The 55,864-nt window shown below is 61.1% G+C and carries 52 protein-coding genes, 1 tRNA gene and 1 pseudogene (1 of these 54 cut by a window edge); 23 read left to right on the top strand and 31 right to left on the bottom strand.

Annotation, left to right across the window (positions count from 1 at the left end; translation table 11 throughout):
• The 8 genes from VJS46_RS05480 to VJS46_RS05445 form a co-directional block, all read right to left on the bottom strand.
• Window positions 1–870, bottom strand: partial view of a chemotaxis response regulator protein-glutamate methylesterase gene (locus tag VJS46_RS05480; protein ID WP_324058338.1) — the 5' portion only. Its footprint begins 135 nt before the window's first position; the window shows 870 of its 1,005 coding nt (coding positions 1–870); it begins with the start codon at window positions 868–870; its stop codon lies beyond the left edge, outside the window.
• Window positions 867–1,736, bottom strand: a complete 870-nt coding sequence (locus VJS46_RS05475) for a protein-glutamate O-methyltransferase (protein ID WP_324058336.1) — start codon at window positions 1,734–1,736, stop codon at window positions 867–869. Before VJS46_RS05475 ends, VJS46_RS05480 begins: the two co-directional genes overlap by 4 nt.
• On the bottom strand, window positions 1,733–3,892 hold the full coding sequence (locus VJS46_RS05470) for a chemotaxis protein CheA (RefSeq protein WP_324058335.1): 2,160 nt from the start codon (window positions 3,890–3,892) through the stop codon (window positions 1,733–1,735). Before VJS46_RS05470 ends, VJS46_RS05475 begins: the two co-directional genes overlap by 4 nt.
• 14 nt (window positions 3,893–3,906) lie before the next feature.
• Entirely contained in the window at window positions 3,907–4,191 is a 285-nt protein-coding gene (locus VJS46_RS05465) for an STAS domain-containing protein (RefSeq protein ID WP_324058334.1), read from the bottom strand.
• Between the two features lie 22 nt (window positions 4,192–4,213).
• The gene (locus VJS46_RS05460) at window positions 4,214–5,686 is read right to left on the bottom strand and encodes a methyl-accepting chemotaxis protein (RefSeq protein ID WP_324058333.1); all 1,473 of its coding nucleotides are present in this window, start codon (window positions 5,684–5,686) and stop codon (window positions 4,214–4,216) included.
• A gap of 102 nt (window positions 5,687–5,788) precedes the next feature.
• Entirely contained in the window at window positions 5,789–7,258 is a 1,470-nt protein-coding gene (locus VJS46_RS05455; RefSeq protein ID WP_324058332.1) for a methyl-accepting chemotaxis protein, read from the bottom strand.
• 480 nt (window positions 7,259–7,738) lie between these two features.
• Entirely contained in the window at window positions 7,739–8,854 is a 1,116-nt protein-coding gene (locus tag VJS46_RS05450) for an FAD-dependent oxidoreductase (protein ID WP_324058331.1), read from the bottom strand.
• Complete coding sequence (locus tag VJS46_RS05445) at window positions 8,851–9,798, bottom strand: alpha/beta hydrolase (protein WP_324058330.1); 948 nt, start codon at window positions 9,796–9,798, stop codon at window positions 8,851–8,853. The genes VJS46_RS05450 and VJS46_RS05445 overlap by 4 nt, the downstream gene beginning before the upstream one ends.
• A gap of 49 nt (window positions 9,799–9,847) precedes the next feature.
• On the opposite strand from VJS46_RS05445, the gene VJS46_RS05440 reads away from it, so the two are divergent.
• From VJS46_RS05440 to VJS46_RS05410, 7 genes are read left to right on the top strand one after another with little or no spacing between them, the layout of a single operon-like run.
• Entirely contained in the window at window positions 9,848–10,321 is a 474-nt protein-coding gene (locus VJS46_RS05440; RefSeq protein WP_324058329.1) for an A24 family peptidase, read from the top strand.
• A gap of 50 nt (window positions 10,322–10,371) precedes the next feature.
• Complete coding sequence (gene cpaB / locus VJS46_RS05435; protein WP_324058328.1) at window positions 10,372–11,382, top strand: Flp pilus assembly protein CpaB; 1,011 nt, start codon at window positions 10,372–10,374, stop codon at window positions 11,380–11,382.
• A gap of 1 nt (window position 11,383) precedes the next feature.
• Window positions 11,384–12,880 carry a type II and III secretion system protein family protein gene (locus VJS46_RS05430; protein ID WP_324058327.1) on the top strand — a complete coding sequence of 499 codons (1,497 nt, stop codon included), beginning with the start codon at window positions 11,384–11,386 and terminating at the stop codon, window positions 12,878–12,880.
• A 17-nt stretch (window positions 12,881–12,897) separates the two neighbouring features.
• Window positions 12,898–13,551, top strand: a complete 654-nt coding sequence (locus VJS46_RS05425; protein WP_324058326.1) for a CpaD family pilus assembly protein — start codon at window positions 12,898–12,900, stop codon at window positions 13,549–13,551.
• On the top strand, window positions 13,551–14,825 hold the full coding sequence (locus tag VJS46_RS05420; protein WP_324058325.1) for a pilus assembly protein CpaE: 1,275 nt from the start codon (window positions 13,551–13,553) through the stop codon (window positions 14,823–14,825). The genes VJS46_RS05425 and VJS46_RS05420 overlap by 1 nt, the downstream gene beginning before the upstream one ends.
• Before the next feature lie 41 nt (window positions 14,826–14,866).
• Complete coding sequence (locus VJS46_RS05415) at window positions 14,867–15,859, top strand: type II secretion system F family protein (protein ID WP_324058324.1); 993 nt, start codon at window positions 14,867–14,869, stop codon at window positions 15,857–15,859.
• 16 nt (window positions 15,860–15,875) lie between these two features.
• Window positions 15,876–16,871, top strand: a complete 996-nt coding sequence (locus VJS46_RS05410; RefSeq protein ID WP_324058323.1) for a type II secretion system F family protein — start codon at window positions 15,876–15,878, stop codon at window positions 16,869–16,871.
• On the opposite strand, the gene VJS46_RS05405 is transcribed toward VJS46_RS05410, so the two are convergent.
• Together VJS46_RS05405 and VJS46_RS05400 are read right to left on the bottom strand one after the other, a co-directional pair.
• Window positions 16,868–17,347, bottom strand: coding sequence for an SRPBCC family protein (locus VJS46_RS05405; protein WP_324058322.1), 480 nt, complete (start codon window positions 17,345–17,347; stop codon window positions 16,868–16,870). The genes VJS46_RS05410 and VJS46_RS05405 overlap by 4 nt on opposite strands.
• On the bottom strand, window positions 17,331–17,690 hold the full coding sequence (locus VJS46_RS05400) for a metalloregulator ArsR/SmtB family transcription factor (protein WP_324058321.1): 360 nt from the start codon (window positions 17,688–17,690) through the stop codon (window positions 17,331–17,333). Before VJS46_RS05400 ends, VJS46_RS05405 begins: the two co-directional genes overlap by 17 nt.
• A 106-nt stretch (window positions 17,691–17,796) precedes the next feature.
• Between VJS46_RS05400 and VJS46_RS05395 the strand changes: the two genes are divergently transcribed.
• A complete protein-coding gene (locus tag VJS46_RS05395) occupies window positions 17,797–18,078 on the top strand; it encodes a hypothetical protein (protein ID WP_324058320.1) in 282 nt (93 codons plus the stop codon).
• Window positions 18,079–18,088: 10 nt separating this feature from the next.
• Here VJS46_RS05395 and VJS46_RS05390 read toward each other — a convergent pair whose 3' ends face one another.
• Window positions 18,089–18,406 carry a hypothetical protein gene (locus VJS46_RS05390; RefSeq protein WP_324058319.1) on the bottom strand — a complete coding sequence of 106 codons (318 nt, stop codon included), beginning with the start codon at window positions 18,404–18,406 and terminating at the stop codon, window positions 18,089–18,091.
• 348 nt (window positions 18,407–18,754) lie between these two features.
• On the opposite strand from VJS46_RS05390, the gene VJS46_RS05385 reads away from it, so the two are divergent.
• Entirely contained in the window at window positions 18,755–18,931 is a 177-nt protein-coding gene (locus VJS46_RS05385; protein ID WP_324058318.1) for a hypothetical protein, read from the top strand.
• A gap of 181 nt (window positions 18,932–19,112) precedes the next feature.
• Complete coding sequence (locus VJS46_RS05380; RefSeq protein ID WP_324058317.1) at window positions 19,113–19,577, top strand: CBS domain-containing protein; 465 nt, start codon at window positions 19,113–19,115, stop codon at window positions 19,575–19,577.
• A gap of 5 nt (window positions 19,578–19,582) precedes the next feature.
• On the opposite strand, the gene VJS46_RS05375 is transcribed toward VJS46_RS05380, so the two are convergent.
• The 12 genes from VJS46_RS05375 to VJS46_RS05320 all read right to left on the bottom strand — a co-directional run bounded on the left by VJS46_RS05375 (window position 19,583) and on the right by VJS46_RS05320 (window position 35,368).
• Window positions 19,583–21,478: an XrtA/PEP-CTERM system amidotransferase gene (locus tag VJS46_RS05375; RefSeq protein ID WP_324058404.1), complete on the bottom strand. Its 1,896-nt coding sequence runs from the start codon at window positions 21,476–21,478 to the stop codon at window positions 19,583–19,585.
• A gap of 67 nt (window positions 21,479–21,545) precedes the next feature.
• Window positions 21,546–23,075 (bottom strand): exosortase A, encoded by a 1,530-nt coding sequence (gene xrtA, locus VJS46_RS05370; protein WP_324058316.1) that lies wholly within the window; start codon window positions 23,073–23,075, stop codon window positions 21,546–21,548.
• Window positions 23,072–24,316 (bottom strand): TIGR03087 family PEP-CTERM/XrtA system glycosyltransferase, encoded by a 1,245-nt coding sequence (locus VJS46_RS05365; protein WP_324058315.1) that lies wholly within the window; start codon window positions 24,314–24,316, stop codon window positions 23,072–23,074. Before VJS46_RS05365 ends, xrtA begins: the two co-directional genes overlap by 4 nt.
• Window positions 24,313–25,386: a FemAB family XrtA/PEP-CTERM system-associated protein gene (locus VJS46_RS05360; protein ID WP_324058314.1), complete on the bottom strand. Its 1,074-nt coding sequence runs from the start codon at window positions 25,384–25,386 to the stop codon at window positions 24,313–24,315. The genes VJS46_RS05365 and VJS46_RS05360 overlap by 4 nt, the downstream gene beginning before the upstream one ends.
• Window positions 25,386–26,255 carry an XrtA system polysaccharide deacetylase gene (locus VJS46_RS05355; protein ID WP_324058313.1) on the bottom strand — a complete coding sequence of 290 codons (870 nt, stop codon included), beginning with the start codon at window positions 26,253–26,255 and terminating at the stop codon, window positions 25,386–25,388. The genes VJS46_RS05360 and VJS46_RS05355 overlap by 1 nt, the downstream gene beginning before the upstream one ends.
• 29 nt (window positions 26,256–26,284) lie before the next feature.
• Entirely contained in the window at window positions 26,285–27,568 is a 1,284-nt protein-coding gene (locus tag VJS46_RS05350) for an XrtA/PEP-CTERM system-associated ATPase (RefSeq protein ID WP_324058312.1), read from the bottom strand.
• A gap of 35 nt (window positions 27,569–27,603) precedes the next feature.
• Window positions 27,604–29,217 carry a hypothetical protein gene (locus tag VJS46_RS05345; protein WP_324058311.1) on the bottom strand — a complete coding sequence of 538 codons (1,614 nt, stop codon included), beginning with the start codon at window positions 29,215–29,217 and terminating at the stop codon, window positions 27,604–27,606.
• Window positions 29,214–30,119, bottom strand: a complete 906-nt coding sequence (locus VJS46_RS05340; RefSeq protein ID WP_324058310.1) for an AAA family ATPase — start codon at window positions 30,117–30,119, stop codon at window positions 29,214–29,216. The genes VJS46_RS05345 and VJS46_RS05340 overlap by 4 nt, the downstream gene beginning before the upstream one ends.
• An 11-nt stretch (window positions 30,120–30,130) precedes the next feature.
• Window positions 30,131–31,648 (bottom strand): XrtA system polysaccharide chain length determinant, encoded by a 1,518-nt coding sequence (locus VJS46_RS05335; RefSeq protein WP_324058309.1) that lies wholly within the window; start codon window positions 31,646–31,648, stop codon window positions 30,131–30,133.
• A gap of 42 nt (window positions 31,649–31,690) precedes the next feature.
• Window positions 31,691–32,335, bottom strand: a complete 645-nt coding sequence (locus VJS46_RS05330) for an XrtA/PEP-CTERM system exopolysaccharide export protein (protein WP_324058402.1) — start codon at window positions 32,333–32,335, stop codon at window positions 31,691–31,693.
• A gap of 274 nt (window positions 32,336–32,609) precedes the next feature.
• A complete protein-coding gene (locus VJS46_RS05325; RefSeq protein ID WP_324058308.1) occupies window positions 32,610–33,842 on the bottom strand; it encodes a pyridoxal-dependent decarboxylase, exosortase A system-associated in 1,233 nt (410 codons plus the stop codon).
• Window positions 33,839–35,368 carry an acyl-CoA ligase (AMP-forming), exosortase A system-associated gene (locus tag VJS46_RS05320; protein WP_324058307.1) on the bottom strand — a complete coding sequence of 510 codons (1,530 nt, stop codon included), beginning with the start codon at window positions 35,366–35,368 and terminating at the stop codon, window positions 33,839–33,841. Before VJS46_RS05320 ends, VJS46_RS05325 begins: the two co-directional genes overlap by 4 nt.
• Window positions 35,369–35,418: 50 nt before the next feature.
• On the opposite strand from VJS46_RS05320, the gene VJS46_RS05315 reads away from it, so the two are divergent.
• From VJS46_RS05315 to VJS46_RS05300, 4 genes are read left to right on the top strand one after another with little or no spacing between them, the layout of a single operon-like run.
• Complete coding sequence (locus tag VJS46_RS05315; protein WP_324058306.1) at window positions 35,419–36,450, top strand: GNAT family N-acetyltransferase; 1,032 nt, start codon at window positions 35,419–35,421, stop codon at window positions 36,448–36,450.
• 41 nt (window positions 36,451–36,491) lie between these two features.
• Window positions 36,492–36,761, top strand: a complete 270-nt coding sequence (locus tag VJS46_RS05310) for an acyl carrier protein (protein ID WP_324058305.1) — start codon at window positions 36,492–36,494, stop codon at window positions 36,759–36,761.
• Window positions 36,758–37,456 (top strand): hypothetical protein, encoded by a 699-nt coding sequence (locus VJS46_RS05305; RefSeq protein WP_324058304.1) that lies wholly within the window; start codon window positions 36,758–36,760, stop codon window positions 37,454–37,456. The genes VJS46_RS05310 and VJS46_RS05305 overlap by 4 nt, the downstream gene beginning before the upstream one ends.
• Window positions 37,453–38,262 carry a hydrolase 1, exosortase A system-associated gene (locus VJS46_RS05300; protein ID WP_324058303.1) on the top strand — a complete coding sequence of 270 codons (810 nt, stop codon included), beginning with the start codon at window positions 37,453–37,455 and terminating at the stop codon, window positions 38,260–38,262. The genes VJS46_RS05305 and VJS46_RS05300 overlap by 4 nt, the downstream gene beginning before the upstream one ends.
• A gap of 183 nt (window positions 38,263–38,445) precedes the next feature.
• Here the strand turns inward: VJS46_RS05300 and topA are convergent, their stop codons facing one another.
• From topA to plsY, 3 genes are all read right to left on the bottom strand, one after another.
• Window positions 38,446–40,992, bottom strand: a complete 2,547-nt coding sequence (gene topA / locus VJS46_RS05295; protein WP_324058302.1) for a type I DNA topoisomerase — start codon at window positions 40,990–40,992, stop codon at window positions 38,446–38,448.
• A 116-nt stretch (window positions 40,993–41,108) separates the two neighbouring features.
• A complete protein-coding gene (dprA, locus tag VJS46_RS05290; protein ID WP_324058301.1) occupies window positions 41,109–42,209 on the bottom strand; it encodes a DNA-processing protein DprA in 1,101 nt (366 codons plus the stop codon).
• Between the two features lie 14 nt (window positions 42,210–42,223).
• Window positions 42,224–42,820, bottom strand: a complete 597-nt coding sequence (gene plsY, locus VJS46_RS05285) for a glycerol-3-phosphate 1-O-acyltransferase PlsY (RefSeq protein ID WP_324058300.1) — start codon at window positions 42,818–42,820, stop codon at window positions 42,224–42,226.
• Between the two features lie 164 nt (window positions 42,821–42,984).
• On the opposite strand from plsY, the gene murI reads away from it, so the two are divergent.
• Window positions 42,985–43,785: a glutamate racemase gene (gene murI / locus VJS46_RS05280; RefSeq protein WP_324058299.1), complete on the top strand. Its 801-nt coding sequence runs from the start codon at window positions 42,985–42,987 to the stop codon at window positions 43,783–43,785.
• 144 nt (window positions 43,786–43,929) lie between these two features.
• A complete protein-coding gene (hemA, locus tag VJS46_RS05275; protein WP_324058298.1) occupies window positions 43,930–45,150 on the top strand; it encodes a 5-aminolevulinate synthase in 1,221 nt (406 codons plus the stop codon).
• Window positions 45,151–45,244: 94 nt separating this feature from the next.
• Here the strand turns inward: hemA and VJS46_RS14230 are convergent.
• From VJS46_RS14230 to VJS46_RS05255, 4 genes and pseudogenes are all read right to left on the bottom strand, one after another.
• Window positions 45,245–45,355: pseudogene (locus tag VJS46_RS14230) on the bottom strand (PEPxxWA-CTERM sorting domain-containing protein); the annotation flags it as partial.
• Window positions 45,356–45,907: 552 nt separating this feature from the next.
• Entirely contained in the window at window positions 45,908–46,342 is a 435-nt protein-coding gene (locus VJS46_RS05265; RefSeq protein ID WP_324058296.1) for an MAPEG family protein, read from the bottom strand.
• A gap of 91 nt (window positions 46,343–46,433) precedes the next feature.
• The gene (gene lpdA, locus VJS46_RS05260) at window positions 46,434–47,831 is read right to left on the bottom strand and encodes a dihydrolipoyl dehydrogenase (RefSeq protein WP_324058295.1); all 1,398 of its coding nucleotides are present in this window, start codon (window positions 47,829–47,831) and stop codon (window positions 46,434–46,436) included.
• 61 nt (window positions 47,832–47,892) lie between these two features.
• Entirely contained in the window at window positions 47,893–49,167 is a 1,275-nt protein-coding gene (locus tag VJS46_RS05255) for a pyruvate dehydrogenase complex dihydrolipoamide acetyltransferase (RefSeq protein WP_324058294.1), read from the bottom strand.
• A 142-nt stretch (window positions 49,168–49,309) separates the two neighbouring features.
• Here VJS46_RS05255 and VJS46_RS05250 point away from each other — a divergent pair, with 142 nt between their 5' ends.
• Window positions 49,310–49,765, top strand: coding sequence for a universal stress protein (locus VJS46_RS05250; protein WP_324058293.1), 456 nt, complete (start codon window positions 49,310–49,312; stop codon window positions 49,763–49,765).
• A 7-nt stretch (window positions 49,766–49,772) separates the two neighbouring features.
• Here VJS46_RS05250 and VJS46_RS05245 read toward each other — a convergent pair whose 3' ends face one another.
• Window positions 49,773–50,642: an N-formylglutamate amidohydrolase gene (locus tag VJS46_RS05245; RefSeq protein WP_324058292.1), complete on the bottom strand. Its 870-nt coding sequence runs from the start codon at window positions 50,640–50,642 to the stop codon at window positions 49,773–49,775.
• A gap of 249 nt (window positions 50,643–50,891) precedes the next feature.
• On the opposite strand from VJS46_RS05245, the gene cpdR reads away from it, so the two are divergent.
• From cpdR to cpaB (VJS46_RS05215), 6 genes are all read left to right on the top strand, one after another.
• Window positions 50,892–51,269: a cell cycle two-component system response regulator CpdR gene (gene cpdR, locus VJS46_RS05240; protein WP_324058291.1), complete on the top strand. Its 378-nt coding sequence runs from the start codon at window positions 50,892–50,894 to the stop codon at window positions 51,267–51,269.
• 86 nt (window positions 51,270–51,355) lie between these two features.
• Window positions 51,356–51,430 (top strand) — tRNA-Val (locus VJS46_RS05235).
• Window positions 51,431–51,666: 236 nt separating this feature from the next.
• Window positions 51,667–52,902 (top strand): DUF3419 family protein, encoded by a 1,236-nt coding sequence (locus VJS46_RS05230; RefSeq protein WP_324058290.1) that lies wholly within the window; start codon window positions 51,667–51,669, stop codon window positions 52,900–52,902.
• Entirely contained in the window at window positions 52,899–53,570 is a 672-nt protein-coding gene (locus VJS46_RS05225; RefSeq protein WP_324058289.1) for a class I SAM-dependent methyltransferase, read from the top strand. Before VJS46_RS05230 ends, VJS46_RS05225 begins: the two co-directional genes overlap by 4 nt.
• Before the next feature lie 893 nt (window positions 53,571–54,463).
• Window positions 54,464–54,652 (top strand): Flp family type IVb pilin, encoded by a 189-nt coding sequence (locus VJS46_RS05220; RefSeq protein WP_324058288.1) that lies wholly within the window; start codon window positions 54,464–54,466, stop codon window positions 54,650–54,652.
• Between the two features lie 87 nt (window positions 54,653–54,739).
• Window positions 54,740–55,657, top strand: a complete 918-nt coding sequence (gene cpaB / locus VJS46_RS05215; protein WP_324058287.1) for a Flp pilus assembly protein CpaB — start codon at window positions 54,740–54,742, stop codon at window positions 55,655–55,657.
• Window positions 55,658–55,864: the final 207 nt, after the last annotated feature.

The raw sequence follows: 55,864 nt of genomic DNA, 5'->3' as shown, positions 1-55,864 counted from the left end.
GCACCCGGCACTGCGCATTTCCATGAGGCCGCGCGCCCCATCGCTGCCCATGCCGGTCAGGATGATGCCGACTGCACGAGAACCCATGACCTTGGCCACCGAGCCGAACAGCATGTCGACGCTCGGCTTATGCCCGCTCACGGGCTCGGCATCGACCATCCGGCAATAGCTCCGCTGGGCCGAATGGATCGTAAGGTGACTGCCGCCCGGAGCAACATAGACATGACCATTTTCCAGGAACTGATCTGGCTGCGCCAGCACCACCTTGGCAGGGCAATGGCTGTCGAGCCGGGAAGCGAGCGCGCCGGAAAAGCTTGAGCCGATGTGCTGGACAATCAGCGTCGGCGGGCAGTTGACCGGCCAGCCCTGAAGCAACTGGATCAGCGCCTCCACACCTCCGGTGGACGATCCGATGGCGATGACATTGCCATTGGGCCGGAACTCCGCTTGCGAGCGCGCGACGGGCTGCTTCGGTTCCAGACGGCGGATCCGGCTGCGCGCAGCCTGGCGCACGATATAGGACAGCTCATTGTCGTTGAACGGCCCCTGGGGCTTTGCGTAGCAGTCCACTGCACCAAGCTCGAGCGCCCGCATCGTGGTTTCGGCGCCCTTGTGCGTAAGGCCGGAAATGACCACCACCGGCGTTGGCCGCAGGGTCATGATCTTTTCCAGGAAGTCGAGACCGCTCATACCCGGCATTTCGATGTCCAGCGTGACCACGTCAGGGTCCAGATCCTTGATGAGTTGCCGCCCCTCCAAGGCATTGGCGGCAACACCCACGACCTCAATATCTGGATCGCGGTTCAGGCTGGCGCTCAGCAGCGCCCGCATCGTGGGTGAATCGTCGACGACAAGTGCTCTTACAGTCATGCGCCGTGCTTTCTGTAGATGGTGGGGCCGACCGGTTCGCAGACCTGCGCGCCCGATCCGACAAGGCGCTCGCTATGGCCGATGTAAAGGAAGCCACCGGGCTCCAGCACCTCGCAGAGACGCTGGAGAAGCTTGGCCTTGGTCGGTTCATCGAAATAGATCATGACATTCCGGCAGAAAATGACGTCGAACATGCCTTTTAACGGCCAGTTCCCGAGGAGATTTAGCTGCCGGAAGCGAACCATGTTCCGAACCAGGGCGGACATGACGATCTCGCTGCCGTTGGCGTTAACCCAATTCTGCCGGAGCCTTGGCGGCATCTCTTCAGCGACATGCGCCGGATATGTGGCGGCCTTGCCAGCTTCGATGACATGATCGGCGAGATCGCTTGCCAGAATGGCGGTGTCGGTCGCCGCGATCTGCCGGGCAATGCTCTTGTCTTCGCCCAGAAGCGTCATGGTCAGGGAATAGACCTCTTCGCCGCTGGAACAGCCAGCCGACCACATCCGCACGCGTCCCCCGGCCAGCGCTCGCTTGACAAGCCTTGGCCGGACTTCGCGCGCGAAATGATCGAAATGATGGTTTTCGCGGAAAAATTTGGTGTGGTTGGTGGTAAGGGCGTTGATCGCCCGCCGCCGCTCTTCCGCATCGCCGTTCAGCAGCCGGATATATTCAGCGAAAGTCGCGCATCCCCGATCCCTCAGGAATTTCGTCAGGCGGGAGTAGATGAGCATTGCCTTGCCTTCCGGCATCACGATACCGGCATCGGCATAGACGAGCTTCGACAGCGCCTGAAAATCCTCCCGCCTATAGTCGAAATCGACTGCTCCCCCGAACGGGCTCGTTGCTGACGCGAGGGCGCTCATGCCGCTTCGGCCAGCCTCGCGCGGCCAAGTTCGGCCGCAACCATGCTTTCCACGTCCAGGATCAAGGCCACCCGGCCATCACCCAATATCGTGGCTCCGGCGACGCCATCGATCTGCTGGAAATTGGTCTCAAGGCTCTTGATCACCACCTGGCGCTGATCCTTGATGGCATCGACCATCAGCACGGAATGTCCTGCCGTCTCGGATTCGACGACGATCAGCACCGCCTGTGTGGGATCGGTTTCCGATCCTTCGATGCCAAGCCGGCTGCCGACATGCTGGACCGGCAGGAACTGGCCGCGAACATTCAGCATGAACTTGCCGCCGCCAAGCCGCCGCACTTCCTGCGGACCGGGACGAAGGCTCTCGACGATGTGCGTCAGCGGCACCACCAGCGTCTCTTCGCCCACACCCACGATCATGCCGTCGGCAATCGCAAGGGTCAGCGGCAGGGCCAGAGTGAAGGTGCTGCCATGGCCAGGACGCGAGGCGATGCTGATGCGGCCGCCGAGCGCCTGAACATTCTGCCGCACCACATCCATGCCGACGCCGCGGCCCGAAATATTGGAAACGACCTGCGCAGTGGAAAAGCCCGGTGCGAAGATAAGGTTGTCGATCTCTTCATCGGAAAGCTGCGCATCGGGCGCGATCAGGCCGCGCTCGACCGCTTTCGCAAAGACACGCTCCCTATTGATGCCCCGGCCGTCGTCCGAAACGCAGATCAGGATCCGTCCGCCACGATGCTCGGCGGTCAAGCGGACCACCCCCTCGGCAGACTTGCCGGAGGCGACGCGCTCTTCGGGAGATTCCAGGCCATGATCGATTGCGTTGCGGATCAGGTGCGTCAGCGGCTCGCCAATGCGTTCCACGACGGTCTTGTCGAGTTCCGTCCCCTCGCCCTCTATGTCCAGCCGGACCCGCTTCCCGGTTTCAGCCTCAAGTTCACGCACAATACGGGGAACGCGGCTGAAGACCGAGCGAATCGGCTGCGCGCGGATGGACATCGCGCAATCCTGAAGCTCTCGCGTCAGATGATCGAGGTCCGCCACTTCTGCGATTTGCGACAGGCCCTGCATGGACAATTGCTGCGCCAGCATCGCCTGAGTGATCACAAGTTCGCCCACAGTGTTCACCAGACGGTCGAGCTTTTCGAGATCGACCCGGATGGTCTGTCCCGCCTTGCTGGAAGGTGGCGGCGGAGCGGCGGATGCGCTGCCCGAAACCGGCAGTTCTTCCTTGGGAGCCGGAATGGCGGCAACAGGTGCATCCATTTGAACGGCCTCCACGGCAGGAGGTGCAATCTCCTCAGCCGCCGCGAGCCTTGTGGTCACTAGTTCAGGCTCTTCCATTACCGGTTCGGCATCGGCCTCATCGATACTGAGCTCGATCGCGGGGCCTATGAAATCGAAAATGTCGGCGATGTCGCTCCGCGCGGTGCCGATCGGCAGGCGATAGTGCCATTCGAGATAGGCTGCCTCGGCATCGAAGGCGTCAAGATCGGGCACATCGTCGACATTCACATGTACGCAACGGGCGCCAAGGTCCACCAGCTCGCGGAGCAACAGCAACGGCTCGCTGCCATTCACAAGCGCGGCGGGCAACGGACGGACCGTGACCAGCCATTCTTTCGCCACCGGTGCTGCCGCCATGGCGTCCTGCGGCTGATCAAGCGCGCTCAGCAGGCCGTCGAGATCGAAATCAAGACCGGTTATTTCGGGAAGAGCAGATTCCGCGATCGCCTCCGCCGCATCCTCGACCGTCGCCGTGGCAACCGTGTCAAGATTAGCGGCGATTTCCTCAAGCTGGCGGCTCATGTCCGCGTCGTCCGGCGTATCGCAATCGCCCTTGATGGCATTCACATGGTCAGTGAGTATGTCGAAGGACTTGAACAGCACAGTCAGCAGTTCCGGCGTGAGCGGCCGGTCGCCATCGCGGACCTGGGCCAGCACGGTTTCGAACTTGTGCGTATAGTGCTGAAGCGCGGTGAAGCCGAAAGCCCCTGCCCCGCCCTTGATTGAGTGGACCGCCCGGAAAATGCCGTTGATGGCGTCGCTGTCTTGCGGATTGGACTGGCAGGCGATGAGGCCTGTTTCGGCGCTGGCAAGGCCCTCGTCGCATTCCTGAAGGAAAATGAGCTGGATATCGTCCTGGTTCATGTGCCTTGCCCCCCTCAAAGCGCCTGCACGGCGTGGCCGGAAAGATGACGCTGCAGGCCGGCAATGCGGACAGCGGCTACGAAAGCCTCGCTTGGATCAGCGATGGAAAAGTATTGTTCCCGCCGTATCGAGGTCATCGCAGCGCTCACCAGTAGCTGAAGGCCGCACTGGCCGATCTGCCGCACCTTTTCGGCGTTGATGACAAGGCCGCCATTGCCGCCCAGGACATCCGACAGTTCAAGCGCCAGGCCGGTTGCGACAGTCCGGTCCACTACATCGGGCAGATTTATGGTCTTCATGATCCTATCCCCTCTTATCCTGTTATCCGGCCCGGCGGCCGCGGATGGCGGCGGGTTTGCCGGGCATGCGGATCTCCGGCATGGCCCCACCGCCGATCTCGAAGCCATTGACGAGCCGGGCGAGTTGATCTGCTTCCGAGGTCAAGCTGCGAGCGGCCGCTGTGCCCTGTTCGACCATGGCGGCATTTTGCTGTGTGCTCTTGTCCATCTCGCGGACAGCCTTGTTCACTTGTTGAAGATTGGCCGCCTGGCTTTCGGCAGTGGTGGAGATTTCCGACACCAGAGAGCGAACCTCGCCGATTTTCACCATGATATTGTCGAGCGCCTCGCCCGTCCGGCCCACAAGCCGGACGCCATTTTCCACCTGCCCGGAACCAGAAACGATAAGTTCCTTGATGTCGCGAGCGGCATCGGCCGAACGCTGGGCGAGCGCGCGAACCTCATTGGCGACGACAGCAAAGCCCTTGCCCGCGTCACCCGCACGCGCCGCCTCAACCCCCGCATTAAGTGCAAGCAGGTTGGTCTGGAACGCAATGCCATCGATCACTGTCACGATATTGCCGATCTGCGAGGATGATTTCTCAATGGCATCCATCGCGCTGATCGCCTCTTTGACGACGTCACCGCCCAGCGTCGCCTGACGCTCAGTGTCGGTGACGGCTTCTCCCACTTCGACGGTGCTCTGCGCGATCTCCCTGACCGAGTTGGTGACCTGATCCATTGCGGCAGCCGTCTGTTCGAGCGCCGCAGCCTGCTGTTCGGTGCGGCGGGACAGGTCCTCCGTCGCTTCGCTGATCTCGGCTGAGCCGCTATGCACGCTTTCGGCGCTGTTGGCGACGGAGCCCAGCACGCCGCACATCTGCTCTGCCATGCTGTTGAAGTCAGCCGCAACCTGCGCATAGGCAGGGGGCAGGTTGTGCAGTCGAACGGAAAGGTCGCCAGCGGCCATTTTCCTGAGCATGGACCCCATCTGCCGCACGACCAGATCGCGATCCGCCTGTTCCGCTTCGAAATAGGCGGTGAGCGCTATGTCGAGGTCAAGCAAGGCCGTCTTGACCAGCGCCGCGATCCTTTTCGCAACAGCCTTCTGGCCAAGTGGGCCAGTAATTCCGCTTCCTGCGGCAGCAGCGATCAGTTGCTCCAGGACCAGCGCGTAACCGCCGATATACCAGCTCGGCTCCAACCCGATGCGGGCATGAACCGCGCCAACCTTCTCCGCAGCCTCATAATGGCGGGTGGAGGGAGCGCCCGAGAAAAGCTCGTCCCAGTGGTCGGCCTGCCGGGTGCGCGCCTGTTGCATGGCCGAGCGCGAGGGAAAATGGCCGTCAGTTTCGGAAGTTTGGGAAATGCGTTCGTAAAGCTTGTCCAGCGCTGCAGCCACGTGGCGGCCGAGCAGTTTCCGGATGGCCGGAAACTGCTCATAATCGTTCCGGTCAAAGCCATAGAAAGAAAGCCGGCGGTCCAGCTTTTCCCTAGAGCTCGTTTCGCTTGTCATACGCATTCCTTCTGTTTCGATCAGCCTGGATAACGGCCGCGCTCAAGAATTTTTGAGGAAGGGGCGGCGGGGCGGCGCACGAATTGGCGCCACCCCGGCCAGTCAGAATTCGGCCCAGTCGTCGTCGGCTGATGCAGGCTTCAAAGCGGCGTTGCCGCTGAAGGCGGGAGCCGCCGCCTTGCGAACCAGTCTGGGCGCCGCCGGTCGAGGTGCCTTGCGGGCTGCTCCGCCGGACCTGCCGACGTTGAAGCTGGCGACAAGCTTCAAAAGCTGGCCCGCTTCCGAAGCGAGACTGCGCGCGGCAGCAGTGCTTTGCTCCACCATGGCTGCATTTTGCTGGGTCGAACGGTCCATGTCGCCCACGGCGCTGTTCACCTGCTGCAGGTTCGCTGCCTGGTTTTCAGTCGAGGCAGAAATGTCGTTAATGAGGCCGCGAACTTCGCCGACCTTGCTAACGATGCGTTCCAGCATCTGCCCTGTTTGCCCCACCAGATGAACGCCGCTCGCCACCTGTTCGGAACTGGTGGTGATCAGGATCTTGATGTCGCGAGCAGCGTCAGCGGAACGCTGGGCCAAGGCACGGACCTCATTGGCGACCACGGCAAAGCCCTTGCCCGCATCGCCGGCGCGTGCCGCCTCGACCCCTGCATTCAGCGCCAGCAGATTGGTCTGAAATGCGATGCCGTCGATCACATTGATGATCTGGGCGATTTCCTGCGAGGATTTTTCGATGCCGTCCATCGCGGTCACGGCGCGCGACACGGTTTGGCCGCCATCAGACGCTTCCCGGTGCGCCTCATTGACCGCCATGTTGGCGCTGACGGCCCGCTGAGCGATCTCGCGGACCCCGGAGGTCACTTCATTGGTGGCCGCGGCGGTTTCCTCCAAAGAGGCCGCCTGCTGCTCGGTCCGGCGGGAAAGATCCTCGGCGGCCGAGCTGATTTCGTTGGACCCGGTGCTGATGCTGTCCGCCGTTTCCGTAACCGCCTGAAGCGTCTTGCCCAGCTCTGCCGTTGCACGGTTATAGTCGATCCGAAGCTGCTCAAGTTCGGTCGGGAAAGGGGTTGCGATCCGATGATCGACCTGCCCCTGGGCCAAGCGGTGCAGGCCGTCGCCCAGAGCTGCCACTACCCCATCCAGCTTGTCGGCATTGCTAGTGGCGCCATGATCAAGCGGCATCCCATGATCCCTCAACCGGACCAGCGCACGCGCCATGCGGCCGGCGCAGTCTTCCCTTTCCGTCAGGGAAATATGCACCTGTCTATTGCCTGCGGCGAGGGCTTCCATGTCTTGCAAGAGGGAAGAATAGGGATCGGCAATCACTCCACGAGCGTACCAGGCCAGGGGAAATGCGATGACCACGCCAAGGGCCGCAAAGATAGAGGCCCAGCTCAGCATACCGTCATTGGCGGCCTGCGCAGCCGCCAAATCCTTGGCGGCAAGTGCGTCTCCAACTTGCCCGTGCCCGAGATATGCCAGCACGGCAGTAACAAAGATCAGCGAACAGAAGAACCCGAAAGCGACCGTCAACTTCTGACGTATGGGCGCCATATGTGCGAACCATGCGATCATTTTATTATACCCCCTCTGACCGCTCCCACGGCAGCCATGGAAAGCAGTTCTCAAAGACAATGGTTAACAGGACGTAACCCCGTTGAGCGCGCGATATTCCCGCGTCTTCGCCAAGATCGGTTGGGCACGGGAAAGCTTTAGCCAGAGGAGGAAAAAAGGAGATGGCGGAGACCGGATTTTGATCAGGATCAATGCCTGCATCCGAATTAACGGCAATGCTGGTCCTCGATTTCCAGAGGAGACCCGAATGATTGCCGAATTTTATCCCGCCATGGTGATAGCTGCGATAGGCCTTTTCTCCCTCGCCTTGCTGGGCGTCAGCATCAGTGATCAGTTGTCACGCCGTTAGGGCATCCGCGTCCGACCAGAACCGTTCGCCCGCGCTTGTGGAAGGGTCTTCCTTGCGGGAAAGCTAGCCCTTCGACAGGCTCGGCCTGAACGGGAAAATGGCCCTGATCTAACGCGCAAAACTCCGGTTGATCATTCGAACCGGCCGGGATCATAAGGCTCAGGATCAATAGCGGCCACGCTCACATGTGGCGGCTGGTTGAGGAGCAGCGACGCTGCCAGCCTTGCTGCTGCCGGAGCAGTCTGTATCCCGAAGCCGCCCTGACCCGCAAACCAGAAGAAATTCCTGGCAAGCGGATCAAAGCCGTAAACCGGGAGGCGGTCAGGTGCGAAACTGCGCAGGCCAGCCCATCTGCGTTCGACGGCCTGCACTTTCCAATCGACTACCTGCTCGAACCGGTCGATGGCCTCGGCTACTGCCAGTTCCTCAGGCGCCGCATCGCAGGGGTCGATGGGCGTTTCGTCATGCGGGCTGAGCCACAGGCGCCCCGAACCTTCAACCTTGAAATAGAAGCGCCCTGAAATATCGATGATGAGCGGAAGGTCGGCGGGAGGCGCTGGATCTGTCCGAAGTTGGACCACGGTTCGCTGCAAAGGCTTTATCCCGATGGGAGCGACGCCACAGAGACGCGCCACCTGATCGGCCCAGGCGCCAGCGGCATTGACAAGGATGCTTGTCTGCACCGGGCCTACGGATGTTTCCAATTGCCACTGGCCCGCCGTCTGCTGCGCAGCGACTAGGCGGTTTCCAACCGCGAGCTTTGCTCCTGACCGGCGCGCTGCTGCAAGATAGGCGGCATGCAGCGCCGCTACGTCAATGTCCGCTGTGCTCGGTTCGGCGATACCGTTGGTCCAGGTGGGGCGCAGGCCGTTGATGCGGCTCTCGAGCGCAGTCCTGTCCAACTCCGACAGTTCGATCCCGAGCGGCTTATATTCTGCGAGGAAGGCATCAGCCGCTCGCGCATCTTCCGCCCGCGCCAAATGGATCGCCCCCCGGTCATTCAGGAAGGAGTACTCCCCGAAACCGGGTTCCGGCTGGCGGAGGAAAGGACCAGAGGCAGTAGTCAGCGGCTGCACGCCGGGGCCGCCATAGCTCTCGCTCCAAAAAGCGACGGAGCGGCCAGTGGCATGATAGCCCGGCTGGCTTTCCATCTCGATCAACAACACCGACAGGTGCGGCGCGATCTCGGCCGCCAGACTGGCGCCCGCCATTCCTGCCCCTATGATGACAACATCATGCCGGTTCACTTCGCTGGCGCCACTTCGTCCAGAAAGGCATCGATGCAATGCAGAGCATCCAGCCGAACGGGATCGGCCTCTCGCAAAATCTCATGGGCAGCTTCAGCCCCATAGACGTGCAGGCGGCAATCCCTGATCCGGGCCGCGTCGCGGCAAATGGCGGCGGTATCGACCAGCCTGTCCTTTTCCGCAGCAAGGATCAGCAGCGGCGTATCTATGCGTTCCAATGTCCCCGACTCTGCCATCATGGAAAGGGAGCTATAGGCCTCCCGCAGCCAATGCCAACTGGGAGGACCCAGTTTCAGCTCCGGCATCGTTTGATGCCAATACAATTCGTCGGAATAGCGTTCAGCACTATGGGTCAGCAATGCCTGCCTTCCAGCCTCGCCGATGCCCGGCTTCTCCATATCCTTCCAGGCAGGCCGCGCCGGATTTCCAACCCGGCACATAAAGCGCGAGACCGCAGCGCCCAGCCATGGCGGGACCAAGCCGCCGCTGATCCCGAGCATGGGCGCGACAAGCACCGCCGCGTCGGGAGCGACAAGCCCAAGAGCGAGCGCACGGATCAACAGATGCCCACCCATGCTATGGCCGATCAAGACGTGAGGCCCTGGTCCTTCACTTATCCATTGCCGATAGAAATGGCCCAGATCGTCCGCCATCACGTCAAAACCGCCATGCGGCAGGCTGGCTTCGGAAACGCGCCCGGACCCACCCTGCCCTCTCCAGTCGAAGCTGGTGATGTTCCAGCCTGCTGCACGAAAATGGGCAAAGGCTTCCAGATATTTCTCGAACATGTCGCCCCTGCCGGTCAGGAACAGGATGGATCCCCGTTGCTGTGCCGCTGCGGCCCTCCAATGAAAACGGCGGAGCGGCCACCCGTCGGGCGTCAGCCAGCGATCGACAATGCTATCTGGCGGATAGGAACGGTTTTCCCGCGTAAAGGAATTCATAAGATCATGGTTACGGTTTGGTAAGGCAAATCGTCTAGCCCTATCTGGGATGGACAGGCAGTTTTTCATCTTCGCCCTGGCAGCGGTGCTTTCCGCCCTGCTCGTCATTGCAGCGATCACGGACATCAAGAGCCGGGTCATTTCAAACCGTCTCAATATCGCGGTGGCCGCTCTTGCACCGCTATTCTGGATTGCAACCGGCCTTCCGCCCTGGCCTGGCATGGCCCTTCAGCTTGCGCTAGCGGCGGTGGTCTTCATCTCATTCGCGCTGCTTTTCGCGCTCGGCATGATGGGCGGCGGCGATGTGAAGCTGCTGGGTGCCCTGGCGCTGTGGCTTCCACTTCAGCCCATGCTGACCCTGCTGGTCGTCATGTCAGTGCTCGGCGGAGCGGTCACCGCCGTCACGGTCCTGCACCACAGGATCGGACGCCGCATGGGCCGGCCGGAGATCCCCTATGGCGTCGCCATAGCGCTGGCGGGCCTATGGGTCGTTGGCGAACGGTATTTTAACCATTTTGCGTAAGAACGGTCGGCGAGAGGCAATCGACCCGTGTTCAGGAGGCGACATTCGTCATGGATGCTAAGAAGATCATTTTGCTGGCCGGAGCGCTGATTATCGCGATCGCGACCGCTTTCATGGCCCGCAGCATGTTCGGCAATTCCGGCGCGCCCCAGGCGACTGCCGCCAATATGCAGCCCGCCCAGGATGGCCCGCAGGTGCTGGTCGCAACCCGCGCCCTGCCAGTCGGCACGATCATCGAGCCAGACAGTTTCCGCTTCCAGCCCTGGCCCAAGGAACTGGTCGAACAAGCCTATTTCCTGAAGGGCGAAACAGATCCGGCCTCGCTTGCCGGCACAGTGGTTCGCAATGGCATCACCGCGGGCCAGCCGCTGACCCAGGGCTCGCTGGTGAAGCCCGGCGATCGCGGCTTCCTCGCCGCCGCGCTTGGCCCCGGCATGCGCGCCGTGACCGTTCCGGTGTCCGCCCAGAGCTCTGTTGCGGGCTTTGTCTTTCCCGGCGACCGGGTGGACCTTGTCCTGACGCAGTCGGTCGCGGGCGGCGGCGATGGAGAAGCGCTCAAGGTGTCGGAAACTATCATGCGCAACCTGCGCGTCCTTGCCACGGACCAGCGGACCAATGCGGTCGGCGAGGACGGCAAGCAGCAGGTCGTGACCTACTCCAATGTCACGCTGGAGGTTACGCCCAAGATTGCCGAGAAGATTGCCGTGGCTCAGACCATCGGTTCGCTGTCCCTGTCCCTGCGTTCCATCGCCGACAACACGGCTGAGCTGGAACAGGCCATTGCGGCAGGCGACGTGGATGTTCCTGAAGGCGACGATCCCGCTGCTGAAAAGCGGATGATGCTGGCCGTCGCAAGCCGTCCCGTCGACAAGGGCTCCACCTTTGCGACCGGCGCCGACGTTTCGCGCTTCCAGCGCCGTTCGGTCCCCGGAAAAGCCGCTGAGGCTGGCGGCGCTGCCACCGCCGTAGCCGGTCCCTCAGGCCTGGTCGCGGTAGCTGGCCCTGTCGTTCGCGTCGCACGCGGAACCGCTGTCACCGTGGTTCCGGTCGGAGGAAAGTAAGATGAACTTCATGAAGTCCAAAGGGCGCCGCCTCAGCGGCACGGCCATCGCCGCCGCCCTTGCCTTTGCCACAGCGGCCGGCGCCCCTGCCGAACTCGCCAGCGCGCAGACAAGGACGAATGCCGGTCAGGAGGCCCTGGTCCTCTCTGTCGGCGGCAGCCGGGTGGTGAACCTTTCCGCGCCGATGTCCGACGTCGTCATCGCCAATCCGGAAGTGCTGGACGTGCATGTCCGCTCCGAACGGCAACTCTACCTGATCGCCAAGGCGCCAGGCGAGACCAATCTGTTCGTGACGAGCAAGACCGGCAAGATCCTTTACTCAGGCACCGTGCGGGTCGGCAATAATCTGTCGAGCATTGACCAGATGCTAGGCCTTGCCATGCCGGAAGCCGACATTCAGGTCAGCACCATGAACGGCCTGGTCCTGCTCACCGGTACCGTCAAGGCGCCCGAAGATGCTGCCGAAGCCGAACGGCTGGTGCAAGCCTTTGTCGGCAAGGACACGCAGGTCGTGAGCCGCCTCCGCACCGCGACCCCGCTGCAGGTCAATCTGCAGGTCAAGATCTCGGAAGTCAGCCGCACCTTCATGCACAAGATCGGGACGAACTTTGCAAGCCGTGATCCCGGTTTCGGCAAGTGGGTCGGCAATATCGGCTCTGGCAACCGCAATTTCGTTACATTCAATGAAAATGGCGGCGGAACCTTCAATAATCCGGTCGATGGCAGCACGACTATCGGCGGCGTCGCCCGCCTGCTCGGCATGGACATTGCCGGGGCGCTTGATCTTGCCGAGACGACCGGTCTTGCCACCACGCTGGCGCAACCCAATCTGACGTCGCTGTCCGGCGAGACCGCCAGCTTTCTGGCTGGCGGCGAATATCCCTATGAAGTGTCCAACGGGCTTCAGGGAAATTCGATCGAGTTCAAGCAATTTGGAGTCCAACTCGCCTTCACGCCGACCGTGCTGTCGGACGGCCGCATTTCGATGCGCGTTCGGCCGACGGTGTCGGAACTCGATTTTTCGATCAATTCCAAGGTGCCTGCTCTGAAGAGCCGTTCGGCTGAGACGACGGTCGAACTCGGCTCCGGCCAGAGTTTCATGATCGCCGGACTGCTCAACAACGACACCGCCAATAATGTCGACAAGGTGCCCGGCCTGGGCAGCATTCCGATCCTGGGCAGCCTGTTCAAGTCCAAGCAGTTCCGGCGCAATGAATCGGAACTGGTGATCGTGATCACCCCCTATTTGGTGAAACCGGTGAATGCGCAGGACATCCGCCTGCCAACCGACGGTTTCCGCAATGCGACGGACATGCAGGGGCTGCTCCTGCAGCAGCAGAGCGACGGGGTAAGCGGCGCCAAGCGTCCTGAACCGACGGTCGAGCCTGCGCCCCCGGCACAGCCAAAGGTCGGCGCTGCGACGCCACCCGCCATAACGGGCGAACGCCGCAGGCAAAGTACGGATGCCGGCAAGGCAGCGCCCGGCTTCAGCTTCTGATGGGAAGGACCATTTTCATGCACAAGCCCTTCTTAAAGCGCGCAGCGACCCTGCCTTTAGTGGCAGCGATGGTATTGCCGATCGCCGCCTGTCAGGTCGGCCCCGTCAATCGCAGCATGGACTCGGTCCATCAGCCGGTGGTCAGCCGCTCGGATTATGTCTTTGACGTTTACCCCACACCCGGCGGCGATCTGCCGGCAAGCGAGCGGGAACGGCTGGACGGCTGGTTCTCCTCCATCAATCTCGGCTATGGCGATCGGGTCTCCGCAGATGGGGATTCCAGCCACGCCGTCAGTGCCAAGGAAAGCATTTCCAGGTTGCTCGGAAATTACGGGCTGTTGCTGAGCGATGCCGCACCTGTGACATCAGGATCGGTGCCGGGGGGCTCTATCCGCATTGTGGTAAGCCGTTCGGTGGCGACCGTGCCCGGCTGCCCGGATTGGCGGAGCAAGCAGGAAAGCGATCTGATCGGCGGGACGTCCAGCAATTACGGCTGCGCCATCAACGGCAATCTCGCGGGGATGGTCGCCAATCCCCAGGATCTTGTGCTCGGTCAGCCGGGCGCGATCAGCCGCGCCCCTACAGCCGCCACCAAGGCCATTAAGACCTATCAAGACAAGGCCAATACTGGCGCTGGCGACCTTAAAACCCTGACGGCGGGAGGCAATTGATGAACGCTCCTTGGAGACCCGGTGGCACGGCCGCGTTGCGTGAACCGTTCAGCGCCTTTGTCTGCGACGACGCAAGCTTCGACCTTGTCCGCATGATCTGCTCCGAAATGGGCTGGTCACCTGAAAAGGTGCACAAGGGCGGATTGCGTAATGCGGTCCAGTCGCTTTCCGTGTCGGCAAGCCCCAACATTCTTTTTGTCGATATGTCGGAGTCCGGCGATCCGCTCAACGACATCAACGGCCTTGCCGAAGTGTGCGAACCTGGGACGGTGGTGATCGCAGCAGGTCAGGTCAATGATGTCCGTCTATATCGCGACCTGATCGCCAGCGGCCTGCAGGACTATCTGCTGAAGCCGTTCAGCCCTGACATGCTTCGGGAAGCCTTTGCGCAGGCCCAGGCGGTGTTCAACGCGCCAAAGGTTGCCGATATCGTCAATGAGCGGCCGCACCTCACCACCGCCGTTATTGGCGTGCGCGGCGGCGTGGGCGCCTCGACCGTGGCAACTTCGCTCGCCTGGCTGCTCAGCACCAAAGGCGACCGCCTGACGGGACTGCTCGACCTTGACGTGCATTTCGGGACAGGCGCGCTTGCTATGGACCTGGAGCCGGGCCGTGGTCTGACCGATGCCATCGAAAATCCCAGCCGCATTGACGGTCTCTTCATCGAGCGCGCCATGGTGAAGGCGAGCGAGAAGCTGGCGATCCTGTCGGCCGAAGCGCCCATCAGCCAGCCGATGATGACAGACGGAACCGCCTTCTTTCAGCTCCAGGAGGAATTTCGCAGCGCTTTTGAATGCAGCGTCATCGACCTGCCGCGCAACATACTGATCCAATATCCGCACCTCATCAACGACGCCAATGCGACGGTCGTGGTGACCGAACTGACGCTGGCCGCGGCGCGCGATTGCATCCGTATCCTGTCCTGGCTGAAATCCAACGCGCCCGGAACCAAGGTGATCGTGGTCGCCAATCGCGTTCATGCCAGTGCGCTGGAGATCAGCCGGAAGGATTTCGAGCAGTCGATCGAACGCAAGGTGGACGTGCTCATTCCGGCAGACGCAAAGCTTGCTGCCCAGGCAGCAAAGCTCGGAAAGACGCTGGCCGAGACAGGGAAAGCTTCCAAGGCGGGGCACGCCCTTGAAAGCACCATGGCCCTTGCCATGGGTGCGATCGATGAACAGGAGTCGCCGTCCACCGCCAAGGGCGGAAAGTCCTTGCTGGGCAAGATCACGGACCTCAAGTCGATCATCCCCGCCAAGAACAGGAAGAAATGAACCGGAATGGCCAAACGGCCGGACAGTAGCGGGACCTGAGCATGTCGAACGTGCAATTCATTCTGTTGATAGCGGTGCTGGCGAGCATCTTCTCGTTGCTCGCCCTCGCGTTTTCAGGTCCGTCCGCGTCCAAGGCGCAAGCCCGCCGGCTCGAGATGTTGCGGGAACGGCATTCTGGAGGCGCTGCGGTCCTTGAGGCGCAGATGCGCAAGGCCATTTCCAACTTGCCGAAGACCGATGGCGTCTTGACGTCGCTGATTCCCAACCCGGAAATGTTGCACAAGCGCATCAAGATGACGGGGAAGAACTGGACACTCAAGCAATATGCCAGCGCCAGCGCCGGCATTTCGGTGCTCGTTGCGCTATTCCTGCTGCTGCGCGGATGGGCGCCGCTGCTTGCTATCTTCCTTGGCCTGTTTGCTGGCCTTGGCCTTCCTCACTTGGTCGTGGGCCATCTGATCAACAAGCGCACCCTGAAGTTCACGGTGAACTTCCCCGACGCCCTTGAACTGCTGGTTCGCGGGCTTCGTTCGGGCCTACCCATTTCGGAGACGCTCGGCGTCGTTGCCCATGAACTTCCTGGTCCGGTCGGCGAGGAGTTCAAAATGATCACCGAACGCATCAAGATCGGCAAGACAATGGATGCCGCGCTTCAGGAGACAGCCGATCGCCTGGGAACGCCGGAGTTTCAGTTCTTCGTCATCTCGCTCGCCATTCAGCGGGAAACAGGCGGCAATCTTGCCGAAACGCTGTCGAACCTGGCGGACGTGCTGCGCAAACGCGCGCAGATGAAGCTGAAGATCAAGGCGATGTCGTCGGAATCGAAGGCCTCGGCCTATATCATCGGCGCGCTGCCGTTCATCGTGTTCGGGCTCATTTGCTACATTAATTATGAATATATGTCCCCCTTCTTCACTGGCGATCCCACTGGCCTCTTCGGCTTGGGGCTGATGCAGATCGTGGGCATTGGCGGGCTCGGCTGGATGTCCATCGGCGCCTTCATCATGGCCCAGATGATCAATTTCGAGATCTGAGGGAGAGGAACAAGAGATGCAAGCCGCCCCTCCCCCCGGAACCACTTTCATGGGCCTTACCGGCACCGACGTCGGGACGATCCTCGCCGCAATGGCAACCTTTGCCGTGCTGATCGCGATCTATGCCGCGTCCACGGTCCGCGATCCGATGGCCAGGCGGGTGAAGTCGCTGAACGAACGGCGCGAACAGCTCAAGGCGGGCATCACCGCCTCAACTGCGCGGCGCCGCGCAAAGCTGGTCAAAAAGAACCAGACGACCGACACGATGCGGTCGCTGCTGCAGAGCCTGAAGGTGCTTCAGGACGATCAGTTGAAGGAAGCACAGGTCAAACTCGCCCAAGCCGGCATCAGGTCCAAGGACTGGGCCATCGCCATCATTTTCGGGCGGATGGTCATGCCGATCGTGCTCGGAGGCGGCGCGGCATTGCTGATCTACGCGCTGGATTTCTTCCCGGATTGGAGCAGTTTCAAGAAGTTCGGCGCCTTCGCCACGGTTTTGCTGCTGAGCTACAAGGCGCCCGACCTGTTTGTGGACAACAAGGTCAACAAACGCGCCGCCGCAATCCGCAAGGGCCTGCCGGACGCGCTCGATCTTCTCGTCATCTGCGCCGAAGCTGGCCTGACGGTCGATGCAGCCTTCAACCGCGTCGCCAAGGAATTGGGCAAGGCCTACCCCGAACTCGGCGACGAATTTTCGCTCACCGCCATTGAACTGAGCTTTCTAACGGAACGGCGGCAAGCCTTTGAAAATCTTGCCACGCGCGTGAAGCTCGACGCCGTCAAGGGCGTGGTCACAACCATGATACAGACGGAAAAATACGGCACCCCGCTCGCCTCGGCGCTGCGTGTGCTGTCGGCGGAATTCCGGAACGAACGCATGATGCGCGCAGAAGAAAAGGCAGCGCGCCTACCCGCCATCATGACGGTGCCACTGATCCTTTTCATTCTGCCGGTGCTCTTCGTCGTGATCCTTGGACCCGCAGCCTGCTCGATCTCAAAGGCCTTTTCCTAAGCAGCGGCAAGGCTCAAGGCATAATCATCAAGCTGGGTGATGCAACTGTTCCAGCCATCGAAGAATCCCATTTCTTCATGGCTGTCTCGCCCAGCCTTGTCCTTGTGCATGACATGGGCGGTGTAGCGCGTGCCCTCGCCCTCATCCTCCATGCTGATGATGGCGGTAAAGGGCATCCAGGGCGTCGCTGGACGCCACCCTCCCGTCATAAGGCTGGTGAAGACGACGCGCTCCATCGGCAGGATATGAAGGAAAGAACCCGGAGTATCGCTCACACCGCCGTCCGGGCCCCGCATGGTCGTGTGGAACGCGCCCCCTGCCTTCAGGTCAAAGGCGCGAACCTCTGTCGTCCATGGCTTTGGGCACCACCACTGCTTCAGATGCTCCGGATCGGCCCAAGCCTGCCATACCCGTGAACGTGGCGCCCTGAGCAGGCGGGAGATGATCAGATCGAGTTCCTCATTCGCTTCGGCCATCACGCTTCTCCTCCAAATTGCTCCCGATTCCTTCAACAAAATCGGCCAGCCTGTCAGTCCGACCTTCCCACAGCGCCCGCTGCTCCGCCATCCACACCTCCGCGCTACGCAGAGGCTTGGGCTCCATTCGGCAAGTCCTCACTCGTCCCACTTTTTCCGAGCGCACCAAGCCGCTCTGCTCCAGCACTGCGATGTGCTTCATGAAGGACGGCAGGGCCATTCGAAAGGGCGCGGCGAGTTCCTTTACGGAGGCAGGCCCCCTGCCCAGCCGCTGCACAACCGCCCGCCGGGTGGGATCCGCCAGCGCACCAAAGACCGAATCCAGAGATGAATAGTTATCCATATGGATAACTAATATTGTAATCCTGTTCCTGTCAATCCGCGTCGGAACCCTCCCGCCGTTCCGCCCGTTGATCCCCCAACCTCAACCCAAGCTACGGGACACCGCCATGATCAGGAAGCTCCTCTTCACCGCCGCTGCCGTCTTCATCGGCAAGAAACTGATGGATGCCCAGAAGCGCAACAATACGGCCTCGGGCGCGGACGCCAATCGTGCAAGCTCCAGCGGCGCTGATCAAAGCGGCCACAAGCCCACCGATCTTATGTCAGATCATCACCCCGGTCCGGGCGAGCGGGCTCCTGAAGCATTCCGTCCCAATCCCACGGCCCCCGTGGCGCCGGAAGATCGCGACTCAATGCGTCCGGCCACAATGCCATTGGACGGGACCTGATCAAGCCGGGTTAATGGCGCGCGCCTCCGAACCATTTCTCCATGGCTGCGGCCACTGCTGAGCCAATGGCCTGAGCGGTGTCGCCCATCTGGTCCAGCCCCTTGTCGGCAGCGTCCCCAGCCTTCTTCGCGCCCTTGCCAGCCTTCCGGTGCCCATCGGAAGCGGTAAGGGCCGCAGCGGCGGCGATGAGGCCTGAGGCAATAAGTTCCCGGCCTAGCGGGGTCCTCGCCAGTGCCAGCATGGAACCGCCTGACTTCCGTAATTCCTTGGGCAGCTTTATACCTGCAATACGCTTCGGAAGTTTGGATCCCGCATCCTGTTTTGCCATTCCAGCCTCCTGACCAACAAAGGTTGCTTGAGAACAAGCGCCTGCCGGCAAAACTGTTCCGGGACGACTTGTTCACCATTAGGCGGATAACCGTCACGGCCCGCCTCGGGCGTGGCATTTTGGCAACGAAATACAAGGTTGAAGCACCCATCTAATGGGCAAATTGAGGCCCAACTAGTTGTCATTCCTCAACAATCACAAAAAGTGCACCACAAGCGGTACAGATTATGTTATCAGAGTCGCTGTACAGAGGTCGTGCCAGCGGCCGATGTCAACGCCTGTGATGATCAATATACAACATGCACATCACTAATGAGGCGCAGCCACATGTCGAAGGAGAGGACCGGCATGGACTTGAACTATCTTTTTTACCGCCAGCAAATGTCGCTGTTGCGCGCTAGGTGCGCATCCAGCCCAGAAAGCCGCGCGGCACATGAAGGGCTGGCCAGAGGCTATACCGAGCAAATCCTGGCCTACCGCAACCATAATCGCCGGCTGATCTTGGCTGAGCGCGAGAACGCCTGAAAAGGCGACCCCACGGCTCCCCTCTCCCTTCCCCCTTGGGGGAGGGGACGCCACCCCCTACACCCTCAATCCGATTTTAGCCCCGATTTTCAGTCACATATCTTGTCCGATAGGTATTTTTCCGCATTGTCCTACCGCAAGGGCCCGTCCTAGCCTGAAGCCAATATAAGGGAGTGAGATAATGAGGACGATCAACGGAACTTCGCGTGTGGCCGAGGCCATGAGCCAAGGCCTGTGGACGGCAGCGCCCGACATGACGCTTCGCCAGGCATCCACATTGATGGCCGCCGAATATCTGGACATGCTGACTGTTGAGGATGACGACGGCCATGCGATCGGGATCATTGCGTGGCGGACGGCGCTTGAAAGCGTTGCGCGGGGCATGGGCGAGTTGCCGGTGACGGCTGTCATGGAACCACTGCGTGAAGTCTGCCATCCGGGCGATATGCTTGATCATGCCCGCACGCTGATGGCTGCGCTTGATACCTATGACTTGCCGGTCTGCGATTTTGAAGGGCATCCGCTGGGCATCGTTTCCTTCGGGGGCGCGGCCGGGGACAGAGGGCGTTACAGTCCGGTCCTTCCTACATCCTTCCGCCCATCAGGACGAGGATTGGGCGGCGATCCGGCGGCGACCGTTCACTGAAATGCTCAGAGGCTGAAAAGCCTGCCGAGGGAACGATCCAGCATTGTGAGTTGCCACAGCAGCCGGCCATGATCGCTAAGGCCGCTGCGATGTTCCGCCGCCGCGCCTGCGATAGCCCTGGTGTCAAACCAGCCGGTTCGGGCCAGAACGGAACCCGACGCGATTGCGGCAGCCTGCTTTGCCAGAGGACCACGGAACCACTGGCCGACTGGCGTGACAAAGCCCATTTTCCGCCGGTACAGGATATCCTCAGTCAGATAGGGCTCCATGGCCTTCTTCAGCAGATATTTTCCGTCGCGCCCCCGCAGCCGCATCGAAACGGGTAGCCGCGCGGCAAACTCCACCAGCCGGTGATCAAGCAGCGGCTCGCGAGCCTCCAGCCCCACCGCCATGCTCATCCGGTCCGTCTTCGTAAGAATATCGCCCGGCAACCAGATTTTGAGATCGGCATATTGAGCACGGTCCAGCGGGTCCCGCGCCGGTGCTTCGCGCATGGATCGGATATAGCGATCCTCAGCCCGATGGCCCTGCAATGCAGACAGGACGTCGGGAGCAAACAACCGCTTTCGCATCGCCTGCCCCGTTACCCCGACCGAGGCGGCATAAGCCTCTGCGCCATCGCGAGCCAGATTGAGCAACGTGGTTTTTGCCCGCAAGGGCTGGGGCGCCCAGTCCGCCTTTGGATAAAGGCGCGCCAGCGTTCCGAATAGCGGGCCCCGGACGGCTTGCGGCAAAAACCCGCGCAACCGTTCTTCGCCCTGCTGGAAGAGATGACGGCGATAGCCGGCAAAGGCCTCATCGGCGCCGTCGCCGGAAAGCGCCACCGTCACCGTTTCCCGGGCAAGTTGGCAAACCCGATAGGTCGGCAAAGCCGATGCATCCGCGAATGGCTCGTCAAAATGATGGGCAAGCGTGTCGATCAACGGATAGTCGTCCGGTGACACGAGCCGCTGGCGATGATCGGTGGCGAAGCGTTTTGCGATACGCGCGGCATAATCGCTTTCGTCGAGAGCGTCGACGTCAAAGCCGATGGTGCAGGTCTTGACCGCCCGCTTGCTGACCTCCGCCATCAGCGCAACGACGGAACTGCTGTCGACCCCGCCAGAGAGAAAAGCCCCCAACGGTACGTCAGATACCATGCGCGAACGCACGGCACTCTGCAGCAGTGCAAGCAGTTCTTCCTTCAATGCCGCGGGCTTGGCCGTACTTCGGTCGGCAAAGCTCACATCCCAATAGCGGCTGGGCGGCGGCAAGGGTTTGCCCCGGCGCAGAAGCAGCGTCTCGCCCGCACCGAGCTTCCTTACCCCTTTCACGATGCATGCATCGTCGGGCACATAGCCGAGGCCCAAAAAATCCTCTACGGCGTGCACATCCGGCTCTTTCCGGAGCAGCGGGTGGACCAGCAGGCCCTTCAGCTCCGAGGCGAAGATCAGGCTTCCGTCCGATAGCGTCGCATAATGCAGCGGCTTCACCCCCAGCCGGTCGCGCACCAGCCAAAGCGACTGCTCCCGCGCGTCGAACAGGGCGAAGGCAAACATGCCGTCGAAATGATGGACGCATTCCCTGCCCCATTGCCGCCAGCCATGAAGGATCACTTCGGTATCGCTATGCGTGCGGAAGACATGCCCTTTGGCTTCCAGCTCGGCCCGCACCGCAGCAAAGTTGTAGATTTCGCCGTTGAAGGTGACGGCCAACGCCTCGTCTTCTGTCAGCATCGGCTGAGCGCCCCCGCCAAGATCGATAATCGAAAGCCGCCTGTGCCCCAGCCCTACCCCAGGCGCGGTCCAGATACCCGAACCATCCGGTCCTCGATGCACCATGGTGTCGGTCATCAGACGGACTCTTGCCGGATCGATCGGCTTGGCCGTTTCGAGATGAAAGATGCCCGCTATGCCGCACATGCGAAGTGGCTCTATGCGCAAACAGGCGGCGGGGAAACCGCCTTTGCCCAGCAACAACGGGAAAAAGTCATTTTCTGCCCGCGCTTTGATCGGCCAGGCGGCGGAGCGGTCCCAGATCATGGAGGAAAGCCTGAATGGCGGCGCTGGCTGGCTGCTTATCCCTCTCCTCGGCGGAAATGAGGATCGCCACAGCTCGCTGGTCTCTACCCAAAAGACGTGCCTTCAGCGTTTGCAGCTTCACCCCGGCTGAACTGCCGGTGATCGTTCCTCCGATGCTGTAATAGCTCGCGACATGGCGCGTCACCGGTCCCGGTGCGACAATGCGCTCGCCATGCCCGCCATGCGGAACTTGAACCGGTGAAGACCAGGCCCATTTGCTGTCGGGATCCACCGCTCCCTGGCCGAAGCCCACCAGCTCCCGCCCTTCTTCCTGCCTGGCAAATACGGCAATCGCCAGATCCGCTTCCCGCCCCTTGGCATTGCGGTAGCGGCCGAGCAGTTGATGGTCGGCACCAGCAAAGCGAGGCTCCCATGGATAAGCGGGGCGATAGTCCACCTGGGTCCAGCCTGGCACTTCCGGAAGTGTGATCTGGTCCGGCACCGGCTCCGAAGCTGCCGCCATGGTAGCGGACCATGAGGATGGAAGGGCCAGGAGCGCCAGAAGAAGAGGTATGGCCACCACCGATCGGCTAGGCTCGCCCGGCCCTGTCCTCAACTTGTCAGGATCGAAGAAGGGCTCGTCTGCCCTCCGGTCGAACAGCGGCCAGCCAGCCGCCATGACCAATGCAAGTACGACGGCGAAGAAGACCCAGCCATAGACCACATGATCGAAACCCACGGCGAAGTCGGAACTCGTCAGATGTGCCACATAAATGGTCCCGAACGCGCGTATGCCATTGGCCAGGACAGCAATGGCGAGCGACATCAGTAGGAATATCAATCTTCTAGGCCAGCTTTTGAAGCAAAGGTTGCAGACCAGAGCCGCATAGGCCGCCATGGCGATCAGGAACTTCGCCCCCGAACAGGCCTCGGCCACTTCGAAATAGCCGGTCGGCGTGGATATGAAGACGCCGCTCAAATAGGCGGGAATCCCTGAAAGCCCTAGGATAAACATGGAAATATGCGCCGTAACCATTTGCAGTACAGGCACGAATTCTTCACCGAAGGGGACCAGAAAGAAGGCATAGGCCAGCGGAAAAGCCAGACCTCGAGAAACCGCAGGTCCGAGGGCCGTCAGGACCGCCCCCTGGAGCATCAGGATCAACCCCGCATGCCGGGCAAGCGCCAGGCTGGCCGCGTCTCCAAGCAGCCAGGCCAGCCCTCCAGCCGCGATCCAAAGCAGCCCCGGCCACCAGGGCATTGGCGTCAGGAGCTTCAGTTCCGCCGCCCGCTGCTGCACCAGCCATGCGATGATCAGCGGAATGAGCAGGCAGTGCCCATAGCTGGAGGAACTCCACCAGATGGAAACCATCGCCCGCGCATCGTCCTGGTAGATCCAAAGACAGGCAAACCAGGCGACGCCTAGCAGGACAAGCTGCCTCGGCCAGCCGGCGCGTATGACGACATTCCAGCGGGTGGATATAGCCCTGGCCGTCATAGGGCGCGGGCCTGCTTTTTAACGGGCTCGCGCGCCCCACTGACAATGAGTGGCAGAGAGGCAAGCGTGGAATCCCAACTATATCGCGCCTCGACGCGCGCTCGCGCGGCGCTTCCCAGGCGCCGCGCAGCTTCCCGGTCCTGCAGAAGGTGGAGCGCGGCAGCAACTTCGGCCGGACTATCGGGCGCGACGAGCAAATGCGTGCCCGCAACCGCGTCAATCCCCTCGGCAGCCTGAGGCGAGGCAATCACCGGCCGCGCCATTGCCATCGCCTCCAGCACCTTGTTCTGGATACCCCGCGCCAGCCGCAGCGGCGCCACGACAATGTCGGCCGAGGCAAGCCAGCCCCGCACATCATCGACCGCGCCCGTCACTATCACGCCGGGCAGCGATCCAAGCGATTTGACCGAAGGGGCCGGATTACGCCCCACAATGGCGAAACGGGCTTGAGGATGGCGTTCCCTGATATGCATGAAGCTCCGGCGGGCAAAGCCGTCCACCGCCTCGATGTTGGGGCGATAATCCATCTGCCCCGTGAAAACGAGCAGCGGCCCGCCGCCCCTCTGTTCCGGGCTCAACGGCTCGAAAGCGGCCCCCGCGCTGAAATAGTCAAGATCGACACCATTTTCGACCGGCATGACGCGATCAGAGCTTAGCCCGGTCAGCCCCCCAAACAGTTCGGCCTCCGCCGCGCTGACGAACAGGCTCAGGTCCGCGCGCCCGGCGACCTGCTGCTCAAAGGCGAGGAGTTTCCGGGCTTCGCGGCGATTGATCCAGCCCATCGGTCCGCCTTGCACCTCGCCATAGGCGGCATATTTCGCTGAATCCACGTCCACGAAATCCATGATGAAGCGGACGCCGGATGGTAGCGCCGGCAAAAATTGCGCAACCTGGCTCGAATAGGCAAACACGGCGGAAATTGGCCGTTCCACCAACAGCCGGGCAATATGCGCACCCATTTCGGGATGATCGAACAACGCAACCGACAGGGGCCTTCCCTTGATCAGCCCAGCCACCGCCGCTACCGCGGGCCTCCGATTACGCAAGATGATCTTTTGACTAGCCGCCACTTCTTCCAACGCATCGGCATGGGCCATATCCTCCGCATTGTCGGCAAAGGCAGCGATGTGGGCCGGGGCGATTCTGGCAAGCCGCTTCACGATGTTCCAGGATCGAATCTTGTCGCCACGATCGGGTGGAAAGGGGACGCGGTGAGCGATGAAGAGAATTTCGCCGTTCATCCCAAGCCCCGCGCGATATGGGGACCAATGCAATTGGCAAGGCCAAGCGGCAGCTTTCTCCACAGCTCAACCTTGCGCTGATATTGCGGGCTCAAAGGATTGACGTCCCGCAACTCATGCCCTTCGGCAGCGCGGACATGGTAGCTGAGCGGTTCCCCTTCCCAGCCCCAGCTTTTCTTCCAGGCCGCGGGTCCGGTCCCGCCCTTGGAACGGCCGAAATCGAAGAGGCGATAGCCCCGCTCCCGCGCCAGGCTCATCAGGCGGAAATAGGCCACCTCATTGGAACGCAGCGCGCGCGCGGACGTGCTCGACCCTTGCCAATAGGGCATGCAGGCCGCGCCATGATAAAGGCTCAGGATAGAGGAGACCGGCTTCCCATGGTGGAAGACCACCGCAATGTCGGCATCCTCTCCAAAGCCGTCGAGGACCGCTTCGAAAAGGGTGCGGGGGAATACCGGCGTCCCCAGATTGTGGACGCTGCGAGCGAAAAGCGCATAATGGATGTCGCGTAGCCGCCGGTCCCTGCCAATCTCGAACTGGAGATTATTGGCCAGCCCCTTGCGCAGTTCCGCGCGGTGCTTGCGGGGTACAGCCTGCAACTGCGCCTCGTCGTCCGTTTCGAGGGGCTTGCGGAAACCCATATAGGTCTTTGATTTCGTGACCCAGCCCCCCGCTGGCGCTGGCCCGCCACGCAATTCTGCCGTGGTGCAGCCAAGACTTTCCGCCAGCGTCCAGCACGCTTGCGCCAGCGTCTCCGCCACATGATCGCCGTCTGCCAGCATGCCGCCTCCGACCGCAAATCCGCTGGACACCAAAGCACGGCCGAACAGCCAGGAACGGATTTCGGTCAGGGGCAGGACGCCCCTGATTGCCCCGGCGGCATCGCGGGCAACGAGATAATGCGCCTTCTGTCCCGTCCCGGTTGCGACCGCCTTGATCCATGCCGGGCGGTGGAACGGCGTTGAATCCGGCCGGCTCCGCACAAAAAGCTCCAGCGCCGACAGTTCCGCCGGATCGTCAAGATCGGCGAGTGTCACCGCTAGAGCGTCAGGATTGAAGGGCGCGTTCATCAGGCGGCCTTCGCAAGCGGCGGGAAGGCAAGGGCCTTCGCGCGCTCATCTCTCAGAATCTGATCGATCCGCCCCCATCGGAAATCTTCCGTAGCTTTCCTGAGCTTGCCTTCCATTGCCGACAATCGGCTATAATGCCTTAGCCTAGACCTCAGCGGAGCAGCAGCAACGCGCGGCTGATCGGGGTCCATTTCCCAAGGATGGAAGTAGATGATCGCGGGCCGACCTTCGCCATTCACCTGCCGGATCGCCCATTTTGAAAAGCCATAGGGCAGCAGCCGGAAGAAACCGCCGCCGCCCGCGGCCAGTGTCCGGCCCCCAAGCCGGGCAGTGGTGACTGGCAACTCCACAAGCTCGCTGCCCTTCACTGGCAAAAAGGCAAATCGGGGCGCTTCCGGCCAGCCATAATGGTCGTGCCTCACCGGCGCGACGCTGCTTGAATAGGCATAGCCCTCCTCCGCCAATACGGCGTGAGCCCAGGGATTCCGTGCATCGATAGAGAAACTGGGCGCCCGATAGCCGGTAACGGCCCTCCCGGCCGCATCTTCGATCAGCCGCCGCGATTTCCTGAGATCCTGCCGGAATTCCTCCGGCGTGAATGTGAAGACCCGGCGGTGATCATGGCCATGGCTGGCTATTTCATGTCCCGCCTCTGCAATACCGCGGATGAGAGCGGGATAACGTTCTGCCACCCAGCCCAATATGAAGAAGGTGGCTTGAACCCTGGCTTCTTCGAACAGCGCCAGCACGGCGTCACAATTGCGCTCCACCCGGCAGGGCAATCGCTCCCAATCGGCGCGTGATATCGTGCGCTCAAAGGCGCCGACCTGGAACCAGTCCTCGACATCGACGGAAAGGGCGTTCAGCATCGATCCCGGGCAATGCCCCTCCCCTTTGGTCAGGCGGCCCGGCTGCCGCGCAGATAAGCCATTTCCTTATCGTCCCGCTCGACCCAATCGACCAGCAGCGCGAGCATCTGGCGAATTGCCTTTTCCTGTTCGTCGAGCCGCATTTCCAAGCTGGCAATGCGAGCGAGTGCCTCCTCGACGCGCAGATCGGGACCGTTTGGCGCCGCACGGGCAAGCCGTGGTCCCTCCACCGCCTCACGAAGCTGTTCGACCTCAGCCCTGAGACTGGGCTCGTTCCGGTTCTGATCGAAACGGAGCGAACCTGGAGTTTTCTTGTTTTCCGTGATTTCCGCGTCGCCCGATGATTCCATCTGGCTCGAAATCGCTCTGGCAGCCTGCGTGGGTGCGGGCTGCTCCAGCGGCGGCGTAACTGTCCAGGCTTCCTCAATGACTTGTACCGGCTCGGGTGCTACGGCCTCCGTCTTTGGCTTCGGGGCGGCGGCGAGCGGCTTTGCGGCTTCTTCGTCCTGGGCCATGTCAGCGATCACCGCTTCCACGACCTTGCCGTCGATCACCCGCAGCTTGTCGATGGCCCCCAGCAGCAGCACACGGCTGGCAAGCGCATTGATGCGGCGGGGGATGCCGTCAGTCGCCCTGAAAATCTCGACAAATCCGTCGGCGGTGAATTGCGGGTTGCCGTTCCAGCCGACCAGCGACAGCCGGTGCAGAATATAGGGTTCCACCTCATTGGGCATTATGGGGTCAAGGTGATGTGTGGCGATCACCCGCTGGCGAAGCTGCTCCAGCGCCGGAGAAATCCGCAGCGTGTCCCGGAATTCGGGCTGCCCCAGCAGGAATATCTGCAGCAAGGCCTGACCGCCGAGCTGGAAATTGGACAGCATACGCAGTTCTTCGAGCGCGGAGATTGGCAGGTTCTGTGCCTCATCCACGATCAGCAACGAGCGGCGGCCCGACCGCGCCCGCTCGTGCAGCCAGGCTTCGATGCGGCCCAGCAATACCGCTTTGTCTGCGCCATCCACAGATACCCCAAAGGCCTGTGCCGCAAGCCGCAGGATGTCGTCACCGTCCACCTGCGTCGAAACGATCTTCGCGGCCGTCAGCCGGGCGGAATCGATGGTGGCCATCAAATGCCCGACCAATGTTGTCTTGCCCGCACCAATGTCGCCAGTGATGACGATGAAGCCCTCGCCCTGTGCCAGCCCATAGCCCAGATAGGACATCGCCTTTCGATGGGTGGTGCTTTCAAAATAAAAATGCGGATCGGGGGTGAGCTGGAAAGGCCGTCCCGTCAGTCCGTAAAATTGATCGTACATGCTCACTTCTCCGCGGTGCCAGAATCCCCGGTAGTTCAGAATTGGTAACGAAGACCTAATTGCGCCAAAGCCGAAACGGTGCTTTCGAAGCCGTCAGCATCCACACTGTCGATGCCAAGCGCAGCCGTGCCGCGCAGACGGTCCGTGAAATTGCGGTAATAGCCTGCATAGGCGCCCATATTGTAGACATCGATCGTGCCCAGCACGGCGCTGTCGAAATAATTGGCGTAGAGCTGGACATCTACGCCGGACTTTTCGTCCAGGCGGCGGGCGGCGAACAGATTGGCGGAGTAATTCTCGTCCAGCTTGCCGTTTACGCCAGCGAAGATGCCCGTATCAGGCGCGATGAACTTGCGCCGCGAATAGCCGAGCGCCACGCCATAATCCCACCTGCCCGACCGGCTGCTGAGCTGCGCCGCGATCCCGCGATGGCGGAAATTGGCCGCGCTGATCGCCTGAAGCACGTCGTTGAAGCAGACACCGCCTCCCTGCGTCCCGAAAGCGCAGCCAGCAAAGTCGCCACTGAAGGGATTGCTGGCAATGGTGAAGCTGGTCGGGAGGCTCGCCAGATTGTCGTTGATCTGCCGCCCAAAGCTGCTGATCCCGTCATAGGCCGCAACCTGCAGGCTGGTGCGCCCATTGGGCTGATAGCTGAACATGCCGGTATAGGTCATTGAGCCATAGCGCCGCCCGACATGCACCTCCAGAGAGGTCCGCCGGCTGGGCCGCCACATCACCCCAGCGTCCCAGATGAGGCCGTCCTGATCGTAGGTCAGTTCGCGCGGGGCGCTCTTGTCTGTGACGAAGCGGCCCTTGCTGTCCACCACGGGATTGCCGCCCGCATCGAGCAGAACGTCCCGCTGGCTGATCTCGATATCTTCATAGCCAATGCCACCCACCAACGCGATATGCCCAGAAACGGGCACGGTCACATCCGCGCGGACATGCTTGCCCTCATAGCGCTGGTCAAGCTGGCCGGCGTCCTCACGGTCATAGCCTGCGCCGACGGACCAGCCGAAGGGCCGCTCGCCCGGCTGCATGCCAACCGCCACCTGCGCGCTGTGATAGACGCTATCGTCATAGCCCCCCAAGGTCTGAACCCCGGTTGGCGTCGTGACGTCAGTATCGCTGTCGACCCGCGAATATCCAAGGCGATAGGCAGCGTTGACGCTGAGTTCGCCGACATGCGTGGCGAGCGTTGGCCCTGCATAGGCGGAGTAGATCTCACCTATATTGTCGCCGATCAGCGTGCCATTTGCCCCGCCCAGACCATCGGTTCGCGCTCTTGTGGCAATCGCACCGCCTTCAAGGCTCAGCGCATCGCCGATGATACTCACGCGCCCTCGGGCAAGGCCGCTCACCACATCCTCGTCGCCCAGATCATTGTTCCAGGAAAAATGATGCTCATAGCGCAGGTTGACCTGTCCCTCTGCCCGCCGGGTCTGGACACTCGCATCGACGCCCACGGCAACGGAACTGTAGGTCAGCACATCATCGCTACCGCCCTTCAGGTCAGCAATGAAGACCTGATCCAGTTCCAGATAGGGCGACACGTCGCTACGCTTTGCCGCTGAGGCAGGTGTCGCGAGGCCGGCAAACAGAAGCAGCGCCGCCGCCGCGGCAGGCAAATGATTGAATACGGCTTTCATGCGCCACCCTGCCCGTAATAGCTCCCGAAGCGGCGGCCGCCGGGCGAGAATTTCACTCCGTTCAGGAGCAACTGAATATTGTCGCAAGCGGCCAACAGGCCCACGGCATCGCGCAACGCCGTCTCGGTCGTCTCATCCGCCCGCACCACGAGCACCGTCTGCCCCACATGCCCGGCAAGCGCCGCAGCAGGGGACGCCGCAAGAATTGGCGGGGAGTCGAAGATCAGGATGCGATTTGGATAGGGCGCCGTCAGTGCATTGAGCACGGCCCCGGTACGCGACGAAGCCAGATATTCGGTATCGGCATTGGTTTGCCGTCCAGCGGGCAGCACGAAAAGACCAGGCAAATCCGTGCGAATGACGCAATCCGCGACGTCCATAGCCGGGTCGGCGAGTGCATCCATAAGACCCGGACTGCCAGCAATTCCAAGTGTGGAAAGGATGCTGGGCTTGGCGAAATCGGCATCGACCAGCAGAACCTCGACATCCTTTTCGGCGGCGATGGAAAGCGCCAGATTGACGGCGCAGAACGTCTTGCCTTCGCCCGGATGTGCCGAGCAGATCAGAATCCGCTCTGCATGGAGTATCTTTTCACCCTGCCTACCTCCGGCAGCCGTGAGCAGAAGCTGACGCTTGATGATTCGGAATTCCTCGGAAAGTCCACTGATGGGACCATCGGGGAGGACAAAACCGGCTTGGCGCAGGGCAGACTGGTCAACAGACTGTACCGGCCTTTCATCAGCGGTGGGACGGAAAACGGAATCCACGGCCTTGGCAGCGACAGCGGAGGGCGTGGGCACTACGGGAGTTGCCTTGCTGCGGAGAGCATCCGCGAAATCATAGATTTCCGCAGCGCGTTCCAGCAGCGATCCGGTAGGCTTGGCCGGGCGATTCTGATTCATCTCTTCTCCCTTCAGGCCACCAGTCCGCGCTGGATGAATTCCACCGCCACCAGCAGCAGGCAGACCGCGACCAGCGCGCCGCCTACTCCAGCAAAAAGGCGCAGCTTTTTGGCGCGCAGTTCGCGCTGGGCCGCCGTCAGGGTCTCTGTCACAGCGCCGACTACGGGGAGACCAGTCAGCCGCTCAAGCCGCGCTGCCGTCGAGTAGGTCGTACGCAATTGCCCCTTGGCGAATGCCGCTCCGACGCCACCGCCCACCCCCGCGACCAGCACGGCCAGCAATAAAAGCGGCCGATTGGGCGCCGCAGGTGTCCTGGGGCTGCTCGGCGGATCGATTACACGAAACTGGATGGCATCGGTCTTTGCCCTGGCGTCCCCGCGCAGACGGATGTCCTCGCGGTCTGCGAGCATCTTGTCATATTGTGCTTTCAGCACGTCATAGTTGCGGCTGAGCTGCGCCTGTTCGGCGGCTACGCCCGGCTCGCTGGCCTGCTTTTCCGCCAGCCGCTGCATGTCGCCAGTCAGTTGCGCCTTGCGCGCGGCGAGCGCCGATACCGCGGCCTGCTTCTCTGCCTGCATGCTGCGGATGGAAATATAGGCAGGATTGGGCGTACCGCCCCCTCCGCCGCCACCCGATCCCATGGACTTGAGGTTCGCAAGCTGGCGCTTCAGCGCAATCACATCGGGATGATTGTCGGTCCATCCGCGCGCCCGCGCCGAAGCCAGCTCGGCCTGGGTCGCGCTATAGGCGCTTCCACCGCCACCGGCGCCCGGGGTGGCGATCGTCGCCGGAGTGGAGGCGAGCTGTCCATTCATCGCCGCTAGAGCGCTCTGCGCCGCCACAAGCTGCGATTCGATCTGGTTCAGTTCCTGTCGCGCGGCATCCATGCGCTCGCTGATCGAGCCCGTGCCGGGAAGCAGGCCCAGATATTGCTGCTCGAACTCCATGCGTTTCTGTTCTGCTTCCTGGAGTTGCAGTTCCCGCTCAGCCAATTCGTTGTCCAGGAACTTGAGCGTCTGGCTGGTCTCCGCCCGATCGTCGGCGAGATTTTCCTCAACGAAGATATCGATCAGCTTCTGGACCACCGCCGTCGCCATTTTTGCATTGGCGGCGTCGGACATGCCGCTGTCCGCCGATGTGGCCGTGATTTCGAACAGATTATCCTGCTGGGCCACGACCTTGATGTTTGTCCGCAGCATCTCGACCTTGCCCGCCATGTCACGGGGGCTCGCCACGCTGAGGCTGAGGTCGGTGCCCCGTACCACCTTTTCCAGGTTGACGGTGGACGTCAAAGTCTGGCGGACGCGGTCGACCTCCTTCTGCTGCTCGATCGGCGTGATGCCCATCTTGCCGGGCAGGATCGACTGCATCTGCACAAAGATGCGGGCACGCGATTCATAGCTGTTGGGGATCAGCGCCACGGCAAGCCAGCCGACCGCGCAGATCGCCCAGGCAACGCCAAGCGCCAGCCAGCGGCGATTCCAGACGCTATGCGCCGCAATCAGGATTTCATCATAAATATTATTCATAAGTTACTGAAAATCCTGTCCCCTGAACCAGCAAAGCGCTCCCTAGAACATGCTCTCCGGAATGATGATGACGTCGCCCGGCTCCAACCGGACGTTTGCCTTGCTCTCACCCTTTTTGAGCAGGTCGCCGATGCGCAGCCCATATTCCGCCTGCTTTCCGCTTCCCTTGTCGAAGCGCACCAGCCGCGCCTTGTTACCGGCGGCGAACTCAGACAGGCCGCCCACCGAAATCATGGCGTCAAGCAGCGTCATATTGGCGCGATAAGGGATTGAGGCAGGCTTTTCGGTCGCTCCGACAATTCGGACCTGCTGAGAAAAAGTCCCCGCGAAATTATTCACGATCACCGAGACGATCGGCTGCTGGATATATTGCGAAAGCTGCAGCTTGATGTCCTCGGCCAGCATCGAAGGCGTCTTGCCCACCGCGGGCATGTCCGTGATGAGCGGGGTCGTGATGCGGCCATCGGGACGCACTTGGACCTTCGCGCCAAGCTCCGGATTGCGCCAGACGAAGATCGTCAGTTCGTCCAGCGGCCCAATGATATATTCCTCGCCGGGCCCCTCTTCAGCCGAAACAAAGGAGGCTGGCGGAAGCTGCTGCCCCCCGCCAGTCGAAGAACAGCCCGCCAGCGCCATGGCGCCAAGCGCAAGCGTCAGGAAAAGACCGGATTGCCGCGTCATACGCATTATATTCACCCTCATTGCCCGCACGCACAGACCATCGCTCACGGCGACAATCTGCACAGGATTTCAGTCCGCTATGCCGAGAAAGGGTGAAGATTGGGTTAGGATTGATTTCGAAGGGGAAATGAGAGTGCCGAGATCCTGCGAGGCGAAATCTTTTAAGCCTGGAAATCTTTCCCGTTCGGGCTGAACCTGTCGAAGCCCATTTACTTCTTCAAAAAGAAGTAGAGCCCTTCGACAGGCTCAGGGCCAACGAATTTTCTATTCGAACAATTTCTTACTCCACCAGCATCTCAAGCGGCGGCTTATGCCCCAGAAAGGCTGACGGACTAGCGCTCGCGCCATAGGCGCCCGCGAGGAAAATGGCGACGATATCGCCGGGCCCTGCTTCAGGAAGCGCAACCTTCTCTGCCAGCCGGTCCAGTGGGGTGCACAGGCATCCCACGACGCTCACGGGCTCTTCTGCCGGATCGATGCCAAATTTATTGGCGATCGCGACTGGGTAATTCCGCCGGATCACCATTCCGAAGTTGCCACTTGCGGCCAATTGATGGTGCAGACCGCCGTCGACGACCAGATAGGTTTCGCCCTGGCTCACCTTCCGGTCCACGATCCGGGTGAGGTAAACCCCTGACTCGCCGACAAGCCAGCGGCCGAGTTCAATGGCAAATTCCGTGTCCTTCAAAATGGGGGGCCGGTTCTCCAACGTTTCGGACAGCGCGGCTCCGACTTTCTCCACATCGACCGCACGGTCGCCCGGGAAATAGGGAATGCCGAAACCGCCGCCGAGATTAACAAGCGGTGGCGCGGCTCCGGCTTCCTCCGAAAGACGCGCGGCCAGGCCAACGGTGGCGCGCTGCGTCTCGATCAACGCCTCTGCGTCCAATGTTTGGGAACCTGCAAATATATGAAATCCGCGCCACTGCGCTCCCTCCTGGATTAAATTCCTGGCGAGCGTCCCCGCTCGGTCGGCATCGATTCCGAAAGGCTTTGAACCACCCCCCATGCGCATGCCCGATCCCCGCAGGTCGAAGTCGGGATTTACGCGGACGGCAAGACGCGGCCTTTTGCCAAGCTTGTCTCCAATGGCAAGCGCACGATCCGCCTCCCCCTCAGATTCCAGGTTGAGCGTAACTCCGGCCATGATTGCGAGCTTCAACTCATCGTCGCGCTTTCCGGGCCCGGCAAAGCTTATCCGTTCCGCAGGCATACCGGCTGCCAGAGCCATCTCCACTTCCCCGCCGGAAGCAACATCGAAACCGTCGGTGAGCCTCACCATCTGCCTCAACAATGGACCATAAGGATTTGCTTTTATGGCATAATGCAAAGACACGCTCGCCGGAACGGCCGCACGGAACCGCGCCACCTGCGCCTTCATTACGTTAAGATCATAAACAAAGAGCGGCGTATCCCCTGCCTCGTCAATAAGGGAGGCCGCGCCGCATCCCCCGATGAGGAGCATGCCGTCCTCCCCGGAAAAGAAAGGGGGTATGGGACCCATCGGCTTCATGGCCTGAACTCCTGCGCCAGCTTCACCCGGTCGATCTTGCCATTTGGATTGCGCGGAAAACCCTCCACGAAGCGAATATATTTGGGCTGCATGAAATTGGGCAGCTGCGCCTTCAGATGCTCTTTCAACATATGTTCGGCCTGCCCCTGCTCGATGTCTCCACGCTGCCTTAACAGCAGCGCTATGGCAGCGCCAAGCCGCTCGTCGGGAGTACCCAATGCGACAGCTTCCACAATATCTGAACTTTGAACCGCGACCTCTTCGATTTCCGTGGGGCTGATGCGATTGCCGGCGCTCTTGATCATCGCATCGTCGCGCCCGACAAAATAGAGCAGCCCTTCAGCGTCCCGCCTCACCATGTCACCGGACCAAACCGCTATTCCTCCATAGAGGGACGCGGGCGGCGCCGGGCGGAAGCGCTCTGCCGTACGTTCAGCGTCCTGCCAATAGCCTTTGGCTACCAAGGGCCCTGCATGGACCAACTCGCCCGGCTCATCGTCCACAGTCAGGCTGCCATCGGGGCGGACCACCAATATTTCGGCAAATGGAATGGCTTTGCCCATGCTGTCGGGATGGCTGCTGACCAGGGACGGGTCAAGATAGGTCGACCTGAACGCTTCGGTCAGCCCATACATGGGATAAATGTCGGCTTGCGGAAACATGTCCTGCAAACGCTTAACCAATGGCCGGGTCAATGCTCCACCGCTGTTCGTCAGCCGCTTCAGTCTGGCTGCTGTCTCAGGAGGCCAGGGATGTTCGGTCAACTGAACCCAAAGCGGCGGCACGCCCGCCAAGGTCGTAATATCATATTTGCTGGCCGCCTTCATGACGTCGCGGGGGGTCAAATAGTCCAGGGGAACCGCGCATCCCCCAGCCGCCCAGGTAGAAAGCAACTGATTCTGCCCATAATCGAAGCTCAGCGGCAGCAAGCAGAGCGTCCGGTCCTGCGGGGAAAGGCGCAAATAATGCGCTACCGACACCGCTCCGAGCCAGAGATTCGCGTGGCTGAGCATCACGCCCTTGGGCCGCCCCGTCGATCCGCTGGTATAAAGGATGGCGGCAAGCTCGTCCGGACCTGCGGAAGAAGGCGGCAAAAAGTCCCGCCAGCCGTCAATGGCCGCTTCCCCCTCGCCCTCGGCGGCGAGATCACATCCTTGGGGCACATTTCCGGCCTCCAGCGTGTCGAGCCGTGACTTTGTTCCTGTCAGCAGCCTTGCCCCGCTATCGGCCAGGATATGCGCCACCTGCATATGCTTGAGCAGCGGATTGACCGGCACATGCACCAGCCCCGCGCGGGCGCAGGCCAGCGGCATCAGGCAGGCGAGCCTGGTCTTGCCCATCCAGCTTGCCACCCGCCCCCCGGTTTGGGGGACAGTCTGGGCGAGCCAGGCGGCCAGCCGGCCCACCGCCGCGTCCAGCTCTGCATAGCTGAGGGTGCCGAAACGCCCTTCAAGCGCGATGGCGTCCGCTGTCCCTTCGCGGCACAGATGATCGATGGGTTGCGGTTCTGAATCCAGTGACGTCATGATCCGCTTTTTGTTATATCCTCCCCCGAAATAACAAGGGAGAAAGCGCTTTGTGGGTCAAAGGGGAATATCATGACGATTTCGCCGACGTCCGGAAAGCATCGCGCGACAGTTTAAGCCGGCAAAATCAGCGGCACATCTTTGACCGGATCGACTGGATCGAAAAGCTCTACAACTACTGCTTTTCCGGCTATCCGCCTCTCTACGTCCGCGCCCGCGCAGAGGGAGCTGAAGCGTGGCTCTTCCTCTATCATCGCCGTACGGGCGAATATCATTCGCTTGCCAATTGGTATAATTTCTCATTCCGCCCGGTTTTCGCTGGAAATCCTGACGACAGGACGCGGATGGCGCTATTGAAGGCGATGGCCCGGCGGCTGCGGGGCCGGGCAGCCCATATTGTCCTGCGTCCGGTTACTGACGAGAACGATCTCATCCGCCTCATCACCCGCGCGTTCCGTTCCGCTGGTTGGGCCGCCGTGGCGCAGCCTGTCGATACCAATCATTATCTGGACCTCGGCGACCGCGACTTCGACAATTACTGGTATGTCCGCCCCGGCGCGCTTCGCAGCACCGTTGACCGCAAGGCGGCAAAGTTTCCCGTCGATATTCAGATCCACAGCCAATTCTCCCCCGATATTTGGGGCGAATATGAGGAAGTGTACGAAAATAGCTGGAAACCGAAGGAAGGCAGCCTTGCCTTCCTTCGCGCCATTGCAGAACAGGAGGGCGAGGCGGGAAACCTGCGCATCGGCATCGCGCGAAGCAATGGCAAGGCCGTGGCCGCCCAGTTCTGGACCGTCGACAATGGGATCGCCCTGATCCACAAGCTGGCGCATCGGGAGGATTCCGCCGCCGGGTCCCCCGGAACGCTGCTCAGCCACGCGATGTTCCGCCAGGCGATAGACATCGACAAGGTCCACCGCATCGACTTCGGCACCGGCGATGACAACTATAAGCGGGACTGGATGGAGGAGGAACGTCCGCTCTATCAAATCGACTTTTACAACCTTCGCCGCCCGGCGAGCTGGATTCCCGCACTTAAAAGCTGCATTTCCGCCCTTGTCCGCTCCCGCAAGAAATAATAGGGGGAACCCCCGAATATAGGGCAATCCTGGGGGAATAGATGCACGAAGGCGTGGATATCGTCGAGCATACGGTACGCTCCGTACTGCATGACGTGCTTGGCATCTCGGAAGAGAGGCTGGCGCTTTTCGACGAAACCACGCCGCTTTTCGGTGCTTTGCCGGAAATGGATTCCATGGCGGTCGCGGGCCTTCTCACCGAGCTGGAAGACAGGCTCGGCATTATCATTGAGGATGAGGATGTCGACGGCGAAACCTTTGAAACCCTCGGCAGCCTGATCCGCTTTGCCACGGACAAGGCGCTGGGGTGATCTGCCAGTACAGCTTTTCCGGCAATAGCGAGCAATATGTGCACCTTGGCCGGAAACATCCGCGCCAAATTCTGATCATCCCGCCCTTTTTTGAAGAAATGAACCGCACGCGGTGGCTGTTGCTGGCAGCGATGCGGACGCTCGACGAAGCACGAATCGGAACGATACTGCCAGATCTGCCCGGCCAGAATGAAAGCCTGGTGCCTGACAGTGAGATCAGTCTTGGCATTTGGCGCGCAGCTCTGGAGCGGCTCGCGGCCCAATCCGGCGTCATTATCGACATGATTGCAGCCTTCCGGTCCGGGGCGATCCTGGATGATGCCGTGAACTGCTCCCGCAATTGGCGCCTTGCGCCAGAGGATGGTCCGGGCCTGCTGCGTCAACTGGTGCGCACGCGCCTCGCCGCCGACCGGGAAGCCGGAGCTGCCAGCAGCAAGGCCACTCTGCTCCTAGAGGCGCGGCAACAAGGCATGCTGTTTGCGGGCTGGGAAATACCTTCAGTGATGATCCAGGAACTGGAGGCCAGCAGCCTGCCCGTCCATGACGAGGTCAGAACTGTCCTGCTTGAAGGCAGCAGCGCCCCTGCCGACGCCTATGTGAGCGGCAAGCCGCTGTGGCGGCAAAGCGAGCCGCAGGAAGATCATTGGCTGGCACAACAGATCGCCGCAGACCTCGCCGCCTGGATGCCTAGATGAGGCAGCAAGTCCAGTTTTCCTGCCGGGGATGCGAACTGGCCGGCAGTATCGATGATGGCCGCTCGGCGACTGGCCTGCTGATCGTTTCGGGGGGCAATGAAGTTCGTGCCGGGGCTCATCGCGGCATGGCAAAGCTTGCCGCCCGCCTTTCACGCGATGGGTTTCCCGTTTTCCGCTTCGATCGCCGCGGAATAGGCGACAGTGAGGGCGAAAATGGCGGATTTCTGTCTTCCAGCCCCGATATTGCAGCGGCTCTCAAAGCCTTTCGCCAGGCTTGTCCCAGGCTGGATCGGGTGGTTGCTTTTGGCAATTGCGACGCAGCAACCGCCCTTGCCCTGCACCATGATCCCGAGGACATTGCAGCGCTGCTCCTCGCCAATCCCTGGGTGATAGAGAATGGCAACGGCATGCCCTCTGCCGCGGCCATCCGCCGCCGCTACTGGGAACGCCTGCGCAACCCACGCAAGCTATGGGAATTGGCGACCGGACGGATCGATTATTCCCGACTGTTGCAGGGAGTAAGGGTCGCGAGTGGCAATGGCGAGGAAAGCCCTCTAGCCCGGAAAATGGCTCGCGCCTTGTGTCAAAGCAGGCTGCCGGTAACCTTCATTCTTGCCGAGGGTGATAATACGTCAATGGCGTTTCAAGACGCATGGAACCGCCCTTCCTTCAGCCCGCTCCATGGCGGCGGCCGGGTCCGCACAATCAGGATCCCGACTGTGTCCCACAGCTTCGCGGGCCGGGAAGACGCCGAGGCCCTCTACCGCGCGATACGGAATATGCTGCACCACATTTCAATGGGTTGAGCGGGTGGCCTGTAATGTTGACGTTCCCAGAGACCTGATTTCCGTCGTCCTCGCGAAGGTGGGGACCCGCTTCTCTTCGACGGAGTTTAAGAAACAGCGGGCCCCCTGCCTGCGCAGAGCGACGGCTCATTTTTCTCAATGGCAACTTCCATTCAAAGCAGCCATTCCCAAGAAAAATCGCCGCTATCCGGCCTTGGCCTTCGTCTTCGCCGGCGCTTTCTTTGCCGTGCTTTTCTTCGCCGCCGCCTTCTTCTTGCCCTTGGCAGGCGCCTTCGCCGCCCGTTCGTCGATCAGCTGAGCAGCCTCCTCAAGGGTGAGGCTGTCCTTATCCACTGTCTTGGGAAGAGTCGCATTGATGGTGCCGTCGGTCACATAGGCACCATAGCGCCCATCCATCAGCTTGATCGCAGCACCGGTCCGAGGATGCTCGCCCAAAGCCTTTAGCGGCTCGCGGCTAGCGCCGCCGCTCGCACGGCCGCCCCGGCCAGCAGCGTCGGCGAGCTTCGCCACTGCGGCGTTCATGCCGGTATCGAACACCTCTGCCGTGCCCGACAGCCGCGCATATTTGCCGTCATGGGCAAGATATGGGCCGTAGCGGCCAATGCTGGCGGTGATCGGCTTTCCGGTTTCGGGATGATCGCCAATAGTCCGCGGCAGGCTCAGCAGCTTGACCGCCCAATCGAGGCCAAAATCCTCACCCGGAATATCGCGGGGTATAGAGGCACGAGCCGCCTCCTTGCCGCTTCCCATCTCGATATAGGGCCCAAAGCGCCCGGATTTCCGAACGATGTCCTGCCCGGTTTCGGGATGCTGTCCCAATATTTCGGGCTGGTCGCTTTCGCCATTGCCTTCATTGCCGCCCGGCTGGCCGAATTTGCGGGTATATTTGCACTCGGGATAGTTGGAGCAAGCAATGAACGCACCAAAGCGCCCGCCGCGCAGCGACAGCTTGCCTTCGCCGCACATTGGGCAGGCGCGCGGATCGCTGCCGTCCCCCCGGTCGGGGAAAAGCATGGGCGCCAGGAACTTGTCCAGCTCAGCGGTGACTTCAGAGGGCTTCTGTTCCATCACCTCGGACGTTTTGGGCTTGAAATCGCGCCAGAACGCCTCGAGCACCTTTTGCCACTGCGCTCGGCCGCCGCTGACCTCGTCCAGCTCATCCTCAAGCGCCGCCGTGAAGTCATAGGAGACATAACGTTCAAAGAAGCGTTCGAGGAATGCGGTCACGAGCCGGCCGCTCTCCTCCGCAAAGAAGCGATTCTTTTCGATGCGAACATAGTTGCGGTCCTTCAACGTCTGCAGCGTCGAGGCATAGGTAGAGGGACGGCCGATCCCGAGCTCTTCCAGCTTCTTGACGAGACTCGCCTCGCTGTAGCGCGGTGGCGGCTGGGTGAAATGCTGCTCGGCGGAAACGGACTTCTTGGCGGGCGCATCGCCCTCCTTCATGCGCGGGAGGAGCTTGCCCCCTTCCTCATCGCTATCATCGACGCCTTCCTCATAAAGCGTCAGAAAGCCGGGGAAAATGACAACCTGGCCTGTGGCGCGAAGACCGGTGCGTCCAGTGCTGTCCCGCAACTCCACCGTAGTGCGCTCAAGACGCGCCGATGCCATCTGGCTCGCAAGAGCCCGTTTGAAGATCAGGTCGTAAAGCTTTGAATGATCGCCAGAACCCAGTCGCTCCCGCTTGAAATCCGTCGGACGGATCGCCTCATGCGCCTCCTGCGCATTCTTGGCCTTGGTTTGATATTGGCGCGGCTTTTCCGGCAGGTAGGAACCGTCATAGCGGTCGGCAATCGCCTTGCGCGCGGCGGAGATGGCGCTGCCGTCCATCTGGACACCGTCCGTACGCATGTAGGTGATTGCCCCATCCTCATAGAGCTGCTGCGCTATCCGCATGGTATGGCTGGCGGAAAAGCCCAGCTTGCGGGCCGCCTCCTGCTGCAAGGTGGAGGTGGTGAAGGGTGGCGGCGGATTGCGGGTGAGAGGCTTTGTCTCAACGCTTTCCACCTTGAACTGCGCAGCTTCGACATCGGCCTTGGCGGCATCTGCATCGCCCCGCTGGCCGAGCGTCAGCTTCTCGACCTTTTCGCCCTTCCAACGGACAAGACGCGCGGTAAAGCCTTGGCCGCCCTGCTCCATTTCAGCCGAAACGGACCAATATTCCTGCGGCTTGAAGCTTTCGATCTCCCGCTCGCGGTCAACGACCAGGCGAAGAGCCACGGACTGCACACGGCCAGCCGACTTGGCGCCGGGCAGCTTGCGCCACAGCACCGGAGAGAGGGTAAAGCCGACCAGATAATCGAGAGCCCGCCGGGCGCGATAGGCATCGATCAGATCTTCATCCAACCCGCGCGGCTGCGCCATTGCCTGAGTTACAGCATCCTTGGTGATGGCGTTGAAAGTGACCCGGTCCACCTTTTGAGGCAGCGCCTTTTTCTTTTTCAACACCTCCTGCACATGCCAGCTTATCGCTTCGCCTTCCCGATCAGGGTCGGTGGCGAGAATCAGGCGGTCGGCCTTCTTGGCCTCATCGCTGATGGCCTTTAGCTGCTTGCCCTTGTCCGCATAATTTTCCCAGGCCATGGCAAAGCCATTGTCCGGATCGACAGAACCATCCTTCGCGGGCAAGTCGCGCACATGGCCATAGGAGGCCAGCACGCGAAAATCGCCGCCCAGATATTTCTCGATGGTCTTCGCCTTGGCTGGCGATTCAACAATGACTAGCTGCATGTTCCCGCTTGTTCCGTCCTTACGCGTACACGCACGAGGCTGGCGGCGAACCCGGCCAGCCGTCAAGAGCCGGGTGGATATGCGTATTTTGATTGGAACGGCAAGGGGTGATCAGATTACGCCAGCGATACCCTGCCGCCCGCATGGCGTTCCAGCCGCCCCGCAAGCTCGAGTTCCAGCAGTACCGTCTGCACAATGGCAGGGGCCAGGGCGGACTGACGGATGATCTCATCCACCGGCACTGGCGTCAGGCTTAGCAGCACCGCCACGTCGCGCCTTTCCCGGTCGGTCGCATCGATCGGCACCGGCTCATGGGTGAAGTTCAGCCTCTCCTGCCGGACCAATCGCGAATCCATGGGACCAATGGCCTCTATGACATCCCCAGCATTCTGGACGAGCGTTGCGCCTTCGCGGATGAGCAGGTTGCATCCCTGCGCCCTGGGATCCAGGGGGGAGCCCGGCACGGCCATGACTTCCCTTCCCGATTCGGCCGCAAGCCTGGCAGTGATCAGCGACCCCGAGCGCGGGGCAGCCTCCACTACTACGGTCCCGGCGGACAGTCCGGCAATGATCCGGTTGCGGGATGGAAAATGGCGGGCAAGAGGCTGTGTGCCGGGCGGCTGCTCAGCCAGCACCAGCCCGTCCTGCGCCATGCGTTCCTGCAACGTCGCATTTTCAGGAGGAAAAGCGATATCGATGCCGCTCGCGATCACGCCCACGGTCCCGCTTGCCAATGAGCCTTCATGCGCGGCCGTGTCGATGCCACGAGCGAGGCCCGAGACGATCGTGGCTCCTGCGCGGCCCAGATCCTGCGCCAGACCCCGCGCAAAGCGGCAGGCGGCGGCGGACGCATTACGGGCGCCGACCATGGCGATCATCGGACGGTCCAGAAGCTCGAGCCGGCCCTGGTAGATGATGGCCGGCGGGGCATTTTCGATTTCCGCGAGCGGGTGCGGATAATCTTGCTGGCCAAGGAACATGTAGCGGGCACCAAGCGCCCGGACCCGTTCCACCTCCCGCTCAATGTCACTAAGACTGGCAAGACGGGGCGGCCTTCCGCCACCGCGCGCTGCCAAATCGGGGATCGCCTGAAGCGCCGCCTGCGCCGTACCGAAGCGCGCGATCAACTGCGAATAGGTGACGGGTCCAATATTGGCCGAACGAATGAGCTGCAGCCGGGCAAGCTTGTCCCGCGCGCCAAATTTATCTGCTGTCACTGCTTGTGAGGGTCCTAATGAGAATTGCCAACCCTGGGCTCAGTGCCGGTCAGGAGACGCATGATGTTCCCGCGATGCTTCCACAGCAGGACGATGGTGAGGCCCAGGAAAAGCGGCACAAGATCGAACCGGCCAAAGGCAGCCGCACTGACGGGCGCGGAGATCGCCGCCAGCATGCCCCCGACCGAGGAATAGCGCAGCGTCGCAAAAGCAGCGAGCCATACGCCCGCATAGACGAGGCCGCAGGGCCAATGAAGCGCGAGCGCTATGCCGAGATAGGTCGCGACGCCCTTGCCGCCATTGAAGCGCAGCCAGACTGGATAGCAATGGCCGAAAAATGCGCCTGCGCCAGCCAACAGGGCACCTTCGCGTGCCAGCATGCCCCCCACAAGAACCGCCACGGCACCTTTTGCGACGTCCAGGATCAGTGTGGCCGCCGCTATGCCCTTCCGCCCGGTGCGCAGCACGTTGGTGGCGCCGATATTGCCGGAGCCGATCTTGCGCAGATCCCCCGCCCCGACCGCCTTGGCGAGAAGGAGCCCAAAAGGTATGGAGCCAAGCAGATAACCCAGCAAAAGCGCCGCAGAAGGCGCAAGCCACAGATCAAACATGAAATTCGCCTTCGCCCTTCAGTTTTTCGACTATAAAGCCTTTGCCATGCACCGCAATCACCTTACAGTACGTATCCGCAATAACCTGTCGGGTTAATGTGCACTATGTCCTCCTGATTGCGGCGGAAAGCACAATATGACCGCCAACGAAACGAACGGCCCATATGATCCCGGAAAATGCACCGCTACTTTTTTTTGATTCAGGTGTTGGGGGGCTTTCCATTCTTGAGCCTGCACGCAAGCTGCTGCCGCAGGCGCCGGTCATTTACGCCGCGGACTCGGCTTTCTATCCCTATGGCACCAAGACCGAGGCGGAAATCTCCGCGCGCGTGCCGGCGCTGCTCGGGCGGCTTGTGGAACGCTATCATCCTCGCCTCGCCGTCATAGCCTGCAACACGGCGTCGACCATTGCGCTTTCGGTTGTCCGCGCGGCGTTGGACATTCCCGTCGTCGGCACCGTTCCTGCGGTGAAGCCCGCTGCTCTTGGGTCCCGGTCGCGCGTGATTGGAGTTTTGGGAACGCAGGCGACGGTGCGTCAGCCCTATGTCAACCGCCTGGCGCAGGAATTTGGCGCGGATTGCCTCGTGCTGCGCCATGGCAGCCGCGAACTGGTCGACTATGCGGAGGCAAAGCTCAGGGGCGAAGTCCTTGATCCCGCGGTGCCTGCGCGGGCGCTTGAGGGCTTGTTTGCGCAGGAGGGCGGCGACAGGATGGATGTCGTGGTTCTAGCCTGTACGCACTTCCCGCTGGTTGAAGCGGACCTGGCGGCCGCAAGCCCCCGCCCGCTCACTTTCATGCATGGAGGCGAAGGGATAGCCCGCCGCATCGATTATCTCACACAGGGGCAGAAATGGCCTGAGCGTCCAGTGCCAGGCATCGCCGTCTTCACGAGGCTGGGACCGGACACCGAAGCATTGGCGCCCGCCCTGCGGCAGTTCGGATTGACAGAGATTGTTGACCTCTAGCCGCCGATGGGCGGTGACGGAACCTCGGAAAAACACCTATTTATTGCGAACCATTATTGCTGGAAATTGCCGTCCGAAGGCTGTAAAGGCGCGATTATCAGGGCATGTGAAACATCGGGGCAAAGGCTGCGAGCGGGACATCAGGTGAATTACAAGCATATTTTTTCGCAGGCGATCGACCGCTTGCATGCCGAAGGCCGCTACCGCGTCTTCATAGACATCCTCCGCAACAAGGGCGCTTTTCCCAACGCCCGCTGCTTTGCCGGGCATAATGGCCCCAAGCCGATCACCGTCTGGTGCTCCAATGACTACCTAGCCATGGGACAGCATCCCAAGGTCGTTGCTGCCATGGAGGAAGCGCTTCACGATGTGGGCGCGGGCTCGGGCGGCACCCGGAATATCGGCGGAAACACGCATTATCATGTCGATCTGGAAACCGAGCTTGCCGACCTTCACGGCAAGGAGGGCGCCCTTCTTTTCACGAGCGGCTATGTGTCCAACGATGCGACGCTTTCCACGCTCGCCAAGATCCTTCCGGGCTGCATCATCTTTTCCGACGAGCTCAATCACGCATCGATGATCGCGGGCATTCGGAACTCCGGCTGCGAGAAGCGGGTGTTCCGCCACAATGATGTTGCTCACCTTCGCGAATTACTGGAAGCCGCCGATCCGGACGCGCCGAAGCTGATTGCCTTCGAATCGGTCTATTCGATGGATGGCGATGTGGCTCCGATCGCGGCGATCTGCGACCTTGCGGATGAATTCAACGCCCTCACCTATCTGGACGAGGTTCATGCCGTCGGCATGTACGGCAAGCGCGGCGGCGGTATTTCGGAACGGGATGAGGTGGCGCACCGCCTCACCATTATTGAAGGCACGCTGGGCAAGGCCTTCGGCGTCATGGGTGGCTATGTCGCAACCGACCAGGTCATCATTGACGTCATTCGCTCTTACGCGCCCGGCTTCATCTTCACCACCAGCCTGTCGCCGGTGCTGGTCGCGGGTGTCCTGGCCGCCGTTCGGCACCTCAAGGAATCCGATACCGAACGGGAAGGGCAGCAAGCCGCCGCACAGACGCTGAAGGACATGTTCAGGGCCGCCGGTCTTCCCGTCATGCCGTCAACGACGCACATCGTTCCGCTGATGGTGGGCGATCCGGTGAAGGCGAAGCGGATCAGCGATATTCTGCTTGCCGAATATGGCGTCTATGTTCAGCCCATCAACTATCCCACCGTTCCCCGCGGGACGGAGCGCCTGCGCTTCACGCCGGGGCCATCGCATACGGCGGATATGATGCGGGACCTTACCGAGGCACTGGTGGAGATCTGGGGCCGCGAGGACCTGGAACTTCGGAAAGCGGCCTAACGGGCAGCAAGACCTGCGGTCGTTTTGGGTCAAATGAAACGTTCCATTTGTCCCTATTTCCGTCGTCCCTGCGCAGGCCGACGGTTCAGCTTTTTTACTGAATGACCGCAAATAGCCCCTTCCCACTGCGCCGGAGCCTCAGGGCTCCACCTATGACAGCAAAGCCCGTAATCAACATCGCCCAGCCTGAAGGTTCCGGCACGGCGCTGATCCGTTCGATGCTGACGTCCAGCCGGACAGGATCGTTGGAGGCAAAGTAGAAGTCACCCAATAGGGCGTCGGCATAATAGAAGCCGACCTCATCCACATAACCGATCTCATCACCCCAGAAACCTGCGCTGATGCGATATGGCCGGTCAACGCGGATAATCCTGCTCAGCGTGCTGCCCTGAATTGGATAATCCCAATATGCCGGGACATCATTCCCGCCATACCACGTCCCATCCGATACGCCCAAAAAGTCATAGCTGAGGTTATGGATGATCGTCAGCACACTTCCCTCGGCGAGCGGACGATCAACCATCAGGCGCGCATGATAGACGCCCGTGCCAAGGCCGAGAGGAAGGGAAAGTCCGGCATTATGCCATTCCCCTTCGGGATGAAGGATGATTGTAGCGGCTGGCGCGGGCATAGTAGTGCCCAACATCGCCGCGGCCAAAGCTACCGGCCATTTCATGAAAGCCACACCCCCGATCCTCGATAGGGGACTATAGCCTATACTTGATCGGACTTACCGCGTTTAAGGTCCAGATCGGACCTAGAATGCATTGGCCCTGATGAAATCAATCGCAAAGCCAACCCACATCGCCAACAATATCGCGCAGGAAAGAAGATATATGAAAAAGCGCCGCGGTATCGGCCCTCTACCGATGTGGATCAGGCTATGGACAAGTCGCAGCACCACATAGAGCCATGCCAATATGATCTGCACCTGCCCCGCCAGGTGCGTCAGCAGCAAGAGCGGTATCAGCGCATAAAACAGCACAGGCATTTCAAAGAGATTGCGCAAATTGTTCGCGGGCAGCTCAACCGGTTCGAAATAGCGTAATGCAGCAGAGCCGGTAGCGAAGTCCTCCGGACGTGGCGGCGTACGCCTCAAATGCCTTATCCGCTGCCAGAAAAGCACGAACCAGACGCAATAAGTCAGGCCAGCCATAACAAAGACCGGCCAGAGAATTGCCATTTGCCCCATGCGAACGCTCCCTTCAGGCACTATCGGCGCGATACAGCGATCCGCATATGGCTTGGCAAGAATCGCTCGCGGCCCCCGGATTTCCTGGGCATCAGATATGCAGCGCCCGGCCATAGGCGCTGAGCACGCTTTCGTGCATCATTTCGCTGAGCGTGGGATGCGGAAAGACCGTGTGCATGAGTTCCGCTTCGGTCGTTTCCAGCGTCTTGCCGACCGCATAACCCTGGATCAATTCGGTCACTTCGGCGCCCACCATGTGCGCGCCGAGCAATTCGCCGGTGGCTTCGTCAAAAACCGTCTTGATGAAGCCTTCCGCCTCCCCCAGCGCAATGGCCTTGCCATTGCCGATGAAGGGGAATTTGCCGACCTTCACCTTATAGCCGGCCTCCTTGGCCTTGGCCTCGGTCAGGCCGACAGACGCCACCTGCGGATGGCAATAGGTGCAGCCCGGAATATTGTTCCGGTCCATGGGGTGCGGATGCTGGCCCGCGATCTGCTCTACCGCGATGACGCCTTCATGGCTTGCCTTGTGGGCCAACCAGGGGCCGGCGGTGCAGTCGCCGATGGCGTAAACGCCCTGCACATTGGTGCGGCAATATTCGTCGGTTTTGATGTGACCCCGCTGATCGAGTTGGACGCCTAGTTCCTTAAGGCCGATGTCCTCAACATTGGGGACGATCCCTACGGCGACGATCACATGACTGAACTCTTCGGTCGTCACCTTGCCATCCTTGCCCTTGATCTCGGCCGAGATGCCCTTGCCCGTATCAGCGATCTTCTGCACGCCAGTCGAAGCGCGGATATCCATGCCCTGCTTCGTCAGTGCCTTGGTCATGAAATCGCTGATTTCAGCATCTTCCACTGGAAGGATGCGGTCCAGCATCTCGACGACAGTGACCTTTGCGCCCATGTCATTGTAGAAGCTCGCAAATTCGATGCCGATCGCGCCCGAACCAATGACCAGCAGCTTGCCCGGCATGTCCGGCGGCGTCATCGCGTGGCGATAGGTCCAGATGCGCTTGCCGTCAGATTTCGCGAAAGGCAGCTCACGTGCCCGCGCGCCGGTTGCAATGATGATGTTCTTTGCCTCCAGGTCGGTAGCCTTGCCGTCCTTGGTCACCGACAGCCGCCCCTTGCCCGTGAGCTTGCCGTCGCCGAAATAGACCGTGACCTTGTTCTTTTTCATCAGGCCCGTGACGCCCTGATTGAGCTGCTTTGCGACGCCGCGCGACCGCTGGATCACCTTGTCGAGATCAAAAGAGGGCTTTTCAACGGACAGGCCATATTTCTCGGCCTGCTTCATATAATGATAGATCTCGCTCGTCCGCAACAGCGCCTTGGTGGGAATGCAGCCCCAGTTGAGGCAGATGCCACCTAGATTCTCCCGTTCGACAATTGCGGTCTTGAGCCCCAACTGGCTCGCGCGAATTGCGGCAACATAGCCGCCAGGTCCGGAACCCAGAACGATCAGGTCGAATGTGTCAGCCATGGAAACTCCCTGCGCGCGACCGCTTCCTTCGTCGGCACGCGTCCTCAATAAGAACTATGATTTAGGCAAGCATCCCGAGCGGGTTTTCCACCAGTTCCTTGAACACCTTCATCAGCCTTGCGCCATCTGCGCCGTCGATGGCCCGGTGGTCGAAGCTGCCCGTGGCGGACATCACGGTCGCGATCTGCAGGGCGTCATCAATGACATAGGGACGCTTGTCCCCGGCGCCGATCGCCATGATCATGCCCTGGGGAGGATTGATGACGGCTTCGAACTGCTTGATGCCGAACATACCCATGTTGGACAGCGAGGCTGTGCCGCCCTGATATTCATGCGGCGCGAGCTTCCCGTCCTTGGCCCGCTGGGCGAGATCCTTCATCTCGGTCGAGATAGCGGCGACGCCCTTGCTGTCAGCGCTGGTTACCACTGGGGTGATGAGCCCCGCCGGGATCGACACGGCAACGGAGATGTCCGCGCGGGAGAATTTCAGCATCGTGTCGCCGGCAAACTGCACATTGCACTCGGGCACCTGCATCAGCGACGCGGCCAGCGCCTTGATCAGCAGGTCATTGACCGACAGCTTGACGCCACGCCCAGCGAGGCCGGCATTGAGTTCGCCGCGAAGCTTCAGCAGCTTATCGAGCTGAATATCGACCGTGAGATAAATGTGCGGCACCGTCTGCTTGGATTCGGTGAGGCGCCGGGCAATGGTCTTGCGCATGTTCGAGAGCTTGACCGCCTCGTGCGGAATGCCGAAATCCTGCGGGCCGCTGGGTGCGGACGTCACAGGTGCCCGAGCAGACTCGGCTTCCGGGGCCGTCCTGGCCACCGCCTTACCTGCCTCCACATCCGCTTTGATGATGCGTCCGCCCGGGCCCGAGCCGGTGATGGCGGAAAGATCCAACCCCTTTTGCTCGGCCAGACGACGGGCAAGAGGGCTGGCCTTGACCCTGTTTTCCGGCTGAGGCGCCGAAACCGGCTTAACCGGAACCGGATCGTGCCGGGGCTCCGATACAGGAGCTGGCGCGGCAACGGCCTCTGCCTTGGCTTTGGGTCCTTCAGCCGCCGGAGTACCGACATTGCCGGTATCCTCCCCCTCTTCGGCCAGGACCGCAATGACGGTGCCGACCTTCACATTATCCGCCCCTTCCGGGATCAAAATCTTGGCGACCGTTCCTTCATCCACAGCCTCGAACTCCATCGTCGCCTTGTCGGTCTCGATCTCGGCGAGCAGATCTCCGGCCGAAACGGTGTCACCCTCCTTCACCAGCCATTTGGCCAGGGTGCCTTCCTCCATCGTTGGTGAAAGGGCGGGCATTTGGATGTTGATTGCCATGGGGAGTCGGTGCCTTCTCTTTATTTGATTCCGCAACGAATGCCCGTTACTTGACGGTTTGAAGCCGCCGGTCAAGGCCAAGGCTTGAAACGACGCCGATTATGGCGCAGATTCCGCCACCAAAAGGCCCGGAGGATGCCTGATGAGAACCTATTTGGTTGTTGTCGATGAGACAAAGGAGGCAAGCGTCGCGCTGCGCTTCGCTGCCCGCCGCGCCGCTAAAACCGGGGGATCGGTGAAGATCGTGGCCCTGGTTCCCCCTCCCGAATTTGTCCAATGGGGTGGGGTTCAGGCCACAATTGAAGAAGAAGCGCATCAGCGCGCCGAAGCCCTTGTGGCGGGAGCCGCCGGATCGCTGATGGAGGAAACGGGCATAAGGCCTTCCATTACCGTGCGCTCGGGCGATCCGGTGCAGGTCGTCCGCAGGATGCTGATGGAGGACAATCAGATTGCAGCGCTGGTGCTCGGCGCCGCCGCCACGGGCGCTCCTGGCCCCCTGGTGAGCCATTTCGCCGGAAATGACGCTGGATCCCTGCCCTGCCCCGTGATGGTCATTCCGGGCTCATTGAGCCGCGAAGCGATTGACCGGCTGAGCTAGAAAGCCCCTATTCCGCCGCTTGCGCGAAATCCTCAAGGGGCAGCTCTCCAGCCAATCCCTCCGCCAGTTCCAGCACGATCCGTTGCAGCCTCGCAAGCCCCGACGCGGGCCATCTTAACGAGGCATCGAGATAGAGCGAGCGGTCAATCTCAAGCTGAAGCGCGTGGATATTACGCGACGGCGCGCCATGCCGTTCAAGCAGGTAATTGCCAGGATAGGGATGATTCTGCGCCGCCTTCAGTCCATGTGCCGTGGCGATCTCCGCGGCGAGACTGGACAGGCGCGCGCCCGCGCTCCGTCCGAAACGGTCGCCGATCACGACGGCAGGCGCGCTCTCTTGCCCCAGGGACAAGGGGGGCATGCTGTGGACATCGAGCAATATCGCAAGCCCAAATCGCTCGTGGGCCATGGCGAGCGAGCGGTCCAGCGCCGAGTGATAAGGCCGGTGATATTGGGCTATCCGCCGTTCCACCTCGTCCCATGCAATCGGGCCCTTCCATAGATCGCCGATAGAGGAAAGCCGCCGGGGTATAAGGCCCAGGCCGCCGCGCACCTTCGCGCTCGCCAAGAAAGGCGCACGGAAAGGCGCCCCGCTCACCATGCCCGGATCGATTTCGTTTTCGGCCCGATTGAGATCTATGACCGCCCTCGCCGGCCGGGCGACGAAAACGCAATGGCCTGCGCTGATCAAGCCATGGACCAGCAGGTCCGCCAGCCGGTCCTCAAGCCTTTCAAGACTTTCCCGGCCGTTCCTCGCATGATCCAATATGCTGGCGGGGTAATTGCGGCCCGCATGGGGCACCGAAATCACCAACGGGCTTTGCGGCACGTCAGGGCCATAGCGATAGAAGGCGTGACAGACGGAAGCGGGGGCCATTGGTGCTGGAAATTGCACGCCTCGCTCCTTTCTGTCCCAAAAAATGCGCATCGGCTGGAAAATATTAAGGGCTTGTCGCATAAGGATACAAGCAATTCCATGCCGGCAGGAGTGGAATCGCTTTTTGAGATGACCCGCCAAGTGTATAATGCGGTCAGGGGCTCCGGTTCGCCGGTCAGGAAGCATTGGAAATTGTCTTGAGGGCATCTCCGCCATGGCGGTTGGATGCCCTGTCGGTCGAGGGTTTTGATGGTCCGGATTTTGCTTGCTGAGGACGACGAGGTGATGCGCCAATATCTTGCGCGCGCGCTGCAGAAATCCGGATATGACGTGGTTGCCGTAGATCGCGGCACGGCGGCGCTGCCGCTGCTCGAAGCCGAGCATTTCGACCTGTTGCTGACCGACATCGTCATGCCGGAAATGGACGGCATCGAGCTTGCCCAGCATGTCGCAACCGTCGCGCCCGATATGCGGGTGATGTTCATCACCGGATTTGCGGCCGTGACCCTGAAGGCCGGAAAAGCCGTGCCCCAGGCAAAGGTCCTGTCCAAGCCGTTTCACCTGCGCGATCTGGTGCTGGAGGTGGACCGCCTCTTTGGCGTCAACAGCGCCAGTGGGCTCAACTGAACTTTTTGCTGAATTCTTTTTGACGGGTGGCGCCGATTCCGGCTTGCACCAGAATCAAACCCCCGCTAATGGCTGCCTTCCCGTGTGGGCGTGTAGCTCAGTGGTAGAGCACTGTGTTGACATCGCAGGGGTCGCAAGTTCAATCCTTGCCACGCCCACCATTCAAAAACCCCGCAGAGATGCGGGGTTTTTTATTGGGCGCTGAGGGAGTTGCGTCCTTAATCAGAGGCCGTCGTCCCTGCGCTGGCAGGGACCCGCTTCTTGTTCTGGCACCGTAGAAGATAAAGCGGGGTCCCGCCTGCGCAGGGACGATGGAAATGCTTGCTGCCAATCCACCCCGTAACCGAAGCGTCACGTGAATGTCTTAGGCCGCCGCCAACCTCGGCAGGAGACACAGATGGAAGCGGCATTCGAACGGGACCCCCATGCAAGACTGAAGCAGGCGGTGCACCGCCATGACGAGCTCAGCAGACAAGGTCTGCTGGAGCGCGCCTTCACCTTCGCCTTCCGGGGATTGGTCTATGCCCAGATCTGGGAAGACCCGGTCGTGGATCTGGAGGCGTTGCAGCTTGGCCCCGGCATGCACCTCGTCACAATCGCGAGCGGCGGTTGCAACGTGCTCTCCTATCTTACGGCCGACCCGGCTCATATCACGGCGGTCGACCTCAACACCGCCCATATCGCGCTTAACCGGCTGAAGGTCGCGGCGGCCCAGCATCTTCCCGATCACGACAGCTTCTACCGCTTTTTCGGGGAGGCGAACCGGTCGGAGAACATACATGCCTATCGGCAGTTCATCGCTCCCTATCTGGATGAAACATCCCGCCGCTATTGGGAGGGGCGCGACCTGATCGGGCGGCGGCGCATCAGCGGCTTTGCGCGCAATTTCTACCGTCAGGGGCTGCTCGGCCGCTTCATCGGCGGGTCGCAGTGGCTCGCCCGCCTCTATGGCGTGGATCCCCGCGAAATATTGGCGGCCAATTCCATCGATGAACAGCGCGCCATCTTCGAAACCCGCTTTGCCCCGGTTTTCGAGAAACGCTTCATCCGCTGGCTCACCAGCAATCCGGCCTCCTTGTTCGGCCTTGGCATTCCGCCAGCGCAATATGAAGCCCTGCTCGGCGACGAACGGGAGGGCATGGTAAAGGTGTTGCGCGACCGGCTGGAGAAGCTCGCCTGCGATTTCGACATTCGCCAGAATTATTTCGCGTGGCAGGCTTTCGGCCAAGGCTATGGCGGACCGCAAGCACCCGTGCCGCCCTATCTGGAGGAGGCGAATTACCGCGCCGTCGTCGAGAGGGCCGGGCGCGTCGAAGTTCGCCACATGAATTTTGTGGATTATCTTCGCGCTTCCCCGGCGGGCAGCCTGCACCGCTATATCCTGCTCGACGCGCAGGACTGGATGACCGACGCGCAGCTCACGGATTTGTGGACGGAGATCAGCCGCACCGCCCGTCCGGGGGCGCGAGTCGTGTTCCGCACCGCCGCCGAGCCGACGCTTCTCCCCGGCCGCGTGCCGGACGCAATCCTGTCGCGCTGGCGTTATGAGGAAGCGGCGTCGCGCGAATTCACGCGGCGCGACCGCTCGTCCATCTATGGCGGCGTTCATCTTTATGTGCTGGCGGATTCATGAACGCCAGCGCATCGCTGACCGCGGGCGCGCACATGGACCGCATCTACCGCCGCCAGCGGCATATCTATGACCTCACCCGCAAATATTATCTGCTGGGCCGGGACGCATTGCTCCGCGATCTCGCCCCTCCTTCCGGCGGCAGCGTGATCGAGATCGGCTGCGGAACGGGCCGCAACCTCATCCAGGCGGCGCGGCTTTGGCCGGAGGCGCGGCTCTTCGGGCTGGATGTGTCACCCGCCATGCTGGAAACGGCGCGGGGGAATATCGGGCGGGCGCGCCTTGCAGGACGAATCATGGTCGCCGAAGGTGACGCGACGGGTTTTGACGCCGCAGGCTTGTTTGGGCAGGCGCGTTTCGACCGGGTCTTCCTCTCCTATACGCTTTCGATGATCCCGGACTGGCATGGCGCGCTTGATCAGGCCGCCAGCCTTCTGGGTCCGGGCGGAGAGCTTCATATAGTGGATTTTGGCCAGCAGGAGCGGCTGCCAAGGGCTTTCCGGGCCATGCTTTTCAACTGGCTCCGCAAATTCGACGTGACGCCGCGATCGGAGCTGTTCAGCGCGGCTGAACAGATTGCTGCCTCCCGGATGCTGGCTTGCAAGAGCCGCTCCCGGTTTCGCGGCTATGCCTGGTCATTGTGCATGTCTTCGGCAGGTGAAGGCATTTGATCTCATAAAAGGTTGTTGAAGGCCTTTCAGAATAATCGCCGGTAAGGCAGCGGGGTCCCTGCCTGCGCAGGGACGACGGGGAAAAACCGAAGGCCAAAAGGAAACCCTCTCCCACGGGGAGAGGGATACGCAGGCTTGGACCGATGCAATCGGGCTTAGTCGAAGTTGGGTGAGGGGTTCCACGTTGCTGATGGGGCACAACCCTCACCAACTCCGGTTGGGGCTGCACGCAGCCAAGCCTCCATATCCTCTCCCCCCGCCCTCAGCTCGCCTCCCTACCCCTTCAGGGGTAGAGCTATGCCTTTTGGCCTACTCCTCTGAAGAGCGGGTTCACCACCCTCCTGAGCCAGCCTAAATCGTTCCGGGCGATGAAACGTTTTCGTGCGTCGATGAACTGAGAAAAAGCCTCAAATCGCGGCGCAGGTTTAGCCAATCGCATATAGCCTGAACAGATTTAGTAAATATCACATTTACTCAATGTATTATCGTGGCGTTTCAAGTTATGTGTAAATATTATTTGAAATACAAGCCGCTGATATTGCGATCTTTCATCGTTACGGCGCAAGAACGGCTTTAACATTTCCATGTATATAACGGCATATAACCAAAGTTATATTAGTATTGATTCGATTTTTGTCTGTCAGGAAAATTTACAGATTTTCAAAGATGGTTAACAAAATCTAAATTCAAGCCTTTGTAAACAAAGGATTAAAATTGCAACATTGACTTGGCACGGCCTTTGCGAGTTACTTTGGTGCAATCCGATGGGATCGGCTTTTTCCTGAAAAGATGCCTATAGGCACTCAGGGTCGCAAAAAAGGTTGAGGCCCCGCCCCAGAGGATTTGGCAAGAGGCCGGACATCTCGTCCGGTGGGCAATAGGGGTAAATTGAAATGACGATCCTTAAGAAACTCTGGAATGACGAGTCCGGCGCTTCCGCCGCTGAATATGCGTTGATCTTGGCCTTGGTTGGCACCGGAATTGCGGTTGCCGCCTATAATCTGGGTGATGCCATCGGCGATGAAATGAACAGCGCCAAGGACTGCATTGCATCGACGACTACTCCGCCGACCTGCAGCTAATATCGACATTTGATGCCCCTGCCGGAGCCCCGAAGTCCGGCAGGGCTTCAATCCCAACTTTCGGCCTAATCCGGGGGGACTGCGGCCATGGCGCAGAATCGTTCACTCATCATCCTGGGCTTTGCAATCTTGCTTGGCCTAGTCGCGGTATTCATCGCCAACAGCTATCTGACTGGCGTTGAAAAGAAGCAGGCAACCGTCGACCAGGGCATGGTCAAGGTCGCAGTGGCCCGTGTGCCGTTGGAATATGGCGCTGTCATTACACCTGACAATATCCGCTTTGTCGATTGGCCGCGTGGTTCGCTTCCCCAAGGCACGTTCAGCAACGCTGCGCAGCTTACCTCGGTAGGCAAGACCCGCGCCGTGCTGCGGCCGATTGCAGCCAATGAACCTATTTTGATGTCGCGCCTGACGGGCGAAGGCGGACGGGCGAGCCTTTCCGCCGTTCTGCGTCCTGAAATGCGCGCTGTCGCCGTCCGCATCGGCGATGTGTCGGCCGCTGGCGGCTTCGTGCTGCCGGGTGACAGCGTCGACGTGCTGGTGACGCGTACGATGCAGGCTGGTGAGAGTTCCGAGCAGATCACCGACGTCCTGCTGCAGAATGTCCGCGTGATCGCCATCGATCTCGACTCCAACGACGCGAAGACCGACCCCAAGATCGGCAAGACCGCCACGCTTGAGGTGGGCCAGGTCGATGCGCAAAAGCTTGCGCTCGCCCAGAATGTCGGCAGCCTGACGCTGGTCCTCCGCAACCTTGCGGACAAGGACAATCCGGTCGTCGCCACCGTGGGCACCGAGGACCTGCGCGATGGCGCCTATGTGGGCAGCTATTCGGGATCGTCTCGCCCGTCCATCTCCACGGCCGGCTATGTCGCGCCCCGCTGGCGCCCCGTCCGCCGCGCACGCGCCACCGCCAAGTCATCCACGCCTTCCACCGCCACCGTCCAGATCGTGCGCGGCCTGCAAGGCTCCAGCTATGAGGTAAGCCGCCATGCGGGGTTTTGAAACAATCGCACTCCCTCTCCCCAGCGGGGAGAGGGCCGGGGTGAGGGGGAGCGAGGCAAAGCCGAGCGTCCAAGCCATCGGCGTGGCACACCCTCACCCAACCCTCTCCCTTGAGGGAGAGGGCTATAGGACCCCCAAGATGAGAACGGCACTCGCCAAATTCCTCCCCGGCACGGGGAGGAGCTGAAGGCAGCCGCCCTGGCCCTC

Origin of the sequence: Rhizorhapis sp. (genome assembly GCF_035276005.1) — a bacterium.
Lineage (GTDB): Bacteria > Pseudomonadota > Alphaproteobacteria > Sphingomonadales > Sphingomonadaceae > Rhizorhapis.
Note: the sequence above shows the minus strand (reverse complement) of the source record. Positions and strands in the feature narration are given on the sequence as shown.

Excerpts from the sequence above, each read along its gene's own strand:
- VJS46_RS05475 (WP_324058336.1), bottom strand. The coding sequence starts at position 1,736 with ATGAGCGCCCTCGCGTCAGCAACGAGCCCGTTCGGGGGAGCAGTCGAT.
- VJS46_RS05470 (WP_324058335.1), bottom strand. The coding sequence starts at position 3,892 with ATGAACCAGGACGATATCCAGCTCATTTTCCTTCAGGAATGCGACGAG.
- VJS46_RS05465 (WP_324058334.1), bottom strand. The coding sequence starts at position 4,191 with ATGAAGACCATAAATCTGCCCGATGTAGTGGACCGGACTGTCGCAACC.
- VJS46_RS05460 (WP_324058333.1), bottom strand. The coding sequence starts at position 5,686 with ATGACAAGCGAAACGAGCTCTAGGGAAAAGCTGGACCGCCGGCTTTCT.
- VJS46_RS05455 (WP_324058332.1), bottom strand. The coding sequence starts at position 7,258 with ATGATCGCATGGTTCGCACATATGGCGCCCATACGTCAGAAGTTGACG.
- VJS46_RS05445 (WP_324058330.1), bottom strand. The coding sequence starts at position 9,798 with ATGAATTCCTTTACGCGGGAAAACCGTTCCTATCCGCCAGATAGCATT.
- VJS46_RS05440 (WP_324058329.1), top strand. The coding sequence starts at position 9,848 with ATGGACAGGCAGTTTTTCATCTTCGCCCTGGCAGCGGTGCTTTCCGCC.
- cpaB (WP_324058328.1), top strand. The coding sequence starts at position 10,372 with ATGGATGCTAAGAAGATCATTTTGCTGGCCGGAGCGCTGATTATCGCG.
- VJS46_RS05430 (WP_324058327.1), top strand. The coding sequence starts at position 11,384 with ATGAACTTCATGAAGTCCAAAGGGCGCCGCCTCAGCGGCACGGCCATC.
- VJS46_RS05425 (WP_324058326.1), top strand. The coding sequence starts at position 12,898 with ATGCACAAGCCCTTCTTAAAGCGCGCAGCGACCCTGCCTTTAGTGGCA.
- VJS46_RS05420 (WP_324058325.1), top strand. The coding sequence starts at position 13,551 with ATGAACGCTCCTTGGAGACCCGGTGGCACGGCCGCGTTGCGTGAACCG.
- VJS46_RS05415 (WP_324058324.1), top strand. The coding sequence starts at position 14,867 with ATGTCGAACGTGCAATTCATTCTGTTGATAGCGGTGCTGGCGAGCATC.
- VJS46_RS05410 (WP_324058323.1), top strand. The coding sequence starts at position 15,876 with ATGCAAGCCGCCCCTCCCCCCGGAACCACTTTCATGGGCCTTACCGGC.
- VJS46_RS05405 (WP_324058322.1), bottom strand. The coding sequence starts at position 17,347 with ATGGCCGAAGCGAATGAGGAACTCGATCTGATCATCTCCCGCCTGCTC.
- VJS46_RS05400 (WP_324058321.1), bottom strand. The coding sequence starts at position 17,690 with ATGGATAACTATTCATCTCTGGATTCGGTCTTTGGTGCGCTGGCGGAT.
- VJS46_RS05395 (WP_324058320.1), top strand. The coding sequence starts at position 17,797 with ATGATCAGGAAGCTCCTCTTCACCGCCGCTGCCGTCTTCATCGGCAAG.
- VJS46_RS05390 (WP_324058319.1), bottom strand. The coding sequence starts at position 18,406 with ATGGCAAAACAGGATGCGGGATCCAAACTTCCGAAGCGTATTGCAGGT.
- VJS46_RS05385 (WP_324058318.1), top strand. The coding sequence starts at position 18,755 with ATGGACTTGAACTATCTTTTTTACCGCCAGCAAATGTCGCTGTTGCGC.
- VJS46_RS05380 (WP_324058317.1), top strand. The coding sequence starts at position 19,113 with ATGAGGACGATCAACGGAACTTCGCGTGTGGCCGAGGCCATGAGCCAA.
- VJS46_RS05375 (WP_324058404.1), bottom strand. The coding sequence starts at position 21,478 with ATGTGCGGCATAGCGGGCATCTTTCATCTCGAAACGGCCAAGCCGATC.
- xrtA (WP_324058316.1), bottom strand. The coding sequence starts at position 23,075 with ATGACGGCCAGGGCTATATCCACCCGCTGGAATGTCGTCATACGCGCC.
- VJS46_RS05365 (WP_324058315.1), bottom strand. The coding sequence starts at position 24,316 with ATGAACGGCGAAATTCTCTTCATCGCTCACCGCGTCCCCTTTCCACCC.
- VJS46_RS05360 (WP_324058314.1), bottom strand. The coding sequence starts at position 25,386 with ATGAACGCGCCCTTCAATCCTGACGCTCTAGCGGTGACACTCGCCGAT.
- VJS46_RS05355 (WP_324058313.1), bottom strand. The coding sequence starts at position 26,255 with ATGCTGAACGCCCTTTCCGTCGATGTCGAGGACTGGTTCCAGGTCGGC.
- VJS46_RS05350 (WP_324058312.1), bottom strand. The coding sequence starts at position 27,568 with ATGTACGATCAATTTTACGGACTGACGGGACGGCCTTTCCAGCTCACC.
- VJS46_RS05345 (WP_324058311.1), bottom strand. The coding sequence starts at position 29,217 with ATGAAAGCCGTATTCAATCATTTGCCTGCCGCGGCGGCGGCGCTGCTT.
- VJS46_RS05340 (WP_324058310.1), bottom strand. The coding sequence starts at position 30,119 with ATGAATCAGAATCGCCCGGCCAAGCCTACCGGATCGCTGCTGGAACGC.
- VJS46_RS05335 (WP_324058309.1), bottom strand. The coding sequence starts at position 31,648 with ATGAATAATATTTATGATGAAATCCTGATTGCGGCGCATAGCGTCTGG.
- VJS46_RS05330 (WP_324058402.1), bottom strand. The coding sequence starts at position 32,335 with ATGCGTATGACGCGGCAATCCGGTCTTTTCCTGACGCTTGCGCTTGGC.
- VJS46_RS05325 (WP_324058308.1), bottom strand. The coding sequence starts at position 33,842 with ATGAAGCCGATGGGTCCCATACCCCCTTTCTTTTCCGGGGAGGACGGC.
- VJS46_RS05320 (WP_324058307.1), bottom strand. The coding sequence starts at position 35,368 with ATGACGTCACTGGATTCAGAACCGCAACCCATCGATCATCTGTGCCGC.
- VJS46_RS05310 (WP_324058305.1), top strand. The coding sequence starts at position 36,492 with ATGCACGAAGGCGTGGATATCGTCGAGCATACGGTACGCTCCGTACTG.
- VJS46_RS05300 (WP_324058303.1), top strand. The coding sequence starts at position 37,453 with ATGAGGCAGCAAGTCCAGTTTTCCTGCCGGGGATGCGAACTGGCCGGC.
- topA (WP_324058302.1), bottom strand. The coding sequence starts at position 40,992 with ATGCAGCTAGTCATTGTTGAATCGCCAGCCAAGGCGAAGACCATCGAG.
- plsY (WP_324058300.1), bottom strand. The coding sequence starts at position 42,820 with ATGTTTGATCTGTGGCTTGCGCCTTCTGCGGCGCTTTTGCTGGGTTAT.
- murI (WP_324058299.1), top strand. The coding sequence starts at position 42,985 with ATGATCCCGGAAAATGCACCGCTACTTTTTTTTGATTCAGGTGTTGGG.
- VJS46_RS05265 (WP_324058296.1), bottom strand. The coding sequence starts at position 46,342 with ATGGGGCAAATGGCAATTCTCTGGCCGGTCTTTGTTATGGCTGGCCTG.
- lpdA (WP_324058295.1), bottom strand. The coding sequence starts at position 47,831 with ATGGCTGACACATTCGACCTGATCGTTCTGGGTTCCGGACCTGGCGGC.
- VJS46_RS05255 (WP_324058294.1), bottom strand. The coding sequence starts at position 49,167 with ATGGCAATCAACATCCAAATGCCCGCCCTTTCACCAACGATGGAGGAA.
- VJS46_RS05250 (WP_324058293.1), top strand. The coding sequence starts at position 49,310 with ATGAGAACCTATTTGGTTGTTGTCGATGAGACAAAGGAGGCAAGCGTC.
- VJS46_RS05245 (WP_324058292.1), bottom strand. The coding sequence starts at position 50,642 with ATGGCCCCCGCTTCCGTCTGTCACGCCTTCTATCGCTATGGCCCTGAC.
- cpdR (WP_324058291.1), top strand. The coding sequence starts at position 50,892 with ATGGTCCGGATTTTGCTTGCTGAGGACGACGAGGTGATGCGCCAATAT.
- VJS46_RS05230 (WP_324058290.1), top strand. The coding sequence starts at position 51,667 with ATGGAAGCGGCATTCGAACGGGACCCCCATGCAAGACTGAAGCAGGCG.
- VJS46_RS05225 (WP_324058289.1), top strand. The coding sequence starts at position 52,899 with ATGAACGCCAGCGCATCGCTGACCGCGGGCGCGCACATGGACCGCATC.
- VJS46_RS05220 (WP_324058288.1), top strand. The coding sequence starts at position 54,464 with ATGACGATCCTTAAGAAACTCTGGAATGACGAGTCCGGCGCTTCCGCC.
- cpaB (WP_324058287.1), top strand. The coding sequence starts at position 54,740 with ATGGCGCAGAATCGTTCACTCATCATCCTGGGCTTTGCAATCTTGCTT.